This is a genomic window from Pedobacter sp. UYP1 (assembly GCF_040547305.1).
Classification (GTDB): Bacteria; Bacteroidota; Bacteroidia; order Sphingobacteriales; family Sphingobacteriaceae; genus Pedobacter.
The window spans coordinates 1-57,671 of the sequence record NZ_JBEPPL010000018.1; the positions used below are offsets into that span (position 1 = coordinate 1).

Sequence of the window (57,671 nt, forward strand, 5' to 3'; positions counted from 1 at the left end):
AAAAGGAATAATCCCAGCTTTTTTATATAATTGTATGATCTTTTAAGTGGCACGGTTTGACCGAAATCACTGGCATCATCACTCCGAAATACCCATGAAAACTGAAATGTACTTCAGACCGGAACATACGCATAAATTCACCTGCTATCCTGAACTTTGCTTGTTGCGAAAGCTGTAAATCCGTGGCCTTTTTAGCAGATGGCTTTGGTGTACTTTTACCAACATATTTATCCTTCCATTTAGAAATAACCAGTGCGCCGACCTTTCCGGTAAATACGCCTAATGAGCCTTGTTGTAAAATTGCCATAACTGAATTTAAATTGATATTGGTGAAATTTATATATGACCGCTGGAATTCATATAATTACCAGACAACCTGCCCAACATAAATACTGTTAGAAATACTCTTCCGGCTTTCAGGGTAAAGCTGGCATCCCATTTAAAAGTTAAACCTTTCTCAACTCTGTTTACCAGAATATTGCGTGTAAGCGGCATTTTACCCTGGCTGAATAAAACTTTTGTAAAATCTATTTGCTGATCAGGATAACTACCAGAGATTGCATTTAACCTATTGTAAGAGCTAGCTACAGTATAATAAGTTTGAAGGGTAAGTTTTCCTTCGAGCTCAAATCCAATAGTCAAAAACTCTTTAACAGGTTTTAGAAAAGCCGTTATCAATGCAGTTACCTGCCTGCTTCTCAAAACAGGCACTGTGGGTTTGTCAATGCGCAAACCAATTAATCTGGTGACGAGCTTTCCTAAACGCATATAAGTTACTCTATTACCTGATCTGCCAGTAGGGCCTTCATTTGAGCCATTATCCAATATTTCAATAGTTATATTATTTACATAAATAATAAATTGATACACTAACAAGATAGACATTTAATTTGGTTGTAAGAGAAATATATTAAAACAAGATATTTGCCTGGTTTGAGTTACAGTATCAAACTGCTGGTCAACATAGCCAGTAACTAGCTTATAACGTGTGTTAAAAACATGCAGACCAATAACTGAATGTTCCAGAAATACATCTGCCACGGTGTAAATAGAAAGGAAAAACAAAGTGTTTACATTGATGTGGAATTTTTCAAACTGATAAATGATGTCTGCTATGTTTTCTGTAATTAGATTATATTGTCTAATAATATTTCAATAAGGATATTTATTACAATGTAAAAATCTATAAAAACAGCTTATCTGATACTATTAAGCATTTTTATTAGCTGTTCTGCCTTAACAGCAAATGCACAATCCAACCCTGCTTTTGATTCTTATTTATCTAACACTAATCTGAAATTTCAGATGCCTACAGGTTATAATCAAATAACTACAAAACAAAGTTTTTCTCCCACCTTACGCAAAATAATGAGTTTGATGTTTAGCGTTATTGAAAACAAACAAAAAGATATTGCAATTGGGATCATATTAATTCCGGTAAGAACAGCATTTGATAAAAATTTAAAAGGGATGTTTCCAAATATTGATGCAAATCAAAGCTACTTGAATATTGTAAAATACCAAGCTGATACTTCTACTTTTAAAGTTCAGCCACTTGAGGACCATGAATTAAAAAAGATAAATGCTGATGCAGGATTCAGATATCAATTAGATATGAATAGATTATTTCTACAAAAGTATAGCTTATGCAAGGTAATTATTATCCATAAAAAAGACATTGGCGATGCTGAAATCTGTTATTTCTATAACCCGGAGAATGAAGAATTAGTAAAGAAAGAAATGTCGGAAACTGCCAATATCCTAACGTTCCATGATATTAGTCAGTTTAAACCAACTATGTAAACTAATTAACTTTAAACAAAGCGAGGCTTGTTATTAGTGATAACAAGCCTCGCTTTGTTTAAACAGAATCTTTTACTGTGGAATCAAGCTGATCGCTTTCTCCAATTGCGGGTCAGTACCAGCATCTAACGCAGCTTTGTTATACTTTACCTCGATATCTGGCGGGAAACCAATTCCTTCATATAACTTTCCATCTACATAACGTAACGCAGTTGAAGAAGTATAAACCAAACTCAAGAACCCGGTTTTGAATTGACCACTGTTATAATAATCATTGTTATTTAACAACGGGCCATTACCGCCCCAGGTACGTTCGCCTACAAATTTCACATTTCCACCCGGCATCGCTTTTAAAGCCATAGTAGTCATCTCTGCCATACTCACCGAATTTAAATCAGCCAGTACAATAATCGGAGCTGTAAACAACTTCGCATCTTTTCCAGGATGAACTGTTGCAGGTATCCATGGTGAATAATCCAATCTTCCGTTTCCAATTTTTGAACGGGTAGCACCGATTGGAAATTCCTTATCCGTTAAACCGCCTACCAATAAATCCAAATCAGAAAGATAGCCACCGCCATTACTTCTCACATCAATAATTATCCCTTTCAAACCTTCCGGTTTTTTCACCTCATCAAAATAATATTGCAATGCTTTCTGTGCATTGTTAGGCGTTTGCAAATCCTTGATCACATTTAAACTGAATTCGTTAAAATGAAGATATAAGATATTGCCCTTAATTTTACCTGCAACAGCAAAGAACTGATCTGTAGCCGATAAATTGATAAATCCTTTCACATATCCCTTATCCAGGTATTTTGGAGGAATAGTACTGTAAAAAAAGTTAGGATTAATACTTCCGTGATAATCAGGGCTTTTTTGATGTCTGGCATCAGATGGGCTAATATAAGCTGCTGAATCCTGAACATAAGGACTATTGATTCTCAATGCATAATGGGAATCAATCAATGTCGAGGTCATCTCTTTAAAATAGGTATAGGATTTTCTGACATCTGTTGAATCATTGATATTCATTTTAGCAAAAATCGGTTGGTACTTACGGTAGATCTCATCCCAGTTCGTAGGATCAGTATCCCAAAAGATATAATTATTGTTCATTCCATTCCAGTAAGCCTCAAAAGCTTCACTGAAGCTGCCTTCAATATAACGTTTAGGATCGTTGATTTGAGGAGATTCTTTACGGCAGGAAGCCAATGCGCTCACCAGGCAGATACCCAGTATCAGCTGGAGCATATTTTTATATAAAAATAGATAGGTTGATTTCATAAGATTGTAATAATGATGAATAAATTGGAGCGGTTATTTGCCTAGACGGTACATACAACCCACTTGAATAACATAGGTATCATTGTAACGTGGAATCTGATTAAGCATGTAGTTTTTCTGCTGATCTGTCAATCCGCGGTAATACCTTCCTTCTGCGAAAAGCTCATACCTTGGCTTAAGCTGATAGCTTACACCTGTTCCCGCCAGCACACCTAATTCGATTCTGCGGTCGCGGCGGCTGTCAAAAGTAAACTTCTCATCGTAGCTGTAGCCAGGTTCACCATCCAGGATGCTTGGGGTTTGTGCACCATCAGGAAGCTCATATTCTTTAGCAAAAGTGTTGATCTGAGTTCCTTTGATACGGGATGAAGACCAGTAACCGGCATAACCACCCAGATTCAGGAAACCTTTCAGTTTCTGACCGCCAAATGTAAAATGTGCCATCAACGGAAGTTGAATGTAGCTGTTCTTGTTCGTGTGGTTAATTCCTTCGAAATAACTGCTGCGTACAATTTTGTAGCTCTTTTGAATGTACTGAGGGTCTGCTTGTATAGCAAACCAGTTGTTCAGGTCATATTTAACAGGTATTCCGATGTTAAATCCGTCAAGCGGCTCATACTTGGTAAAAGCCCTGAAGCCGATGTTGGTAATGATGTGGTTTTTATTGTAACCACCTTCCAGTCCGATAGAGAACTGGGCACGTGAAGTGAGCGTCCCGGCAATTATGCCCAGACCTAAGAGTAAACATTTTTTTTTCATAAGATTAGGTTTAGCAGATTTTAATCCCTCATCTCCCAGACCAGACAGACTTTTAAGTTCTATTTGGCTGGTAACTGGAAAGACGAATGCGCAATGATGTATAACAATAATCCAGCGTGCAACTTCATGTCATTTTAGCTTACTACTTTGTATAAAAAGGATACTATTCAGCCTTTTCTTCCAGGTGATCAGTCTGAATAAAAAGAAATATCTTTTTTAGCAACGTAATTTTGATGCAAATAATAATCAGGAATAGAAATTAACACTGGTATTTACAGTATTTCACAGCCATTTAAGGAATAAAACCTGGGCCCAATATATAAAATTTAACAATAACTTTAAAAATAAATCTATCCGATTAAATAACGGCTATTTTATCCAAAAAAAGCACTATCATTACGATTAAATAACGAACAACTGTTAAAATGTGTTAAATATTGTACTGAGTGCAAAAAGATTAATTATTGTGTAGAATTATTCATTACTTTTGTTGCAATAGATGAATATAAAAACTAAAACGGTCTCACTGATTTACATAATTTGCATTTTTTGCATCAGTGTTTGCTGTGGATCAACAGTTTTTGCCCAGCGTTCAGATAGTATCGGTACAAATACCAAATACAAAAGAATCGTCAGGACCCCTCAAATCAGAGGCGATGTTCCTTCTTACAAGCCAAGTTACCTGCCTGGTTCGTCTTTAAACCCTTATAACAGTCTTCTTTCGCATGGCAGATCGGGCAGCGGCAGACCAGATAAAATTCTTTCGGTACTTAAAGTCTATCCTAACCCGGTTGATGACCAGATTAATCTGACCATCCGTTTGGAACGGGAGTCTAATCTTTCTATTAAGATCATGGACTTGTTAGGCAATGAAGTTGTAACCTTATCTAATGAGCGCCTGTCTGCAGGGGAGCAAACTAAAACATTTACCATTCCTAACCGGTTGAACAGCGGGATATATTTCCTGCGTTTTGTTGCTGGCTCAGAGACTGTCGTGAAACGTATTTCTATTCTATAAGCTGGAATACCCGTTTAAACTCAGCTAATTTACTGCATCAATCTTTTTTTTACCGGATATAATTTACTTTTACGCATCATGCTAACTGCATGTGAAGATAACAGACGTTTTTTATATACCTGAACAGAATGAAGATAATTGCTATTGGCCGTAACTACGCTGCACACGCTAAAGAATTAAATAACCCTCTCCCATCAAGTCCTGTGATCTTTATGAAGCCGGAAACAGCTGTACTTAAAGACAATAAACCTTTTTATATTCCTGAATTTTCTTCGGATGTACATTATGAACTGGAAGTTGTTTTGAAAATCAATAAAGAAGGAAAACATATTGCAGAGAAATTCGCAGCGAATTATTATGATGAAATTGGTTTAGGTATTGATTTCACAGCGCGCGATCTTCAATCTGCATTGAAAGAAAAAGGATTACCCTGGGAACTGGCTAAAGCTTTCGACAATTCGGCTGCAGTAAGTCATTTTATCCAAAAAACTGAGCTTGCAGATATCAATGCGATACCGTTTGAACTGAAAGTAAATGGAGAAAGCCGTCAAAATGGAAATACAGAAAATATCCTGTTCTCTTTTGATAAAATTATAGCTTTCGTTTCTCAATACATCACGCTGAAAAAAGGAGATTTGATTTTCACAGGAACTCCTGAAGGTGTTGGCCAGGTTCATCCCGGCGACAAACTGGAAGCATGGATGGGCAAGGAACAATTTCTGAATTTCGACATAAAATAAGTTTAATGATTAAAAAAAGTATATTCCTGTTTGTTCTGGCTGTATTTGCAATCAGCACGCAGGCTCAACAAATTTTCAGTAACAATAAATATCCACTGGTAGATTTCCGTACGCCGCTTGATATCGTCCCTCCGGCATTGGCAGGTTCTTTTGGTGAGCTAAGAGGGAATCACTTCCACTCAGGTATAGATTTCCGCACCAATCAGCGTGAAGGCTATCCTGTTCATGCCATTGCTGATGGTTATGTTTCCAGAATGAGAGTTCAGAACAGTGGATTTGGCCAGGCTATATATCTGGTGCATCCAAATGGATATACTTCTGTTTATGGCCATATATCCCGTTTTGCACCTAAAATTGCAGAAGCGGTAAAAGCTTTACAATATCAGAAAAAGACTTTTGAACTGGACGAGTTTCCTGCGGCAGAATCATTTCCCGTACATAAAGGCGATGTGATCGCTTATTCAGGAAACAGAGGTAGCTCCGGAGGCCCGCACCTTCACTTTGAGATCAGGGATTCTAAAACAGAAAACACGATTAATCCACAGCTTTTCGGGATTCAGATTCCGGATAATATTCCACCGGTTATTTATGCTTTATACCTGTATAAGCTGAATAAGAAACCTTTTAATGAATATACACCTAAAACTTTTTTCCAGGTAACTGGTGGGGCAGGAAAGTATAGTTTAGGTAAAGCCGGACCATTGAATATCAGTGGTGAGGTTGGATTCGGAATTACTGCTACAGACAGACATAATGGAGCTTCAGGAATTAATGGCGTATATTCTATTGAGCTGGAAGTGGACGGAAAAACTGTTTTCACGTCTTCTTTAGAGAAGTTTGCTTTTGAAAATAGCAAAGCGATTAATTCGCATATTGATTATCCGGCTTTTATGACGACCAAAAGGAGTATTCAGAAAAGTTTTGCAGACCCGGGAAATCCTTTGCAGATCTATAGCAACCTGGTCAATAGTGGCCGGATTGAGTTTAAGGATCAGCAGGTCCATGAGCTGAAATATATTGTGACGGATGCGAAAGGCAATAAAAGTATTTTGCCATTTAGTGTAAAATCGGATGGACAGACAGTAATTTCGACACCGGACCAGCCAGATGGTATCCCTTTCTTTTATGCGAAAGAGAATGAGTTTGCAGCAGATGGTGTGAAAGTAGTTTTACCGAAAGGAACTTTATACAATGATTTCAATTTAGTTTATAAGGTTAAACCAGAGCCAGCCAGAGGTGCTTATTCTCCGGTTTATCAAATTCACAATAACCTGACTCCTTTGCATATTGGTTTTGATTTATGGATCAAGGCTGATCCCCGTTTAGGCGCCTTGAAAGATAAAGCCTTGATTGTCAGCGCTAGTGGTGCATCGCAAGGCGGAGTTTTTGAGAATGGTTACGTGAAGGCAACTCCTCGTAATTTCGGCAGTTTCTACATTGCTGTCGATACCATACCTCCAACAATTGTCCCGGTTAACATTGCCGATGGCAAAAACATGGCGGGCATAGCTAAAATGGTTTTCAAAATACGTGATAACCTTTCAGGTATTAAAAGCTTTAATGGCTATATTGATGGCAATTGGGTTTTGATGGAATTTGACACCAAAACTGCTACCTTATGGCATTCTTTTGATGAGCGCACTGCAGCTGGAAAACATCAGTTTAAATTGGTTGTGGAAGACATGAAAGGAAACAGTAAAACGTATTCAATTAATTTTATAAAATAATTATGAGTGAATTAAAAGAAGGTCAGAAAGCCCCTGAGTTTACCGCAGCGGATCAGGATGGAAATACAGTCTCTCTGGATCAGTTTACAGGTAAAAAAGTGGTTTTATATTTTTACCCGAAAGATGATACTCCTGGTTGTACAGCTGAGGCTTGTGATTTCAGGGATAATTACCAGGGATTAAAAGCGAAAGATATTGTAGTACTGGGTGTAAGTGTTGATGATGAAAAATCACATCAGAAATTCGCGGCTAAACATAGTCTTCCTTTTACCTTACTGGCTGATACCGATAAAAAAATTGTGGAAGCTTATGGTGTATGGGGCGAAAAGAACATGTATGGTAAAAAATATATGGGTACTAACCGGACAACTTTTGTAATTGATGAGCATGGTGTGATTGCACATATCATTAAAAAAGTTGATACTAAAAATTCAACTGCACAAATTCTTGAGTTATTAAATAATTAGGAAGCTGTTTTATTTTAAAAAGTTTCAAACGCTGTAAACGCATAATATCACATTTAAATGGTATTTCAGGGCTTTTACATTCAATAATAAATGATAGCAATAAACTATATTTGCTATCATTAGATAAACAATTTAAATGGAGCGGACAGGATTAAATAATATTTTAATCATCAAAGGCTCCATCTGACAAAAAGAAGACAATAAATAAATAGATGAAACATACAATCAATGAATTAGAGGACATTGTTTCTCAGGTACGAAGAGATATTGTAAGAATGGTACATGGCTGCCAGTCTGGACACCCGGGTGGATCACTTGGTTGCGCAGAGTTTTTGACAGCTTTATATTTTGAAACCATGAACCATTCCACAGATTTTAAAATGGATGGTGCAGGCGAAGATTTATTCTTCCTTTCTAATGGTCACATTTCTCCGGTATTTTATAGCGTGCTTGCCCGTTCTGGTTATTTCGAAGTTAGCGAACTGGCTACTTTCAGAAAATTAAACTCTCGTGTTCAGGGTCACCCGACTACACATGAAGGATTACCTGGTATCAGGATTGCTTCAGGATCTTTAGGTCAGGGTATGTCTGTTGCAATCGGCGCAGCTTTAACAAAAAAATTAAATAAGGATCATTCTTTAGTCTTCAGTTTACATGGAGATGGTGAGTTACAGGAAGGACAAAACTGGGAAGCCATTATGTTCGCTCCTCACAATAAAGTTGATAACCTGATCTCTACAATTGATTATAACGGACAACAAATTGATGGTCCTACGGAGAAAATACTATCGTTAGAGAACTTACAGACTAAATTCGAAGCTTTCGGATGGCATGTAATCACTTCTAATGGAAATAACATGGAAGATATTGTTAAAGCTTTGGAATATGCTAAATCACTTACTGGTAAAGGCAGACCAATCTTAAACTTAATGAGTACTCAAATGGGATATGGTGTAGATTTCATGGTAGGTTCACATAAATGGCATGGTACTGCGCCTAATGATGACCAACTTGCTTCTGCTTTAAGTCAGAACAAAGAAACATTAGGGGATTATTAATTCATAACCATTAAACTGCGTCCGTCCTGTTCAAGATAAAGGGGCGATAAAAAAGATATTATATAATGAAACCTGCATGAGCTTACGAATACCAATTTTTAGTCCATAAGCTCATGCAAGCTTCATGACCATTAAATAACAATAAGAGAATCATGAAAAAATATACATATTCAGAAAAAAAAGATACCCGTTCTGGTTTTGGTGCTGGTTTACATGAAGCTGGTCAGAAAAACCCGAATGTGGTTGCACTTTGTGCGGATCTGAAAGGTTCTTTGAAAATGGATGCTTTTGCGGATGAATTTCCTGAAAGATTTATCCAGATCGGAATTGCCGAAGCAAATATGATTGGAATTGCTGCAGGTATGACTATTGGTGGAAAGATCCCTTTTACAGGTACTTTTGCAAACTTTTCTACCGGAAGAGTTTATGACCAGATCAGACAGTCTGTTGCTTATTCTAACAAAAACGTTAAAATCTGTGCTTCTCATGCTGGTTTAACTTTAGGTGAAGATGGTGCAACTCACCAGATTCTTGAAGATATAGGTTTGATGAAAATGTTACCTGGAATGGTTGTGATCAATCCTTGTGATTATAATCAAACTAAAGCTGCTACTTTAGCTATCGCTGAGTATGAAGGCCCTGTTTATCTGCGTTTCGGCAGACCAAGTATTCCTGTATTTACTGATCCTGATCAAAAATTTGAAATCGGTAAAGCATGGATGGTCAACGAAGGTACTGATGTGACTATCGTTGCAACCGGACACATGGTGTGGAAAGCGATTGAAGCTGGTGAGCAGTTAGCTGCTTTAGGTATTGATGCAGAAATTATAAACATTCACACGATTAAACCGTTAGATGAAGAGGCAATCTTAAAGTCGCTTAAGAAAACAGGTTGCGTAGTGACTTGTGAAGAGCACAATAAATTTGGTGGATTAGGTGAAAGTGTTGCGCGCTTATTATCAACGGAACTTCCTTCTCCACAAGAATTTGTGGCTGTGAATGATAGTTTTGGCGAAAGCGGAACACCGGATCAATTGATGACCAAATATGGACTGGATACAATTAATATTGTTGAAGCAGCACAAAAAGTTATAAAAAGAAAAAAATAATCGATGAAGCAGGTTGAAGATGATGAAATAATAGCGAAGTTCTCTGTAGAGCGCACGCGCAATGAAGCCTTTAACCTGCTTATCACAAAATACCAGGAGAAAACTTACTGGCATATCCGCCGCCTTGTTATAGATCATGATGATGCGGATGATCTAGTCCAGGAAGTTTTTATCAAAGTCTGGAAAAATCTTTCCAAATTCAGGAGCGACTCTAAATTGTATACCTGGATTTACAGGATCGCAACAAATGATTGCATTACCTTTTTAAATAAGAAAAAACAGCGCAACAATATTCCGCTGGACGATGTTTCTGCTGAATTGTCTGAAAGTCTGGTGGCCTCTTCTTATTTCAATGGAGATAAAATCCAGATGAAGTTACAGCAGGCATTATTGACACTACCAGAGAAACAGCGGCTTATTTTTAATATGAAATACTACGACGAACTCAAGTATGAAGAAATTTCTGAGATTCTGGGAACGTCTGTAGGTGCGTTAAAAGCTTCCTTCCACATTGCTGTAAAGAAAATAGAAGTTTTTATGCTAAATGAAGACATTACCTTTTAAACCTTTTGTGATTTTAAGCATCCATATAGCAGGTAAATTCAGGAAGACCTGATGTTATCATCCTGCAATAGCTAAATTATTTACAATGAAACACGATATAGAAGACAATGAATGGAAACAAGAGGCACCTTATCTCGCCTCTCTTGAAAAAGGAAATCCGTTCAGCGTTCCACAGGAGTATTTGAGTACCTTACCTGAGTTGATTCATGGCGCAATTTACGCTGATGAGCTTAAGGAAGCTATTCCTATGTCCGGATTTATCGTACCTGATCAATATTTCAACGTTTTACAGGACTCTATTTTTGCCGAAGCAACAGGTAACGGTTTACAAGAACTCCCAAAAGCTGATGGTTTCCATACGCCTGATTTATATTTCCAGAAATTACAGGCTAATATCCTTGCAAAAACTGTAGCCTTAGCTGCCACAGCTAAAGACATTGAGCAGAATCAGCCTTCAGATTTTGCTGAAGCCGGCCTTTATGCTAAAACGATTAGTATCAGTCCATCTGCCAGACGCGGGCCCAGGTTAGTTCGTTTATGGCATAGTGATCTGGTTAAATACGCTTCAGCGGCTTGTTTTATCCTGGTAACTGCATTTGGGCTTTATTTGAATCAGCAAAATTTTAATGCGGAAAGCAAAAATGCTGATCTGGTTACTGAACAGGCATTATATGATATAAATGAACAGGATATTATTGATCATATCGAAGGAAATAATGTAGATGTATCAAATGATCATACTGCTGTATCCAACAAAAATTCCGCTATATCAAATGACAATACCGCCAATGCGGATCTGGAAACTTATATTCTAAACAATTATTCTCAAAGTGATCTGTCCTCAGCATTATAATTAAGATACCATGAAACACATACTTGCCATTGCCCTTTTATCGTGCCTTCCTTTTCTAGCTTCTGCACAAAGAGGTGAAGGAAAAAGTAAGGAAATAGAAGTCTATAAAAATACTTATCTCAAAGAAAAACTAGAGTTGACTCCGGAAGAGGCTAAAATATTCTGGCCAATTTATAATTCAATGCAAAGTGAGCAATCGGAATTACGTCAGGAGCGCAGAAAAAATATGATCAGCTTCAGAAAGAGTACGGAGATTGAAAACCTTTCAGATACAGAGGTAGAAAGTCTGATCAACAATGAGCTCAATTTTAAACAGAAGGATTTAAATATTGACCGCAAATATTATAATAAACTGAAAAGCAGCCTGCCAATCAAAACTGTGGGTAAATATTACCGTGCAGAACAGACTTTTAAAAGAGAGCTGTTAAGCAGATACAGAGAAGGTAAAAAGTAGTTAATTCATTTTTTGCCTTTTAATCAGATAGGCGGCTAATACGCTTGAAAAGCCTGCTGCTATATCAGCATCAATCAGGTCTATTTTATATTGTGCACATTTTAACGTCAGCATCTGCCGATAATCTCCATAAGATTTCAAATAAGCTTCTTTAACGGTAGCTGCATTTGCTTTAAGGAATTCTCCTGTTTCCAGATCTACAAATTGATAAGGTCTGTTCTCAAAATTAAAGTCTACTTCTTTAGCTTTATCACTTACATTGAAAATGATAACTTCATGCTTATTAAATTTCAAGTGCTGCAGCGCGGAGAATAAGTCTTCCTGATTGTTGTCTGCCTGGTTTATAGTTAAAAGATCAGTAAAAATAACAACCATAGAGCGCTTGTGAACTGATTCTGCTACTTGGTGTAAACAGGCGCTTAATTCTGTCCCTACGTTGAGCTTAGGGGCTTTCAACGCTTCTTCTAAGTGTGTAAATAAATACTTCTGGTGCATAGTTGTCGATCTTGCCGGGGTGTTTAAAACCAGCTGATCTGTAAACAGGCTTAACCCAAAGGCATCTCTCTGTTTTTTGAGGAGTTCAATCAGGGCGGCTACTGCTTGTACGGAAAAAGTAAGTTTAGTATAATCTCCTTGCGGAAAGTACATAGAGGAAGAAGTATCAATTACAAACTGGCAGCGCAGATTAGTTTCTTCTTCATATCTTTTGGTATAAAGCTTATCAGTTCTGGCAAATAACTTCCAGTCAATATTCCTGACATTATCCCCATTGTTATAGGCTCTGTGTTCAGCAAATTCAACAGAAAACCCATGAAATGGGCTTTTGTGCAATCCAGTAATAAATCCTTCTACAACCTGTTTAGCGAGTAACTCCAGGTTGCTGTTAAATTGATATTCCGACTGGTCTGTATGCATCCCCATTTTGTAAATTTAACAAAAGAAGTTTAACTTGCTAGTCACAATGAATATCGCCCCAAATCCGATTAAAACTGAGCCATCTCTTCACCGCTTATGGTTAAGAGGCATTGTAATCTTCTATTCCTTGTTATTTCTCTGCGGATTAATTTCATCAGGCTATTTTTTGGGAGGTATTGTGGACTTAAAGCCTATTCCGATGCTTGGTTTATTAAAGTATATTTTATTATGTATCCTTTTCCTGGTGCTTTTGATTAATGCATTAAGGGCTATCACATTGAATTCAGCACACCTGAGCCGGCTAGCAAGTAGTACTGGGAACTTTAAATGGCTATTTACCCTGGCTGTTGTACTTTGCATTGCAGCAAAGGCGGGTTTATTTGATTTGAGCAGAGCACATCCTGTTGAAATTTCTTATATCCAGATTGGCATATTGTCTGTGATTGCTGTCTTCTGCTATTGGAGTGATCATTTGCTGAAAGGAGAAGAAACTATAATAGAAGAGAATGAAAATATAATTTAAGCGCCGACATTAAAAAGAATATTATACAGCACACACTATTGACTTGCTCAATAGTGTTCCCATAAAATCGACCGCAAAAGCAAAAGCCGTTTCTAAATAAATAGAAACGGCTTTTTGATATATATCGGGTTGACTACAATTGCTTATCCAATTTACCAGCTAATACTGATTTTGGAACTGCACCAACTTGTTTATCAACTACTTCACCATTTTTGAAGAATAACAACGCAGGGATATTACGGATACCGAACTGAGTAGAAATCTGTGGGTTATTATCCACGTTTACCTTACCCACTACTGCTTTTCCTTCGTATTCTTTTGAGATTTCATCTACTACTGGACCTACCATGCGACATGGACCACACCATTCTGCCCAAAAGTCTACTAAAACGGGTTTATCTGATTTCAACACAACTTCCTCGAAGTTAGCGTCTGTGATTTCTATAGCCATATTTCTTATTTTTATTTATACAAAGATATAATCAATTGTAATGCCACCATATTTTCTAATGCCAAAATGACATTAGTTCAACTTATAACTCACCACATTTAGCTCTTTCAGCTGTTCCAAAAATGCGTTATCAGGATTGATCTTCAATGACTTAGAAGGAAGATCAAGCGAAACATTTTGTTCCCGGTCGTACACAACAAAATTCAATTGACAGTTTTGTTGTTCTGTATTTTCTTTATTTTCTTCAATGATCGCGAGAATCTGAGTAATAATCTGATCATTAATTCCCTGAATTGGAATCTGTATAGTGATACATTTGGCCAGTTTATCTCTTAAATCTGATAAAAGGGCTATAGAAGTGATTTTAAACTCCCAGTCGCCTTCTTTACGGAAGCGTTCGCCCACACGGCCCCGGATTTGCAGGAAATAACCATCGGTCATAAATTGCTTGAATTTCACGAAGTCTTCTCCAAATAAAGCGAGTTCACAACTGTCGTTATAATCTTCAAAAACAATAGTCCCAAAAGGTTTCCCGGTTTTAGTCATCCTTTGTGCGGAGATTACAACCAGTCCGCCGACTACCAGTTCCCTGTTTTTTATCTGTTCAAACTCTGCCAATACGTCTTCATTTGTATCTCCCATCCGTATTTTATTGACTACGGCCAGGTGACGGACGTTGTGCTGACAGAATTCTTTCAGCTCTAATTTATAATTATCGAGTGGGTGTCCGCTCAGGAAAATCCCGATGGCATCTTTCTCGTATTTCAGTCTGTCGATTAAAGTCCATTCTGCAGAAACTGGTAAAGTAGGTTCATTGATCATATCGGCAACCGTACCGCCAAAAAGCGAAGATTGTGCGGATGATTCACTGTTCTGGAAATCATTGGAATACTTGATCAGCTTTTCGATACCGTTGAGCTTATCATTGATCCCTACAAAAAAGAATTGTGCCCGGTGGAAACCAAAGCTATCAAAGGCTCCGCTGTAAACGAAACTCTCATAAGCTTTCTTATTTACTGTACGGGTATTGGAGCGTCTGGCAAAGTCATAAATACTATTGTAAAATCCGCCATTAGTCCGTTCTTCGATGATACTTTCTACGGCTTTCTCCCCTACTCCTTTAATTCCGGAAAGTCCAAAACGTACTTCTCCCTGAGGGTTTACAGAGAACTTTAAAATGGATTCATTTACATCCGGGCCAAGTACTCTTACGCCCATTTGTTTACATTCTTCCATAAAAAAGGCCACCTGCTTAATATCACTCATATTATTCGTCAGTACCGCAGCCATATATTCTGCCGGGTAATGTGCTTTCAGGTAAGCGGTCTGGTAAGCAATCCAGGCGTAACAGGTGGAGTGAGATTTGTTGAAGGCGTAAGAAGCGAATGCTTCCCAGTCTTTCCATATTTTTTCCAGTGTAGCTGGTGCATGTCCTTTTTCTGCTGCCTGAGCAACAAATTTAGGTTTCATCTTATCCAGTACCTCTTTCTGTTTTTTACCCATCGCCTTACGCAGTACGTCGGCTTCACCTTTAGTAAAACCAGCAAGTTTCTGTGACAAAAGCATCACCTGTTCCTGGTATACTGTAATTCCATAGGTTTCTTTCAGGTATTCTTCGCAGGCGTCCAAATCGTACTTGATTTCTTCCTCTCCGTTTTTCCTGCGGACAAAACTTGGGATATACTCCAGTGGCCCTGGACGGTACAGTGCATTCATGGCAATTAAATCTCCGAATACGGTAGGCTTTAATTCTTTCATGTACTTCTGCATCCCGGTAGACTCGTATTGGAAGATACCAATGGTTTCTCCACGCTGGAACAACTCATAGGTTCTAACGTCATCGATAGGGAATTCGTCGGGGTCAAGCTGAATACCGGTTCTTAAGCGAACCAGTTTAACGGTATCTTTAATCAGAGTCAGTGTTTTCAGCCCCAAAAAGTCCATTTTCAACAGTCCGGCGCTTTCTACTACAGAGTTATCAAACTGCGTTACGTACAGATCGGAATCTTTAGCCATGGCCACGGGCACATAGTTGGTGATATCGTCTGGTGTAATAATTACTCCGCAGGCATGGATACCTGTATTTCTTAACGAACCTTCCAGTATTCTGGCTTGTTGTATAGTTTCAGCACTTAAGCTTTTGGAGTCAGCAATATCTTTCAGCTCTACAACTTTCTCATATTCATCTGCACGCAAAGCTCCTCTAAGTGATTTCTCATCGAGGTTAAAGATTTTGGCGAGCTTCAGGTTAGGGATAAGCTTGGCTATTTTATCGGCTTCAAAAAGTGGCAGGTCTAATACGCGGGCTGTATCTTTAATAGATGATTTAGCCGCCATGGTACCATAGGTGATGATTTGTGCCACCTGGTTTGCTCCATATTTTTTGATTACGTAATCCATGACGCGGCCCCTGCCCTCGTCATCAAAGTCGATATCAATATCGGGCATGGATACCCGGTCAGGATTCAGGAAACGCTCAAAAAGGAGGTCATACTTGATAGGGTCGATATTGGTGATCCACAAGCAATAAGCCACTACGGATCCTGCAGCAGAACCACGGCCCGGGCCTACAGATACATCCAGATTCCTGGCCTCTCTGATAAAATCCTGCACAATCAGGAAGTAACCGGGATAACCTGTTTTCTCAATCGTCTGCAGCTCAAAGTCCAGACGTTCTATAATTTCGGGAGTGAGTTCTCCGTATCTTTTTTCTGCCCCTACAAAGGTAAGGTGGCGTAAATATTTGTTTTCTCCTCTTTTCCCGGCGTCATCTTCATCTTCCTGCACTAAAAATTGTTCAGGAATATCAAATTTAGGTAAGAGTACTTCTCTGGCAAGCTTGTAGATCGATATTTTGTCTACTATTTCCTGAATATTTAAAATTGCTTCCGGAAGATCCGCAAACAGTTTTTTCATCTCTTCCGAAGATTTGAAATAATATTCCTGGTTAGGTAAGCCGTAACGGTATCCGCGTCCCCTGCCTATTGGTGTTGCCTGCTTTTCTGCATCTTTTACACACAATAAAATATCATGTGCGTTGGCATCTTTTTTATTAATGTAATAGGTATTGTTTGTCGCAATCAGCTTAATATCATGTTTTTGAGCCAAGGAGATCAGCGTTTTATTCACTACGGTTTCATCATCCTGGTTGTGGCGCATAATCTCCATATAGAAGTCTGCACCGAATAATGATTTCCACCAGATTAATGCTTCTTCAGCCTGGTTTTCACCCATATTCAGAATCTTACTGGCTATTTCACCGTACAGGTTTCCAGAAAGCACAATGATGTCTTCTTTGTATTGTTCGATGACATTCCTGTCAATCCTCGGGATATAGTAAAATCCTTTGGTATAGGCGATGGAAGACATTTTAGCCAGATTATGGTAACCTGTTTTATTTTTAGCGAGCAGCACCATTTGATATCCGTTGTCTTTACGGGATTTATCAAGGTGATTTTCACAGACAAAGAATTCGCAGCCTACAATTGGTGTAATGGGTACTTCTGCGGGCTCTTCTCCTTTTTCTATGGCAGCATTATTTCTGGCTTCCACGCCTTTATTATGGTTTAGTACCTGGTTCACAAAGTGAAAGGCACCCATCATATTGGCGTGATCGGTCATGGCCACGGCAGGCATTTTATCTGCTGCTGCTGCTGCGATCAGACCTGGAATATTTATGGTAGACTGCAAGACCGAAAACTGCGTATGGTTGTGCAGGTGAACAAATGTTGCGTCTTTAAGTTCTTGCTGGTTGTCTTTTAAGTCTTGTTTTGATAAGCCAGGGCCTTCTGCTTTGGCTTGTCTTTTCCTGATTTCATCAGAGGCCGCTTTAAGGTTAATGTGCTGAATGCCTGCACTTGGTATTACTGCTGGCTGACTGGCGATAAAGGAACGGATATACTCCTGATCAGCTTGAAGCTGTTCGGGGGTAAATACCTCCATTTTAACTAATTGAAGGAAACATCGCGTAGTCGCTTCCACATCTGCTGTTGCGTTGTGTGCTTCTGCAAATGGAACGCCAAATAAGTAACTGTGTAATTCGGTTAGCGTTGGCAGTTTGAACCTGCCTCCTCTACCACCTGGAATCTTTAATAAGTTGGCGGTAACTTCTGTACAGGTATCCAGAACGGGCATTTGAGCCATAGGGCTTTCGATACCCATCCGGTAAAATTCAGAGCCCATAATATTGACGTCAAAGCCAATATTCTGTCCGACTACAAATTTAGCTTTGGACAGGGCAATGTTGAATTTCTCTAATGCCTCACGGATATCAATACCTCGTTCTGTAGCTAATTCTGTAGAGATACCGTGGATACGTTCTGCATCGTATGGAATGTTAAATCCATCGGGCCTGACCAGAAAGTCCTGATGTTCAACCAGGTTTCCTAACGCATCGTGTAACTGCCAGGCAATTTGAATACACCTTGGCCAATTGTTTGTATCGGATACGGGTGCATTATAATTGGCAGGAAGACCTGTAGTTTCGGTATCAAAAATTAAATACATAGAAGGGTAATTATGAATCCCTGTTCTCTGGTTATTATTCCTCGAACAAAGCGAGGTACAAAATTACGTTTTTTTAAGAAGCGGTTGAAATTTACCTGATAAAATTGTTGTTAGTTTCAGGAAGATTGTGCCTGACTCTTAGGGGTAGCTGGCTTATGTTCCTGTGAGACAAGCTTTGAGGTGTCATAACCTTTTTGCGCGCACCGGCCGATAATTTCACTCAGCAGTTCGTCTGCCATTTCCGGTTTGCGGGAAAGGATGGAAAGGTGTTTAAGCTTGGGATGCCCAACTACAACATAAGAATAATCTGCGGCAAGTTCAATGATCCAGTAATCGACTTTTAATGGCCATACGAACTGCGCTTTAAGTTGTGCATTGCTGGTTCCGCGAACCACGATCAGTTTGGAGCGGACATACTTGGTTACCTCATCTGGTGGTAATTTATAAGTCGTAAAAACAGCGTAATAACCGTCTGGATGTATCACATACGTCTCCGTAGTTTCATGCCAGTTTTTGTCCATAAAGGTGGGTATTGAGCATAGTGAATACCATTTACCTGCGTAAGACATTATATCAACTTTTTCAACAGGTTTATTCTCTAACATAGCGTTCCCTCATTAATACGGTAAGAATATCTGCTTAGATTCATTTGTCAAAATCAATTTACAAATCTAAACAGACGTTAAGCAAATGTAAATTCTTTCTCATAAAACCAAGAAGGTCTGATAAAGTTTTAAAAAGCATTTTAAACTTTAGCTAAGAATATGTTGAAATTTTCTGATAATGCCTTAAATTTTATAACTTGGGCAGGAAGATCTAATGAAGATTTTATTACAATTTAAAAATTGAATCCATGAAGATAACAGTTGTTGGTGCAGGAGCAGTTGGTGCTACTTGTGCAGATAATATTGCTAGAAAAGAGTTAGCTGAAGAATTAGTTTTATTAGATATCAAAGAAGGTTTTGCAGAAGGCAAAGCGATAGATATGATGCAGACTGCTGCATTATTAGGTTTTAACACAAAAATCACCGGGGTAACTAATGATTATAGCCAGACTGCAGGTTCTGCTGTTGCTGTAATTACTTCTGGTTTACCACGTAAGCCGGGAATGACCCGCGAAGAGCTGATTGGCATCAATGCGGGTATTGTTAAAGGTGTAGCTGAAAATATATTAAAGTTCTCTCCGGATGCGATCATCATCGTGATCAGCAATCCAATGGATACGATGACTTATTTATCACTTAAGTCATTGGGACTGCCTAAAAACAGAATCATTGGTATGGGCGGTACTTTAGATAGTGCAAGGTTTAAATATTACCTGAGTGTAGCATTAAACTGTAATTCAAATGATTTGCAGGGCTTTGTAATTGGCGGACATGGGGATACGACAATGATCCCGTTAACGCGTTATGCGACTTACCAGAGTTTACCGGTAACGGATGTTTTATCTGCTGAGGTGTTAGCTAAAGTTGCTGCCGACACGATGGTGGGTGGAGCAACTTTAACTGGTTTATTGGGAACTTCTGCCTGGTATGCGCCTGGTGCTGCTGGTGCTGCACTGGTAGAGAGCATTGTTCGCGATGAGAAAAAACTGTTTACTTGCTGTGTTGCCCTTGATGGGGAATATGGACAGACCGATATTTGTTTGGGTGTACCTGTAATTGTTGGTCGTAATGGCTGGGAGAAAATTATAGATTACAACTTGAATGAGGAAGAAAAGGCAGCCTTCAATAAGAGTGCTGATGCGGTAAGAGCAATGAATAATGTGCTTAAAGAAATGAAGCTTATTTAATGCGTACTGTTACAGTCCCTCTTACTTTAATAAACTTAAATGATGACGGTTTCCACCTCCTGGTGGAAATCGTTGTTTTTGGTAAAAAACATTGGGCGGTGGTAGACACCGGGGCCTCCAGATCTGTATTTAATAAGACCTTTATTGAGCAGTATAGTGATGCTGTGGTTGGTCAGGAGCAGGAAGAAACCAATGCTACTACACTGTTCACGACTTCGAGCACGATACAAGCAGTTATTCCAAAATTAAAAATCGGTAAACTGATTATTAAATCTTATCATGCGGTAGCATTGGATCTGGAAACTGTTAATGATGCTTATGTTTTGATGGGACATCCCCGGATTGTGGCTATTCTTGGCAGTGATATCTTCCTGAAATACCATGCTAAGATTAACTACAAAAAACTGAAAATTCTATTTTCTTCTAAACCAGGATAATTTCCACCACAATCTGCTTAAATTTGCCCAGATAAAATACTGCTTATGAAACTCCTTATTGTTGAAGACGAGCCTAATGTGGTGTCAGTTTTGAAAAGAGGGTTAAGCAGTGAGGGCTTTGAGCTGAGTGTAGCACCTGATGGATTTATTGCGCTGGAAATGGTTTCGGCACATTCTTTTGCGTTGATTATCCTGGATATCATGCTTCCGGGGATCAATGGCCTGGATTTGTGTAAACAGATTAAGAAGAATCATCCGCAAATACCTATTATCATGCTGACTGCATTAAGCAGTACGGAAAATATCGTTACAGGGCTTGATAACGGGGCTGATGATTATTTAGTAAAACCTTTCAAAATTGCCGAACTGAGTGCGAGGATCCGAATGCTTTTAAGACGGCATGCCGGGCTTCAGCAAGCGGATGAAATCATTACGGTTGGTGATTTACAGATCAATATTTCTGGTAAAACGGTGACCAGGGCTGATCAGGAAATCACGCTGACGGCAACGGAGTACCGTTTGCTTCAGTTTTTTGCCAGGAATAAAAACAAGACCTTATCCAGAATAGATATTTTGGAGAATGTCTGGGATATTGATTTTAATATGGGTACGAATGTGGTTGATGTTTATGTCAATTACCTGAGAAAGAAAATAGACAAGGGCTTTAGCACTACGCTGCTGCATACTGTTGTGGGTTTAGGCTATTTGTTAAAAGAAAAATCATTGTAATGAATTTAAATACGCGTATCACCTTCTTATTTGCCATTTTATCTGCAATTATCATCTCTTTATTGAGTGGGTTTGTATGGTATTTTGCAAATGAGTTTGCTTTTGAGGATTTCTACAAAAGATTAGAGGCGCGGGTAAATATAGCGAGTCAGATCAAGGCTTCGGCGGGAACAAATACTTTTGAGTACAGAGAAGTACGCCAAAAGTACCTGGAACGCCTTCCTCAGGAAGAGGAACAGGTCTTTGTTGCAGATAAGGCTGGTAAAATGGCTTTTGAGAAAAAGGTACGTCTTCCTGCAAGTTTCTATAAAAATATTGAATCGGGTTTAATGGCCCGTTATCGGAATGCAAACGTGTTTTATGCGGGTAAGTACTTCAAAAATGGACTGAATGGCTATATCGTCATCATTTCTGCAAAAGATCCTTATGGCTATAGAGAACTTAAGGATTTACAGAAAATCCTGTTTGCGGGGTTCTTTCTTTCTGTTGCCTTATCGTACTTTGTAGGAAGAAGGTTCTCTGATTTCACTTTTAAACCAATCAGAGAGTTAATTAAAAAGGCACAGGGGATTAGTGCGGAGAATTTACACCAGCGCTTGCCTCCTATTAAGGGAAATGACGAAATCGCCGAGATTTCACAGACTTTTAATGATATGCTGGACAGGTTGGAAACTGCTTTCGAGACACAGAATAATTTTATCAGCAATGCTTCTCATGAGTTAAGAACACCTTTAACGATCATTAGCGGGGAAGCTGAATTGACAATTGCCAGGGACGGTCACCGGGACCCTGAGCTTCAGAAATCTTTAGCAACTATACAGGCTGAATCCGAAAGGCTGGAAAATATACTGACCAGTTTGTTAAGTTTAGCTCAGTCTGGTTTTGATGGGGAGAAACAACGTTGGGAAGAAATAAGGCTGGATGAACTGATCTGGGATGTCAAGGCTTCTATTGACCTGGTCAATCCGGAAAATAAAATACAGGTAGACTTTTCAAAGCTTCCGGAAAACCCGGAGAGTATTAATTTAAATGGGAACCTGAACCTGATTAAACTGGCAGTCACTAATATCGTAAACAATGCGTGTAAGTATTCTGATAACAGAGTGGTTGAAGTCGGTTTATCGGTTACGCGTACTAATATTGTGATTAGTGTGAAGGATCAGGGCATTGGCATCCCTGAGGATGAATTACAGCATGTGTTTGAGCCTTTTTTCCGCGCTTCTAATACGACTGATTATAATGGATATGGTGTAGGCCTGCCTTTATCATTAAATATTATCCGTTTGCATAAGGGTAGTATTGCGATTAAGACTGTACAGGAATCCGGAACTGAAATGAACATTTTATTACCTCGTTCGCGTTAATCAACGTGTGCTCTTTTTAAATAAGCTCCTGTTTAACAGAATATTGTCTTTATAAAGTCATTCTGTCTCTCTAACTGCCGTTTCTTGCAATTCTAATCTCATTCTAATCTCACTCTTATCTGGCTGTAATGTATGGGCTGTACTATTGTATCAATAACTAATCAAAAGATACAATATGAAAACAGTCTTAATTCCTACAGATTTCAATGAAAATTCAGTTTATCTATCAGAGAACATATTGAAAAATTTCAAAGATGAGCCAATCAGGATTTTATTCTTTCATGCTTATAAACTGACAGATTCTATCTCTGATTTATTAATGCTTTCCAGAAGAAGTACTGAGTACGGACAAATTCCGGAATCTTTCCACAGGGCGTGTTATGATTTCAAAAAAACACATCAGGCTCAAATAGACACTATCGGTGTAGAGTATTTTTATGGCAGTACTATGGCCGCCTTCAGAAATTTTGCTGAAGCACATGAGGTGGATTTCATCTGCTGTCCTGAAACTTATAGCTTCCGTCAGATATCAAAGTATAGTATCAATCCTGATGTATTTTTAAATAAATCTGGTATCCCGATACTTAAGGCTATTCAGGAAGATGAAGCACCTGTTAAATTAAAGAAAGCAATTGCGCTGGAGCATGAAGTTGCTCAGCTTGTCTAGTTATGACCATTTAAAACACACTATATGTTATTAAAGAAAAATGTCCCGCTAACCTACATCTTCGGGAAAATATATAAAGATCTGATTTTAGTAACCTTGTATGCCGTTGGTATCGTAGTACTTTATGAAAACTTTCATTTTACCAGGATCTCTATACCTATTGCCGTACCTGCGCTGTTGGGTACAGTAATCTCACTTTTACTGGCGTTCCGGTCTAATCAGGCTTATGATCGCTGGTGGGAAGCACGGATTCTCTGGGGTGGAATTGTCAATGATTCAAGATCATTAACAAGACAGGTGCTGTACTTTATTGATGATCCTTATTATTCTGCAGAAATACAGTTGTTTAAGGAGCGCTTTGTGAAAAGACAAATTGCCTGGGCTTATGGTTTAAGTCAATCGCTTAGAAATACAAATCCGATACTTGGACTGGACAAGTTTATGAAACCTGATGAGCTGGACTTTGTGAGCAGATATAAAAATATACCGATGTCTATTTTAGAACTGCATGCCCGGGATATTAAAATCGCTGTTAAAGAAGGCTGGATCAATACTTATCAGCAGATAGAGATTGACAGGACTTTATCAAATTTATGTGACCGTATGGGTGGTTCTGAACGGATAAAAAACACGGTATTCCCGGTGACCTATAGTAAGTATATCAATATGACGATCTACTTATTTATTATCATGCTGCCTTTTGGGTTGATTGAGTTCTTTGGATACATTGAGGTGCCGGTAGTGATCGCAATTGCAGCAGCTTTCTTATTAATTGAGAAAATGGCTATTCATTTGCAGGATCCTTTTGAGAACAAGCCTACGGATACACCTACAACTACTATTTCAAGAACTATTGAAAGAGATTTATCTCAGATGCTGAATGATGCACATTACCATGAAGATAAAATGAAAGCGATGGAGCCTGTTCATAATTCAAAAACCTATTATATCTTGTAGCATAGCTATGATAAGCTGATAATAGCGTCTTATTTCCATAAAAAAGGGGGGGCATTGCAATGCCCCCCCTTTTTTATTTTATGTTTTTTATGTCCAGACTGAATGCTTAAGCGTCAATCTTCGCGTATTTAGCGTTTCTTTCGATGAATTCTCTTCGTGGCGCAACTTCATCTCCCATTAACATAGAGAAAGTATGGTCACACTCTGCAGCGTTTTCAATTGTAGCCTGCATTAAGGTACGGTTCGCTGGGTTTAACGTAGTATCCCAAAGTTGTTCTGCATTCATCTCACCCAAACCTTTGTAACGCTGAATGTGAACGCTTTCTTCTTTACCTTGTCCTTTTAAGCGTTGTACTGCTGCATCACGTTGCTGATCATTCCAGCAATATTCCTGATCTTTTCCTTTTTTAACAAGGTAAAGTGGTGGCGCTGCAATGTAAACATAACCGGCTTCGATTAATGCTTTCATATATCTGAAGAAGAAAGTCAGGATCAGTGTCGTAATGTGTGATCCGTCAATATCCGCATCCGTCATGATCACGATTTTATGGTAACGAAGTTTGGTAATGTTCAAAGCTTTGTCATCTTCAGGAGTACCTATACTTACACCCAGTGCAGTAAACATATTCTTGATCTCGTCGTTTTCATAGATTTTATGCTCCATTGCTTTTTCCACGTTCAGGATTTTACCTTTCAATGGAAGAATAGCCTGGAAGTTACGGTCACGGCCCTGTTTTGCAGTTCCACCCGCCGAATCTCCCTCGACAAGGTATAATTCACATTTTTCAGGATCACTGTCTGAGCAATCGGCTAGTTTACCTGGTAAGCCAGATCCGCCCATTACGCTCTTACGCTGAACCATCTCACGTGCTTTACGCGCTGCTGCACGTGCTGTAGCTGCAAGAATAACCTTGTTGACGATCATTTTAGCTTCTCTTGGATATTCTTCCAGGTAGATACCTAATGCTTCACCAACTGCAATATCTACAGCTCCCATAACCTCAGTGTTACCTAATTTGGTTTTGGTCTGCCCCTCAAATTGCGGCTCTTGTACTTTTACTGAAATTACAGCAGTCAGACCTTCACGAAAGTCATCACCGGTAATCTCAAATTTAACGTTTTTAAGTAAACCTGACTTGTCAGCGTATGCTTTCAAAGTACGGGTTAAACCTCTTCTGAAACCGGCAATGTGTGTACCACCTTCATGCGTATTGATATTATTTACATAAGAGTGTACATTTTCAGCATAGCTGTCATTGTACTGCAAAGCAAGCTCTACCGGAATACCATTTTTGATTCCCTCTACATAAATAGGCTCAGCAATCAGGGAAGGACGACCTCCGTCTAAAAACTGAACAAATTCCTTTAAACCACCTTCAGAAAGGAAAAGTTCAGTCAGGAAATTACCCTGCTCATCCACTTCACGCTCATCTGTTAAAGTTAAGCTGATCCCCTTATTTAAGAAAGATAACTCTCTTAAACGTGAAGCCAGTGTATCATAACGATATTCTGTTGTCTGGGTAAAGATCTTGTCATCTGGTGTAAAAGTGATTACAGTACCTCTTTTTTCAGTTTCACCAACAGTTTTTACATCGTACTGTGGTTTACCTTCACGGTATTCCTGTACCCAGATTTTTCCTTCGCGGTGTACTTCTGCTTTCAAGTGTATAGATAGTGCGTTTACGCAACTTACCCCTACACCGTGCAATCCACCGGAAACTTTATAAGTGTCTTTATCGAACTTACCACCGGCATGCAGTACAGTCATTACAACTTCAAGCGCCGATTTTTGTTCTTTTTGCATGATCCCTGTTGGAATACCACGACCGTTATCCTCAACTCTGATAGAATTATCTTTAAGAATATTTACCGTAATCGTATTGGCATGTCCAGCCAGAGCCTCATCAATAGAGTTATCTACTACTTCATAAACCAAATGGTGCAATCCTTTAACACCCGTATCACCTATATACATTGAAGGGCGCTTACGCACCGCTTCTAAACCTTCTAATACCTGTATATTATCTGCCGAATAATTTGACTTTGAATCTTTTTCTTCGCTCATAAATGTTAATAAAAAATAAGATTCAAAAATAACCAATTATGGCCAATTAAAGGCAAATGTGGATAACTATTTGATCAAAAAACTGCATTAATGACCCAAAAAAAACAAGTTATTTAGGATACTAAATTGGAAATTTTATATTTGCTAAAATTTACTCCGTCAGTTTAATCCATAAATGGATACTGAAACTGGAAAAGAATTAAAAACAACATTATAATAAACGCATAAATGAACAGAACATCCTTCAAACTAAGCACACTGGCTACCGCTGTAGCATTAGTTTCAGTATTGGCTTCTTGCCAGAGTAAAGACAACAAAGCTGCGACTGATACTGCGGTTAAAACTGACGTTGCTGCAACAGCAGTTAAAGCTAACGAGCCTATCGTTTATGTAAATTCGGATTCTTTATTAACTAAGTATCAGTACTTCAAAGATCTTAAGACTAAATTAGATGCCAAGTCTAAAGCTGCTCAGACTGATCTTGCTGCAAAACAACAGGCTTTTCAACGTGAAGTTGCGCAATATCAGCAAACTCAAAATACTTTACCTGCCGATCAGAGAGCTACAACTGAGCAAAGATTAGCACGTAAACAACAAGAATTACAAGCTTATCAGCAAAATGCTGGCGCTGCTTTACAAAATGAGCAAGGTGCTGAGCAAGAAAAATTATACAATAAAATTGCTGATTACCTGAAAATCTATGCTAAAGGTAAAGGTTATAAAATGGTGTTGACTTACCAGAAAGGTAACAGTGCTATTTTATTCGCTGATGCTTCTTTAGATGTGACAAGTGAAGTAATCACTGGTCTTAACGAAGGTTACAAGGCTGATAAAAAATAATTGACGCTAAGCGTTAAAAAAGATGCTCCTTAATTGGGGCATTTTTTTTGCATATAATTTTAAGATGGAAAAAGAAACAAAAGAAGAGCGTGCCCATAACAAGTTTATGCGCCTGGCTATTGCAGTCTCAGAACGGAATGTAGCAGAAAGCCTGGGCGGCCCCTTTGGTGCTGTAGTAGTTAAAGATGGAAAAATTGTAGCTAAAAGTGGAAATAAGGTGACGACAACGAATGATCCTACTGCACATGCTGAAGTGTCTGCGATCAGAATTGCCTGCAAAAAATTAAAAACTTTTGACTTGAGTGGTTGTTTGATCTATACCAGTTGTGAGCCTTGCCCGATGTGCCTGAGCGCGATCTACTGGTCAAGGATCAAGATCATCTATTATGCAAATACAAAGGCTGATGCTGCTCATATTGGTTTTGATGACCAGTTCATTTACGAAGAACTGGACAAGCCCATGGAGAAGCGGACCATCCCTGTGAACCAGCTGTTGCGGGATGAGGCTCAGCAGGCTTTTAAACTCTGGGAGCAATCTGTTATAAAAGTTGAGTATTAGCCAGGAGAAAATCCCGGCTAATCTTTTTTGTCCTCGTCTTCTTCGAAAAGGTTACCTTTTAAATCATCAATCTCTCTTCTGTCTCTTTTGGTTGGCCTGCCTGCTCCCCTGTCCCGGATTAAAACTGGTGAGTGGAACATGCTTTTATAACCTTGCGTTTCTTCAATCGGGGTAATGTCTTTATATTTCGTCACTGCGATCTTGGATTCAACCCTGGTATAGAGTAGTTCGACTACCTCAATGATCTTTTTTTCGATTCCTTTAGAGACCTGGTAAACGTCACCGGGTTTCACAACTACAGAAGCTTTCACATTCTGACCGTTAAATTTAACGCGGCCAGCTTTACACGCCTCAGTTGCTAAAGTTCTTGTTTTAAACAATCTTATTGCCCACAAGTATTTATCTATCCTTAATTTTTCCTGCTCTGCCATAAAAAATCAAAAATACATAAGTAAAAGATCGCTCAATACATAAAATTGATTTATTTTGTGAAAAAATAAAAATTGATAATGATTAAAGAATTGAAAAAGTTAATAGAGGCTGCTTGGGAAGACAGGACTTTATTAGAATATACTGAATATTGTGAAGCGATCGAGACTGTTGTTATGCAACTGGATAAAGGAGAAATCCGCGTTGCTGAACCAATTCTAAATTCATGGGGCATCAATGAATGGATAAAGAAGGCTGTTATCCTTTATTTCCCTATCAGAGAAATGAAAGAAATTGAAGTTGGTCCTTTCGTATTTCATGATAAAATGAAATTGAAAACCAATTATAAAGAATTAGGTGTGAGAGTTGTTCCTGGTGCAAGTGCGCGTTATGGTGCATTTTTAGCTAAAGGCGTAATTTTAATGCCTTCTTATGTGAACATCGGTGCTTATATTGATGAAGGTACAATGGTGGATACCTGGGCTACTGTAGGTTCTTGTGCACAAATCGGAAAACATGTTCACTTAAGTGGTGGTGTTGGTATTGGTGGTGTTTTAGAGCCAATTCAGGCTGCTCCGGTTATTATCGAAGATAACTGTTTCATCGGTTCAAGAGCTATCGTTGTGGAAGGTGTACGTGTAGAACGTGAGGCTGTTTTAGGCGCAAATGTTGTATTGACTGCTTCTACTAAAATTATTGATGTTACCGGAAGTACTCCTGTTGAATATAAAGGTATCGTGCCTGCAAGATCAGTAGTGATTCCAGGAAGTTATACTAAAAAATTCCCTGCTGGCGATTACCAGGTTCCATGTGCTTTGATCATCGGAAAACGTAAAGAATCTACAGATAAAAAGACTTCACTTAATGATGCATTAAGAGAAAACAATGTAGCAGTCTAATGAATATTGGTTTTGATGGAAAAAGAGCTGCCAATAATTTTACTGGTTTAGGTAATTATAGCAGATCACTTGTTTTACAGTTATCAGAATTTTTCCCTCAAAACCAATACTTTATTTATAGTCCCAAGATAAAGCGCCATGGCCAGATTTCTTCTTTTTTTGAAAAGCAGAATATCCACCTGGTACTGCCTGAAAAGTCTTCGTTCTTATGGAGGACTTTCGGCGTAAAAAAGCAATTAGAGAAAGATAATATTGCTATTTATCATGGTTTAAGTAATGAAATTCCTGTCGGGGTATCTCCGGCTATCCGGACTGTTGTTACTATTCATGATCTTATTTTCCTGCGTTATCCGCAGTATTACAAATTCATAGACCGCACCATTTACAATTTCAAAAGTAAATATGCTTGCAAACATGCAGATCGTATCATTGCAATTAGTGAGCAGACTAAAAATGATATTATTGCGTATTATCAGATCGATCCCTCGAAAATAGAAGTGCTTTATCAAACCTGCGATGATTCTTTTAAACAAATTATTGGTCAGGAGTTTAAAGATCCGATACGCGAAAAGTATCAGTTACCTGAAAAGTATATCCTCAATGTAGGAACAATCGAACCGAGAAAGAATTTACTGGCTGTGGTACAGGCTTTACCTGCTATCGATCCGGAGTTCAAATTGGTAGTGGTTGGTAAAAAACAGGTTTATGCGCAAAAAGTAATTGCTGAGATTGAAAGGCTGGGTCTTGGAGAAAGAGTTATTTTCCTGAAGGATATTCCATTCACAGACCTCCCCGCTATCTATCAGCTGGCTACTGTATTTGTTTATCCATCGTTTTACGAAGGGTTCGGCATCCCGGTCATCGAGGCACTTTATGGCCGGATACCTGTCGTTGCGGCAACTGGCTCTTGTCTGGAAGAAGCGGGTGGACCACATAGTTTGTATATAGATCCGAATGATGCATCTGCGTTAGCAAAGGCAGTAAACTCAATTTTAACTGATCCAGCGCTGGCCGGCAAGATGAAAGAGGAAGGTTTGAGCTACGCACAGCGATTCAATACTGCTGATTTAGCCCGTCAGCTAATGGATTCTTACAGCAGCATGATCGCTAAAGATTAAGAACGCTCTGAATACCGGAGATTATTTAATAAATTTACGGCATGCTAAAAACGGAAATTGACAAGGCTTTAACGGTCTTGAAAAATGGAGGCGTAATCCTCTATCCTACAGATACAGTATGGGGTATAGGTTGTGATGCGACAAATGAAGCTGCAGTCGAAAAAATTAATACGATTAAAGGCCGCTCTGCTGATAAGAGTTTTATTGTCCTGGTGGATAATGATTCGAAAATACAAAGTTATATAGATGAAGTGCCTGAGGTTGCGTATGATCTGATTGAATTTGCAGAACACCCATTAACCATTATCTTTTCGGGGGCAAAGAATTTAGCTAAAAATGTGATCAATACGGATGGTAGTGTGGGCATAAGAGTGGTTAAACATGATTTTGCGCAGCAGTTAGTGCAACGTTTCAGAAAGCCTGTTGTTTCTACCTCAGCTAATCTTTCAGGTCAGCCTACTCCACAGTTTTTTGATGAGATTGACGAAGAGATTAAGGCTGCTGTGGATTATGTTGTAGACTGGGAACAGGAACTCAAAATCAACAAAAAGGCATCCACAATCATGAAATTAAGTCCATCTGGTCAATTTTCCTTCATAAGAAAGTAAGTTTTAGTACTTTTGCAGACTCTATTTGAAGCATCATGAGTTTATAAGCTCGAAACAATATATAATTAGTGAAAAAAAATCTAGAACATCCTGTTTTTAAGGTAATGGCCGGTATCGCCGATGAAAATCATATCGAAGCCTATGTGATTGGTGGATACGTACGGGATATATTTCTGAAAAGACCATCAAAGGATATTGATGTTGTGGTACTGGGAAATGGGATCGAATTTGCTGAACTTACCGGAAAACAGTTAAAGAGTAAAGTTGCTGTTTTTAAAAACTTCGGTACGGCCATGTTAAAATACCGTGAGCTTGAAGTTGAATTTGTTGGTGCAAGAAAAGAATCTTACCGTGCTGATTCCCGTAAACCTATTGTTGAAAACGGTACGATTAAAGATGATCAGCTGAGAAGGGATTTCACAATCAATGCTTTGGCAATCTCTTTAAATAAAGAGAATTTCGGACAGTTGGTGGATCCGTTTAATGGGATAGAAGATTTAAATAATAAATTAATCCGCACTCCGCTGGATGCTGAAATTACATTTTCAGATGATCCTTTACGCATGATGCGTGCTATCCGCTTTGCGACGCAGCTGAATTTCAGTATTGATGAACAGGCATTAGCGGCAATTGCAAAACAAAAAGAAAGAATCAGTATTGTTTCGAAAGAGAGAATTACAGACGAATTGAATAAGATTATCCTCTCTCCTGTTCCTTCAATAGGTTTCAAATACCTGTTCGATACGGGCTTGCTTCATCTCATATTTCCTCAAATGGCTAATTTATATGGTGTAGAAATCATTAAAGGAAAAGGACATAAAGACAATTTTTACCATACCTTGCAGGTATTGGATAATATCTGTGAAGTTACAGCGGATCTTTGGTTACGCTGGGCAGCGATTCTTCATGATATCGCGAAACCACCAACTAAACGCTTTGAGGAGAATCATGGCTGGACTTTTCATGGTCATGAAGATAAAGGAGCGAGAATGGTTCCTCAGATCTTCGCACAGTTGAAGTTGCCAATGAACGAGAAGATGAAATTTGTTCAGAAGATGGTTCAGCTACATCTTCGCCCTATTGTTCTGGCACAGGAAGTGGTGACGGATTCTGCGGTAAGACGTGTATTATTTGATGCGGGTGAAGATATTGAAAGCCTGATGTTACTCTGCAATGCGGATGTAACTACTAAAAATGAATATAAAGTAAAAAAATACCGGAATAACTTTGAGCTGGTTAAGCAAAAGCTGAAAGATGTAGAAGAGCGGGATAAAATAAGAAACTGGCAACCTCCTGTTTCAGGAAATGACATCATGGAAGTATTCGGCCTTGCTGCCGGTAAAGAAGTGGGCATGATTAAAAATGCAATCCGCGAAGCAATTCTGGAGGGCGAAATAACAAATTCACCTGGTGAAGCGTTAGCATTTATGTTGCGCAAAGGAAAGGAATTTGGATTAATCCCCGTTACAGAACAACCCAAATAATTAATGTTACCACTGGGGTTGTAGTTCATAGAATTATGGCCCAAAATGGCATCATATCTCATAAAATGAATATGTTCTAAGGAAATACATATTTTATTTTATAATTTTATAATATAGAAATACAGCACAAATGGCAATTTATAGATTCAGACTTAGTTTTGACGATTACGATGAAGTAATCAGAGAGATCGATATCAAATCAACGCAAACTTTTGAAGATTTACATAAAGCACTACACCGTACCACTGGTTATAATGCTGAAAAATCTTCTTCATTTTATGTAAGTTCTGATCATTGGATCAAGGGTGACGAAATCGCCTATCTTCCAACGCAAAAGAAAACCGATCGCGGTGTGAGCTTAATGGAGAAATCCAGGCTAAGTGCTTTTATTGAAGATCCGCATCAGAAATTTTATTATATCTATAATTTTGACCGTCCTTATGAGTTTCATGTAGAGCTGATCAAGATTATTTTACAAACAGATCCTAATATTGAATATCCTGTTCTTTTTAAAAGTATAGGAGAAGCGCCTAAGATCTTTGATGCCAATAATATCCCAACTGAAGTGGTAACGAATAATCCTATTTCAAATGATTTCGATTTTCTGAACGAGATGGACTTTGTTCCTGAGGATACGGAAGAAATCGAAGCGATGGATGGCCGTGGTATTACTACCTCAGAAAAAAGTGAAGACGCTGATGACGATGATTCAGATTCGGATGATTTCTCTGAAGATGAGGATTATCATGAAGATGAATACGATAGCAAAGAAGATTACTAAGCCATATCAATGGCAAAAAATAAAACATTAATTGTAATTGCGGGGCCAACGGCAATAGGTAAAACAGCTTTAGCTATTACACTGGCCCAACATTTTACAACAGAAATTATCTCTGCTGATTCCAGACAGTTTTTCAAGGAGATGTCCATAGGAACGGCAAAGCCTCATGCCAATGAGCTTGCTGCCGCTAAGCATCATTTTATTGATTCCCATTCTATCAACACTTTCTTTAGTACCGGAGATTTCGAGAAGCAGGCCTTAGGGTTACTAGATGAAATATTTACCAGGCATGATCTGGCAATTATGGTTGGCGGATCAGGTCTGTACCTGGATGCTGTAACTAAAGGGCTCGACGAATTGCCAGATACGGATATGGAAATCAGAAGTCAGCTGAATAAGCTGTTTGAAACGGAAGGACTGGAACCTATCAAAGCACAGCTTGAAGCAGCAGATCCGGAATATTATGCGAAAGTAGACCAGGCGAATACGCAGCGTCTCATCCGCGGACTGGAATTCTTCTTGTCTACAGGAAAAAAGGTTTCTTCATTTTTAACAAACAGCAGGAAACAGAGAGCTTTTAATATTATAAAGATTGGTTTAAACATGGAAAGGCCGCTTTTATACGAACGGATCAACCATCGGGTAGACGTGATGCTGGAGGAAGGCCTTTTAGAAGAAGTCAAATCCCTGAAAGATTACAGAGAACTCAATGCGCTAAAAACTGTTGGTTATGCAGAGCTTTTTGACTACCTGGACGGTATGATTACTTATGAGGTTGCTGTGGAGAAAATCAAACAGAACACCAGGCGATTTGCGAAGCGTCAGCTGACGTGGTTTAGAAGGGACACACAAATCCATTGGTTCTCCCCTGATCAGCCGGCAGATGTGATCAATTTCCTCGAAGAATCAATAAAAAATTAAAATCAAGGAGAAAACAACGGCAGAAATTGTTTTCTCCTTATTGATCAGGAAGCTTTCTTTAACAGGAAGTTTCCTGAATTAAGCTTGTGCTGTTGGCCCGCCAAAATTCATTGGAAATCCTGATGGTTCCTCCTGAGTTTTGATCCTGCCATTAATTGACTCGAATTTCTCTATATTATCCTGCATTGCACTCATTAATCTCTTGGCGTGTTCAGGAGTCAAAATGATTCTTGATTTCACTTTTGCCTTTGGTACTCCTGGCATAACCCTGATAAAATCCAGTACGAACTCTGTATTGGAGTGCGTGATTATTGCAAGATTTGAAAATATACCTTCTGCTATCTCTTCAGAAAGTTCAATGTTAATCTGATTATCGTTGTTCTCGTTTTCCATACTACAAAACTACTTCTTTAATTCCTTAGCATGGTAGCTATATTAAAAAAAAATCCCCCCTGACAAGATCAGGAGGGATTAAAAAAAAATTAACTATTTAAATTATGCTTCTATTTCTTCTTCTTGTTTCGAAGCTAATAATTTGTCATACTCTTCTTGTGAACCAACGATAATACGTTCGTATCCACGAACCCCAGTACCTGAAGGAATCAAGTGACCAACGATTACGTTTTCTTTCAATCCAAGCATGTTATCACGTTTACCTGCAATTGCAGCTTCGTTCAATACTTTTGTAGTTTCCTGGAAGGAAGCTGCAGAGATGAATGATTTAGTACCTAATGATGCACGTGTAATACCTTGTAATACAGAACTAGCAGTTGCTGATCTTGCATCACGAACTTCGATCTGTTTCAAGTCTTTACGTTTTAATTGAGAATTTTCATCTCTTAATTTACGCAGAGAAAGAATCTGACCTGGTTTAACAGTGTTTGAATCACCAGCATCAATAACAACTTTCTTGTCATAGATGTCATCGTTTTCAATCATGAAGTCCCAACGATCTACAGAGTTATTTTCTAAGAATGTAGTATCACCCGGATCTTCAATATGAACTTTCTGCATCATCTGGTGTACAATAACCTCAAAGTGTTTATCATTGATTTTCACACCTTGTAAACGGTAAACCTCCTGGATACCATTCACTAAGTATTCTTGTACGGCAGCAGGACCTTTAATTGCTAAGATATCCGCAGGAGAAATCGATCCGTCTGATAATGGCATACCAGCTTTCACGAAGTCATTATCCTGAACCAGGATGTGTTTAGATAATGGTACAAGATATTTCTTGATCTCACCATCTTTTGATTCGATAGTCATCTCACGATTACCACGTTTCACACCACCTAAAGTTACCACACCATCAATCTCGGTTACTACAGCCGGGTTAGAAGGGTTACGTGCTTCAAACAATTCAGTTACACGTGGTAAACCACCCGTAATATCTCTTGTTTTTCCTGTAGCACGAGGGATTTTAACTAAGATCTGACCAGTTTTAACTGCTTCTCCATCATCGATAGAAACGTGAGCTCCAACAGGAATGTTATACTGTCTGATTAATTCACCTTTTTTATCTACTACTCTTACTGATGGATTTTTAGTTTTATCACGTGTATCGATAATTACTTTCTCACGGTGACCAGTTTGCTCATCTGACTCCTCACGGAAGGTAACACCTTCAATAATTGCATCAAATTCGATTTTACCGGCAAACTCCGAGATAATAACCGCGTTATATGGATCCCATGAACAAATCTTATCTCCTTTTGAAATTTCAGCTCCTTCTTCAACATATAAGAATGAACCGTAAGGGATATTATTGGTCATGATAACTTTACCAGTACCTTTTTCTACGATTTTGAATTCACCTGAACGGCCTAAAACAATTTGTTTCACACCTTGCTCACCTGTATCATTTGCTACAGTACGAACGTTTTCGAATTCTATGATACCATCAAACTTCGCATTGATCTGAGATTCAGCAGCAATATTCGATGCGGTACCACCCACGTGGAACGTACGTAATGTTAACTGTGTACCCGGCTCACCGATAGACTGTGCAGCAATTACACCGACAGCTTCTCCACGTTGAACACGTTTACCTGTTGCAAGGTTACGTCCATAACAAAGCGCACAAACACCTCTTTTGTTTTCACATGTCAATACTGAACGTATTTCCACACCTTCTAAAGGAGATTCTTCGATTGCTTTTGCGATGTCTTCATCAATATCCTGACCAGCACCTACCAATAATGCACCATCCAGAGGATTAAATACATCATGAAGTGAAATACGACCTAAAATTCTGTCATATAATGGTTCAACGATATCTTCGTTATCTTTTAATGCAGTAGTGTACATACCTCTTAAAGTACCACAATCAGCAGCGTTCACGATCATATCCTGAGCAACGTCATGTAAACGACGGGTCAGGTAACCAGCATCTGCAGTTTTTAACGCTGTATCCGCCAAACCTTTACGCGCACCGTGGGTAGAGATAAAGTATTCTAATACTGATAGTCCTTCTTTAAAGTTCGAAAGAATCGGATTCTCAATAATTTCACCACCTGAACCTGATTTCTGAGGTTTTGCCATCAGACCACGCATTCCGCAAAGCTGACGAATCTGCTCTTTAGATCCACGTGCTCCAGAGTCAAGCATCATATATACCGAGTTAAATCCTTGGTTATCGCTCGATAACTGAGTCATCACGAATGATGTTAAACGGTTGTTGATACGAGTCCAGATATCGATAATCTGATTGTAACGCTCGTTGTTGGTAATGAATCCCATGTTATAGTTATTCCTTACCTCTTCAACTTCAGCAGAAGCTTGTTCTAAAAGAACTTGTTTTTCTGCAGGGATGTTCACGTCCTGTAAGTTAAACGATAGTCCACCTCTGAATGCCATTTGGAAACCTAACTCTTTAATATCATCAAGGAATCTTGATGCACGAGCCATACCAGTAACCTTAACTACATCACCGATAATATCTCTCAGTGATTTTTTAGTCAGCAATTCATTGATATATCCTACTTCAGCCGGAACCATTTGGTTAAACAGTACACGACCAACTGTAGTTTCAGTTAATTTATTAACGATATTTCCGTCAGAATCTTTAACGTTTACCTTTACTTTGATAAATGCATGAAGATCGATACGTTTCTCATTGTAAGCAATGATAACTTCTTCCGGAGAATAGAATGAGAAATCCTGTCCGTTAACCACACGGTTTTCGTCAGTTCTACGGCCTTTAGTAATGTAATAAAGACCCAAAACCATATCCTGAGATGGTACAGTAATCGGAGTACCGTTTGCAGGGTTCAGAATGTTGTGCGCAGCTAACATCAATACCTGGGCTTCCAAAATAGCAGCATGACCTAAAGGTAAATGCACAGCCATCTGGTCACCGTCAAAATCGGCGTTGAATGCAGTACACACTAGCGGGTGTAACTGGATTGCTTTTCCTTCCACCAATTTAGGCTGGAAAGACTGGATACCCAATCTGTGCAGCGTAGGTGCACGATTCAGCAATACAGGGTGGCCTTTTAAAACGTTCTCAAGAATATCCCAAACTAATGGGTCTTTTCTATCCACAATTTTCTTTGCAGATTTAACTGTTTTCACGATTCCACGTTCGATCATCTTGCGAATGATAAACGGTTTGAAAAGCTCAGCAGCCATATCTTTAGGTAAACCACATTCGTGTAATTTAAGGTTTGGACCTACAACAATTACCGAACGCGCAGAGTAATCCACACGTTTACCCAATAAATTCTGACGGAAACGACCTTGTTTACCTTTCAGGATATCTGAAAGAGATTTCAAAGCACGGTTACCTTCAGTTTTAACCGCATTTACTTTACGTGAGTTATCGAATAACGAATCTACAGCTTCCTGTAACATACGTTTTTCGTTACGTAAAATAACCTCTGGTGCTTTAATCTCGATCAAACGTTTTAAACGGTTGTTACGGATAATCACACGACGGTACAGATCATTTAAATCTGAAGTAGCGAAACGACCACCTTCAAGAGGTACTAACGGACGTAATTCCGGTGGAATAACAGGAACAATTTTGATAATCATCCATTCTGGATTATTTTCAATACGTGTTCTTGCACCACGGAAAGCTTCAACAACTTGTAAACGTTTTAACGCTTCATTTTTACGTTGTTGAGAAGTCTCGTTTGCAGCCTGGTGACGTAAGTTATAAGATAAAGTATCTAAGTCAATACGTTTCAATAAATCTTCTAATGCTTCAGCACCCATTTTGGCGATGAATTTATTAGGATCTTTATCGTCTAAGTATTGGTTTTCTTTAGGTAATTTATCAAGAATATCAAGGTACTCTTCCTCAGTAAGGAAATCCATATACTGGATACCTTGTTCTTCCATTAAACCAGATTGAATAACTACATAACGCTCGTAGTAAATGATCAAATCTAATCTTTTGGTAGGAAGGCCTAATAAGTAACCAATTTTGTTTGGTAATGAACGGAAATACCAGATATGCGCAACAGGAACCACCAGATTGATGTGCCCCATACGCTCTCTGCGTACTTTTTTCTCCGTTACCTCAACACCACAACGGTCACAAACAATACCTTTATAACGGATACGTTTGTATTTACCACAGTGACATTCGTAATCTTTTACCGGACCAAAAATACGCTCGCAGAACAAACCATCACGTTCAGGTTTGTAAGTACGATAATTAATAGTCTCAGGTTTTAACACCTCACCACTAGAGCGCTCTAAAATAGCCTCCGGCGATGCCAAACTAATGGTAATCGAGGTGAAATTGCTTTTTAATTTATTATCCTTTTTGTAAGACATAGCTCTGTTGTTTGAATTTGAAAATTTAAAAAGTCAGAATGGGCTCCTGCTTTAACAGGTCCCATTCCGACATTAAAAAATTCAACATTAGTCTAACGTAATATCTAAACCTAATCCGCGCAGCTCATGTACCAGTACATTGAATGATTCCGGTACACCTGGAGTCGGCAGGTTTTCGCCTTTTACAATTGCTTCATAAGTTTTGGCTCTACCAATTACATCATCAGACTTCACAGTCAGGATCTCTTGTAGAATATTAGCCGCACCAAATGCTTCTAATGCCCAAACCTCCATCTCACCAAAACGCTGACCCCCGAATTGAGCTTTACCACCCAATGGTTGTTGTGTAATTAATGAATATGGTCCGATTGAACGGGCGTGCATTTTATCATCAACCATGTGACCCAATTTCAGCATGTAGATAATACCTACTGTAGTTGGCTGGTCGAAACGCTCACCTGTTAAACCATTATGTAAATAGGTTCTTCCTGAAGCAGGAACACCAGCTTTAGCGATCCACGCTTCAACTTCATCATGCTTGGCACCATCAAAGATCGGAGTTGCAAATTTCACACCCAATTCTTTACCGGCCCATGCCAATACAGTTTCGTAGATCTGTCCAAGGTTCATACGTGAAGGTACACCCAGTGGGTTCAACACGATATCAACAGGAGTTCCATCATCAAGGAACGGCATATCTTCATCACGAACGATACGGGCAACAATACCCTTATTACCGTGACGACCAGCCATCTTATCCCCTACTTTTAGTTTACGTTTTTTAGCAACATAAACTTTAGCCATTTGCACAATACCTGAAGGCAATTCATCACCAACACTGATGGCGAATTTATCACGTTTATATGCACCCAGTTCTTCGTTTACACGGATACCATAGTTATGGATCAAAATTTTGATCTGATCATTTTTATCGTCATCAGTAGTCCATTTATATGGATTAATGTGCGCGAATTCAAGATCAGCTAAACTTTTTTGAGTGAACTTAGCACCTTTAGGGAATAATAATTCCTTGTAAACGTTGAAAATACCCTGAGAAGTTTTACCATTTACAATCTGGAACAATTTGTCAACCAACTCATTTTTAAGATTGGTTGTAGCCAGATTATATCTCTTATCTAATTTCTCTATCGCTGATTTTTCTTCAGCTTTAGTAGTTTTCTTAGCTCTTGAGAATAATTTAGTATCAATTACAACACCTCTGATCGATGGTGGAGTTTTCAGAGATGCATCTTTCACATCACCTGCTTTATCTCCAAAGATAGCGCGTAATAATTTCTCTTCCGGTGAAGGATCAGACTCACCTTTTGGTGTAATTTTACCAATCAGGATATCGCCTTCTTTAACCTCAGCGCCGATACGAATGATACCGTTTTCATCTAAATCTTTAGTAGCTTCTTCAGAAACGTTAGGGATATCTGGTGTTAATTCCTCTTCTCCACGTTTCGTATCACGTACTTCTAATTCAAATTCTTCAATATGCAATGAAGTAAAGATGTCTTCACGAACAATACGTTCACTGATTACAATCGCATCCTCAAAGTTGTATCCCTGCCAAGGCATGAACGCCACTTTAAGGTTCCTGCCTAAAGCAAGTTCACCATTTTCAGTTGCATAACCTTCACAAAGTACTTGTCCTTTAACAACTTTCTGACCTTTTTTAACAATTGGTTTTAAGTTGATACAAGTATTCTGATTGGTTTTCTTGAATTTAATTAATTTATAAGTTTTGCTGTCACCTTCAAATGATACTAAACGATCTGCATCGTTTCTTACATATTTGATAGTAATTTCGTTAGCATCTACATATTCAACAACACCATCACCTTCAGCATTGATCAATGTTCTGGAGTCACGTGCAACACGACCTTCCAGACCAGTACCAACAATCGGAGCCTCAGGACGTAACAATGGTACGGCCTGACGTTGCATGTTGGAACCCATCAGGGCCCTGTTCGCATCATCATGCTCAAGGAAAGGAATCAATGAAGCAGCAATCGAAGTAATCTGATTAGGTGCCACGTCCATTAAGTCTAATTTCTCAGGCTCAATAATCGGGAAGTCACCCTCGTAACGTGCTTTAACACGTGCAGTGGTGAAATTACCTTTATCATCATAAGCAGCGTTTGCCTGTGCGATAGTTTTACCATCTTCATCTTCTGCAGAAAGATAAATTACATCTTCATCTACAGCAACGATACCGTCTCTTACGATCTTGTATGGAGTTTCTATAAATCCTAATGTATTGATCTTCGCATGTACACAAAGAGATGAAATCAAACCAATGTTTGGTCCCTCTGGTGTTTCAATCGTACACAACCTGCCGTAGTGAGTATAGTGAACGTCACGCACCTCGAAACCAGCTCTTTCACGGGAAAGACCACCTGGGCCTAATGCTGAAAGACGACGCTTGTGCGTAATCTCTGCAAGAGGATTAGTCTGGTCCATAAACTGTGACAACTGGTTTGTACCAAAGAATGAGTTAATAACCGACGATAAAGTACGGGCATTAATCAAATCTGTTGGTGTGAAAACCTCATTGTCACGAATGTTCATCCGCTCACGAATTGTACGTGCCATACGTGCCAGACCTACACCAAACTGAGCATATAACTGCTCACCTACTGTACGTACACGACGGTTTGACAAGTGGTCAATATCATCGACCTCTTCTTTGGAGTTGATTAATTTGATCAGGTATTTGACAATTGCAATAATATCTGCTTTTGTTAATACTTTAACGTGATCAGGAGTATCCATTTTCAACTTACGGTTGATGCGGTAACGACCAACATCTCCTAAGTCATAACGTTTGTCTGAGAAGAATAAACGCTCAATGATACCTCTTGCAGTTTCCTCATCAGGTGGTTCTGCGTTACGCAAAGCACGATAGATGTTTTCAACAGCCTCTTTTTCAGAGTTTGAAGTATCTTTTTGTAATGTATTATATATAATAGTATAATCAGCCTGACTAGCACCATCATCTTTAGATAAGATAATAGTTTTAACGCCAGCGTCAATGATCATATCAATATGCTCGTCTTCTAAAACAGTATCCCTGTCTAAGATCACTTCGTTACGATCTATCGAAACTACTTCACCAGTATCTTCGTCTACAAAATCTTCAACCCATTTTCTTAAAACTCTTGCAGCAAGCTTACGTCCGATATATTTTTTCAAACCAGATTTGCTAACCTTAACCTCATCAGCCAAGTCAAACAATTCAAGGATGTCTTTATCAGAATCGTAACCAATTGCACGTAAAAGCGTGGTAACCGGGAATTTTTTCTTACGGTCGATATAAGCATACATGACATTGTTTACGTCAGTAGCAAACTCGATCCAGGATCCTTTGAAAGGAATCACACGCGCAGAATAAAGCTTGGTTCCGTTAGTGTGACGGCTCTGGCCGAAGAACACACCTGGAGACCTGTGTAACTGAGAAACAATTACACGCTCTGCACCGTTGATTACGAATGTACCCTTTGGGGTCATATATGGAATAGTTCCCAGATATACATCCTGAATGATAGTTTCAAAATCTTCGTGCTCCGCATCATTACAAGACAATTTCAACTTTGCCTTTAAGGGAACACTATAAGTTAACCCACGGTCAATACACTCAGGTATATCATAACGTGGTGGGTCAATAAAATAATCAAGGAATTCCAAAACGAAAATATTTCTGGAATCAGTGATTGGAAAGTTTTCAGCAAATACTTTAAACAAGCCCTCTGTATGACGGTTGTCTGAAGTAGTTTCTATCTGGAAAAATTCTCTGAATGATTGCAACTGTACATCTAGAAAATCCGGGTAATCTATGATGTGCTTACTACGTGCAAAATTTACTCTTTGGTCGACTTTATTTGCCAAGGTACTAAAGTTAATTTAGTTTAAGAATAAACTATTTGTTTGGTTTGCCGTGAACATCTCACCAACCAAACTTAGATGAAATGTATATAAACAGGTATAGACTCCGACTGTACAGTCGGAGTCTATGTTTAAAGTTATATTAAAATTAAGTGATTACTTAATCTCAACTACAGCTCCAGCTTCTTCTAATTGTTTTTTCAAAGCTTCAGCTTCGTCTTTAGAAACACCAGCTTTTAATTCTTTTGGTGCACCGTCAACTAAGTCTTTAGCTTCTTTCAAACCTAATCCAGTTAAGTCTTTAACCAACTTAACAACTGCTAATTTAGAACCACCAGCTTCTTTCAAGATAACGTCGAAAGTAGATTTTTCTTCAGCTGCAGGAGCAGCATCACCAGCAGGACCTGCAACAGCAACTGCAGCAGCAGCTGGTTCGATACCATACTCGTCTTTAAGGATTTGAGCTAATTCGTTAACTTCTTTTACTGTTAAGTTTACTAATTGCTCAGCAAACGCTTTTAAATCTGCCATTTTATAGAGTTTTTAAAATTTGACGTGAAAAATAATTTATAATAATATGAAACTTATAAGGTGTTCCTTAACCTTCTCTTTCCTGAAGAGTTTTAACAATTCCTGCGATTTTACCACCACTAGATTTAAGTGCTGAAATAACATTTTTAGCTGGCGATTGTAGCAAGCCGATGATGTCTCCAATAAGCTCTTCTCTTGATTTCAAGCTTACTAATGAATCTAAATGATTATCTCCAACATAGATTGCTGTGTCAATAAACGCAGCTTTCAACTGTGGTTTGTCAGATCCTTTTCTCAAGGCTTTGATCAGCTTAGCCGGACCATTACCTGTTCTTGAGAATAAAATTGCTGACTGGCCTTTTAATGCTTCAAAAATACTTGAATTATCGCCTTCCAATCCTTCGATCGCTTTTCTGATCAAAGTATTTTTAGCAACCTGCATTTCAATACCGCTTTCGAAACATTTGCGACGGATGTTGTTAATTTTCTCAACAGATAAGCTTGATGTATCAGCAATATAAAAATTGCCAAAGTCCTGCATCTTCTCTTGAAGAGCCGAAACTACTTCGTGTTTTTCTTCTCTGTTCATAATTAGATCCCTGCTACTGATTTTGTTTCGATTGCGATTCCAGGACTCATTGTAGAAGAAACATGAATGCTCTTAAAATAAGTTCCTTTAGCAGCAGATGGTTTAAGCTTAGAAATTACTTGAAGAACTTCTAATGCATTTTCATATATTTTTTCTGCTGGGAATGATACTTTTCCTACCGAAGCATGAATGATACCACTTTTGTCAACTTTAAAATCAATCTTACCGCCTTTTACGTCAGTTACTGCTTTACCAACTTCGTTAGTTACAGTACCTGATTTTGGGTTTGGCATAAGGTTACGTGGACCTAAAACGCGGCCCAGTTTACCTACTTTAGCCATACAAGCAGGAGTAGTGATAATAATGTCAACATCAGTCCATCCACCTTCAATCTTGGCAACATATTCGTCTAAACCTACGAAATCTGCACCTGCTGCTTTAGCTTCGTCTTCCTTATCAGGATTACAAAGAACTAATACACGTACAGTTTTACCTGTACCGTGTGGTAAAGTAGCGATACCACGTACCATTTGATTCGCTTTACGCGGATCAACACCTAAAGCGATGTCGATATCAACCGAAGCATCAAATTTAGTAGTAGTGATTTCTTTTACCAAAGCAGCCGCATCCTGTAAAGAATACGTTTTACCAGATTCTAGTTTAGCATGTGCCTTTTTTTGATTTTTTGTTAATTTAGCCACTGTTGTAAACTGTTTTTTGTTAATTAATTTGTCCAGGGTGCATCGCCGCTAACGGTGATTCCCATACTGCGTGCTGTACCGGCAACCATACTCATTGCCGACTCGATAGTGAATGCATTTAAATCAGTCATTTTATCTTCAGCAATTGACTTAACCTGATCCCAAGTCACCGAACCAACTTTCTTACGGTTGGGCTCAGCAGAACCACTCGCTAATTTAGTAGCATCCTTTAACTGGATAGCAACCGGCGGGGTTTTGATGATAAATTCGAAAGACTTGTCAGCATAAACAGTAATTACAACAGGTAATACTTTACCAGGCTTATCTTGGGTACGAGCATTAAATTGCTTGCAAAATTCCATGATATTAACACCTTTAGCACCTAATGCAGGTCCTACTGGTGGTGATGGATTTGCAGCTCCTCCTTTGATTTGTAATTTAACAAGCGCACTGACTTCTTTTGCCATTTTCTGATTTGTTAATTGTAATACTCAATGTTAAAATGTTGGAAGCATGTAACATTTAAGATCTTTATTCTACTCTTTTTCTACTTGCATATAGTTAAGCTCCAGCGGAGTTTTTCTGCCGAAAATCTTAACCATTACTTTTAGTTTTTTCTTCTCTTCGTTAACCTCTTCAATCACACCAGTAAAGCCATTGAAAGGACCGTCCATTACTTTGACGTTCTCACCAACATAGTAAGCTACATTCATAGTCTCACCCTGCTGACTCATTTCATCTACTTTACCCAGGATACGGTTAACTTCTGCCTGACGCATTGGAACCGGGTTTCCACCTTTATCCCCTAAGAAACCGATTACGCTGTTCACATTTTTAATAATGTGTTCTAACTCACCGTCCAAAGTTGCTTCAATCAAAACATAACCAGGATAAAAGTTGCGTTCTTTTGCAATCTTCTTTCCTTCTTTCATCTGGTAGTATTTTTCCATAGGGATTAATACCTGCGGAACAAGATGAGAAAAACCTAAACGACTGATCTCTGAATCGATGTATTGTTTTACCTTCTTCTCTTTTCCGCTTACCGCCCTAACTACATACCATTTTAGCTGATCGTTCATTTAGTTCTATTAATTAGAAAGTGATTTATAAAAAGTATCTAACACAAAAGTAGATCCCTTATCCATTGCAAAAATAACAACTGCAATAATAAACGAAGCTACCAAAACCAGCACTGCAGAATTTTGCAATTCTCCCCATGTAGGCCAGGTAACCTTCTGGGTCATTTCCTCATACGATTCTTTAATAAATTGAACTATGCTAGCCATATCTAAGTTTTTGCACGGGAACAAGGATTCGAACCCTGATCAAAGGTTTTGGAGACCTCTATTCTACCGTTGAACTATTCCCGTGTATAAGAATCAACCCCTGAAGGTTAATCGAACATTTTTAGAACAAAGTACCCAGACTATAACGTCCGGGCACTTTGTATTATTATTTAATTGCTTAGCGACCCGAAGGACGGTTAAGTAATTATTTTACAATTTCAGTTACCTGACCAGCACCTACTGTTCTACCACCTTCACGGATAGCGAAACGAAGTCCTTTTTCCATTGCGATTGCGTTGATCAATTTAACATTGATTGTAACGTTATCACCTGGCATAACCATTTCAGTTCCTTCTTGAAGAGTAATCTCTCCAGTAACGTCTGTGGTACGGAAATAGAATTGTGGACGGTATTTGTTAAAGAATGGAGTGTGACGTCCACCTTCAGCTTTTGATAATACATAGATCTCAGCTTTGAAATCAGTGTGAGGAGTTACAGAACCTGGTTTACAGATAACCATACCACGACGGATATCAGTTTTCTCAATACCACGTAACAATAAACCTACGTTATCACCTGCTTCACCATAATCAAGGATCTTACGGAACATCTCAACACCTGTTACAGTTGATTTAAGATTTTCTGCACCCATACCCAAGATCTCAACTGGATCACCAGAGTTGATTACACCACGCTCAATACGACCAGTTGCAACAGTACCACGACCAGTGATCGAGAATACATCTTCAACAGGCATTAAGAAAGGAAGTTCAGTTAAACGTGGAGGGATTGGAATGTAGCTATCTACAGCATCCATTAATTCCATGATTTTACCAACCCATTTCTCATCGCCATTCAATCCACCTAAAGCAGAACCTTGAATAACTGGGATATCATCACCTGGGAAATCATAGAAAGATAATAATTCACGAACTTCCATCTCTACTAATTCTAGTAATTCAGGATCGTCAACCATATCCACTTTGTTCATGAAAACCACCAATGAAGGTACACCTACCTGACGAGCCAATAGAATGTGCTCACGAGTTTGTGGCATAGGACCATCTGTAGCCGCTACAACGATAATAGCACCATCCATTTGCGCTGCACCTGTAACCATGTTTTTCACGTAATCCGCGTGACCTGGACAGTCAACGTGAGCATAGTGACGGTTAGCAGTTGAATACTCAACGTGTGCAGTGTTAATAGTGATACCTCTTTCTTTTTCCTCTGGAGCAGAGTCAATCGAATCAAATGAACGCGCCTCAGATAAACCAGCATCAGATAACACTTTAGTGATAGCTGCTGTTAAGGTTGTTTTACCGTGGTCAACGTGACCGATAGTGCCGATGTTTAAGTGCGGCTTGCTGCGGTCAAACTTTTCTTTTGCCATGTTTTTATACTTATTAGTAGGTTAACTTTTATTTTTAATTATTGTTTTGATACAATTCAATACAAAAAACCTTGTTCATTCTGGGCACAATGCCAGATTTAACAAAGCTTTTTTATCTTTATTCCTGAGCCAACGATGGGACTTGAACCCATGACCTCTTCCTTACCAAGGAAGTGCTCTACCGCTGAGCTACGTCGGCTTTTTTATTCTCTTCACAATCTTCAATACCGGTCCGGCATTTAAACTGTGACCATTATGCCGACTGCTCTTTGAATCAAGAGCGAAAGACGAGGTTCGAACTCGCGACCTATAGCTTGGAAGGCTATCGCTCTACCAACTGAGCTACTTTCGCTTTTATTATTATAAAGTGGGGGGAGAAGGATTCGAACCTTCGAAGTCTCGCGACAACAGAGTTACAGTCTGTCCCATTTGGCCACTCTGGTATCCCCCCATTTCTCCTAAACCGCCACATATAAAATGCGGGTTTAAAAGAGCCTCCTATCGGGATCGAACCAATGACCTACTGATTACAAGTCAGTTGCTCTACCAGCTGAGCTAAGGAGGCTTATTATTATTTATTAAACATTCACAGAACAAACCAACTCTTTATGGGTTAACCCCTGTTCCGAATTGGAATGCAAATCTACAAGAATTTTTTATAGTTGCAAAACTATTTTGAAAAAAAAACCAGCAGACTGTATTCTGCTGGTTTTATATTTAAAATTTCCAAAAATAGATTCCTAATAATCAGACACTTCATCGGCATTTAATACCGCCTTAAGCTCAGAAACTTTTATTCTGTTTTTTTCTTTATGTTTTGTTATTTGCTTTTTTAACGACTCAATTGACAAATCTGTCGCTTCTTCGAAAGACTTGCATTGTTCCTTTGCGAATAAAATTCCACCAGGAACCATCAGTTTGATCTCACTTATTTTGTTAGCCTCATCATCTACGTTCTCTAATTTTAAATAAACTTCCCCACTTATGATCTGGTCGTGGAACTGTTCAAGCTTGTCAACTTTCTTTTGAATAAAGTCTAATAGTTTGTGATCTGCATTGAAATGGATTGATTGAACTGTAATTTTCATGTTGTCCTCCTTTTTTTATGCCTTTGGATGGGCCTGTTTATATATTGATTTTAATCTTTCTATAGAATTATGCGTGTATACCTGGGTAGCCGCTAAACTGGCATGTCCAAGTAATTCCTTGATCGCATTTAAATCTGCTCCCCTGTTCAGCAGGCTTGTTGCATACGAATGCCGTAATACATGGGGACTTTTTTTATCCTGTGTGGATATATATGTCAAATAACTTTTTACAATCTTATAAATAAAGACCGGGTAAACTGCTGTTCCTTTATTAGTAACGAACAAGTCATCCGTTTTGTTATTAAATTTCTGTAACGATTTCAACTCAATATACTCTTTAAGCTGATTAATAAGTTGTTTGGTCACAGGAATAATTCTTTCTTTTTTTCTTTTTCCCAAAACCTTGACAGATTCCTGGTAAAAATCAATGTCTGTTTCTTTCAAACCTAAAAGCTCTGCTAAGCGCATCCCTGTTCCGAAAAGTACTTCGATGACCATTTTATCACGAACAGATGAAAAAGTTGCGTCAAAGAACTCTCCTGAGTCCAGCAGGTGATCCAGCTTCTGTTCCTCTATAAACACCGGTAACCGTTCAGGTGTTTTAGGAGCTTTGATTAATGACATTGGACTGGTGAGGATAATTTTCTGGCGATAAAGATATTTATAGAATCCCCGCAGGCTTGATAATTTTCTGCCAATTGAGTTGGCTCCAACCTCATCTTCCATCAGGTAAACGATGTAGTCCCTGATGTGTACATATTTAGCCTCTTCAGGCCCCATCTCATAAGTTTGTTCAATATATTCATTAAACTGTACCAAATCCGTTCTATAGGCGAGTACAGTGTGTGGAGAATAGCGCTTCTCGTGCTGAAGGTAGTTTAGGTAGGATTCTACTGACATTAATTACAATTATTATCCTTTTAGTGCCTGTTTTAAGTTAAAACAGCCCTATAAAAGTCAATGTACGGAATTACTACCTAAAAAGAAAGCGCCACCGGAAAAATCCGGCAGCGCTTTAAAATATTTGAAACTAAAAGGTGAAGAATTAAATCTTTCCTTCTAAGTGCATATTTTCTTTATAAATCGCGTGCTTAACTAATGTACGACGAGCTACAGATTTTTTCTCGTATGCCTGACGGCTACGTAGTTCTCTCAATACACCAGTTTTTTCAAATTTCTTTTTGAAACGTTTAAGGGCTTTATCAAGTGATTCGCCGTCTTTAATATTAATTATGATCATAACGTTAAAATACCTCCTCTCGTTGTTTTAAGGATTGCAAAGGTAGAACATAAAACCTTATAAAACAAGCATAAAAAAATCCAGTATGCTTTCGCCTACTGGATTGGTAAAATATATTTGGTTAGAATATGTCGTGTTGTATTTAAACAGCTATTTTAGGTTTAGGCTGATATTATTTATTTAAGATTTCTCTCGCAATTACAATTTTCTGAATCTCAGAAGTCCCCTCCCCGATCGTACATAACTTGCTGTCACGGTAGAACTTCTCTACAGGGAAGTCTTTCGTATAGCCATAACCACCAAAGATCTGTACCGCTTCAGTAGCAGCCCTTACAGCAACCTCTGAGGCAAAGTATTTTGCCATAGCAGACTCTTTAGTCATTTTCTGACCTCGGTTCTTTAAATCGGCAGATTGTCTGATTAACAATTCAGCTGCTTCAATCTCAGTAGCCATATCAGCCAGTTTAAAACTGATTGCCTGGAAACTTGAAATTGGCTGTCCGAACTGATGTCTTTCCTGAGCATAAGCCAGTGCTGCCTCATAAGCGCCTTTTGCAATACCCAATGATAATGCAGCAATAGAAATTCTTCCACCATCCAGCACTTTCATTGCCTGCTTAAAGCCTTCACCTACATTGCCCAGTAGATTAGCTACTGGTACACGGCAGTTATCAAATATCATTTCTGTAGTCTCAGATGCACGCATCCCTAACTTATTTTCTTTTTTACCAGCTGAAAAGCCCGGAGTTCCGCGTTCTACTACAATTGCAGAAATGCCTTTAGAATCTCCTTTTTCACCTGTTCTTACCATCACCACAGCAATATCACCCGACTTACCATGCGTAATCCAGTTTTTCGCGCCATTCAACACATAATGATCACCATCCAATGTGGCAGTAGTCATCATCCTCAGTGCATCAGACCCGGTATTTGCTTCAGTTAAACCCCAGGCACCGATCCATTCGGCAGTTGCCAGTTTAGGCAGCCACTTCATTTTTTGTTCTTCCGTTCCAAATGCCAGGATATGACCTGTACATAAAGAATTGTGCGCAGCGAGAGATAAACCTATAGATCCGCAAACCTTGGCTACTTCGACAATTACGTCTACATATTCCTGGTAACCGAATCCTGATCCACCGTAAACTTCAGGCACTAATACACCCATCATTCCCAGCTCACCCAATTTCTTGAAAACCTCAACAGGAAAAGTCTGTGCTTCGTCCCATTCCATTACATGAGGACGGATATTCTTTTCCGCGAAATCTTTAACCATACTTCTGATCATCAACTGATTCTCTGAAGTACTAAAATTGAACCCTGTATTTTGTGCTAACGTTTCTTGCATGTTTTATATTTGAATACGGCAAGTATAGAGAATATAAGACCAAACAAGCAGTTGAATATTTGCCCGGAAACAGAACGAAACAGTATTTAGTTCATTTTACAGTATAGCATAAGAACTGAAGCCCTAAAACAGCAGCAATTTTTTTTCAACTATTTTAGCACCTTAATAAGAAGCTAATGCGAAATTGTTTGCAGAAAACGCTTTTAGTCTGTCTTTTCCATTTAGAAAATCGAGTGCAATGATAAACGAATAACCTGCAACCACCGCATCCAGTTTCTGAATCAGTTTAGAAGCAGCAACCACAGTACCGCCTGTAGCTAACAGATCATCATGGATCAGTACATGCTGTCCTGGCAGAATAGCATCTTCATGTACTTCGAGCGTAGCACTGCCATACTCCAGGTCATAAGATTGCTGGATAGTTTTGTGTGGCAATTTCCCCGCTTTCCTGATCGGCACAAAAGGAACATTCAGCAAATTTGCCAAAGCCATTCCAAACAGAAAACCTCTGCTTTCAATTCCGGCAACTACATCAACCTTAACTGCTGAAAGCTGCATGGCCAGGGCTGTAGTAATTTCGCCGCATAAAACTGCATCTTTTAAAATTGGTGTAATGTCTTTAAAAACGATACCTGGTTTCGGGAAATCGTTTACATCGCGTACAATCTGTTTTATTTTTGTTTCCATTGTCATGATTAAAAAGAAATATAAGGGGCCAGTTTTTCTATAGTTTCAGCAGATAATATGGCCACCTTTCTTAAGTCTGCAATATTACCATAATTTCCGTGTTGTTTTCGAAACTGAATGATCGCATTGACCTGTTTATACTTTAAATAGGGGTGATTTTTCAAATCATCAAACAATGCAGTATTGAGGTTAATCCTGATCAGTGCCTGATCGTCCAGACTGAGCTGATCTTTAATCTCAGCATACTTTAAACTATCCAGCCCATATACTTCCAGCAGTTGTTCCTTTTTATAAAATCCACCAAGACGCTGCCGGTAATTGAAAATTCTTCTGGCAAAGGCCGGGCCCACCCCGCTGACCTCCATCAATTGCAAAGTATCAGCACTATTCAGTGGTATAAATACAAATTTCGGCTGTCCAGGATAACGTTTCGCCGGATATTCAGGTTTCGGCTGCTGAAGTTTCTGTTCCTTTTCTAAATCAATGCTTATATAAGGTATAAGCCTTTCGTACATTTCCGGACTGATGACATACATCTTCTGCAGATCTTCCTTTTTAAAATACCTTCCACCCTTCTTTTTATACCGCGCCATTACACCGGCCTGTTTTGCAGATAAACCTAACCGCTGCCAATCATCCGTATCAATCAGATTAGGGTCAAAATTAAACAAGACTGATTGAAATGCCGGAGTTGTCAACTTCTGCTGTCTCACTGCGTTCTCCCTTTCCGATTTCATCAGTATTAATTTATTGATGACCAATCTTTCGGCCTCCGGGTCTGCCTGCTCTGGAAAAAAGAAGCTATAGCCAACGGGAATTGCCCTGATCAATACGATCAGTATAACCATAGCCAGCAAGCCATTATACTCTCTCTTGGAGAAATTGAAATATGAACTTAACCACTTTTGCATCTCCGCTCAATGTACTCCCTTATTCAGGAACCTGGTTAACTTTCAGAATAAAATTCTTCTTTCGCTTATTTTCAAATAAGATGAGGCAATTATGACCGCAAAAAGGAAGCTTAAACGTCCGATCAGATAAATTTTAAACTTTTCTAAAAATATAAATCTTATTTTTGAGATTGATTCAGGAACATATTCAGATCTCTATTCCAGATATGCTCTCAATTCTCCCCTTTTAAAAACAAATATGAAGATCATAACAACCAAAGAATTTGCAAAGGCTACTAAAATTGATAAACTCGGTGTTCCGGGACTTGCAGATTTACTGATGGAAGTCATGAAATTGAACGATATTAATAAAGTTTTCTCTCAGAATCAGCATTTCAATGGTTTGGAGTTTGTAGATAAAATACTGGAAACTATAGGGGTGTCAATTGATTTCGATGAAGATGACCTGAGAAATATTCCCAAGACAGGTGGTTTTATTGCGATTGCAAATCATCCTTATGGAGGGATAGAAGGACTTGCATTGGTCAAACTATTATGTACCGTGCGCCCGGAAGCCAAAGTAATGGTGAATTTCATCCTTCAGAAGATCCCTAACTTAAATGAGTTTTTTGTTGCCGTTAACCCTTTTGAAAATGTACAGCATTCTTCAAGTATCAGCGGATTAAAAGCAACATTTGATCTGTTGCAAAACGGTGTTCCTATTGGAATCTTCCCAGCTGGTGAAGTCTCAACCTTTAGCCTGGACAAACAGGAAATTACAGACCGCTTATGGCACCCTGTAGTTGGAAAGCTGATAGCCCGTGCGAAAGTACCGGTAGTTCCAATTTACTTCCACGGTAATAATGGGGTATTATTCAACATCCTGAGTTTTATTCATCCTACGCTACGTACGGCGAAATTACCTTCAGAATTCCTGAATAAACAAGGGCTGAAAATAAAAGTCAGAATAGGGAAACCAATTCATATCGAAGATATTTCTTACCGCAACAACACCAATAAATTACTTGATTTTCTTCGTGCACGTACTTATGCCCTTGGTACAAGTATAGAACAGGAAAAGAAATTGTTTAATCCAATTAATCTTTTCAAAATCAAGAAGACTCCGGAACCAATCATTGAGGAAACTCCAAGAGTAAGTATTGTGGAGGAAATTGAACAGCTGGAAGCCTATCGGGTATGGACAGAGAAAAATTACGAAGTATATATTACCCCGTCAGCTAATATTCCAAATGTATTAAGGGAAATAGGGCGTTTGAGAGAAATAACTTTCAGAGAAGTTGGCGAAGGTTCTAATAAAAAGATAGACCTTGATAATTATGATATTTACTATCATCACTTATTTATCTGGGATGTAGATCAGAAAAACATCGTTGGTGCTTACCGGATTGGTAAAGGGGATGAGATTTTAAATACTTTAGGCAAAAGAGGATTTTATCTTTCTGAGCTGTTTAAGATAAAAGAGCCTTTCTACCCTGTATTGCGACAAGGAATTGAATTGGGGCGCTCATGGATCCGTAAAGAATACCAGCAAAAAGCATTACCGCTGTTCCTGCTATGGAAAGGTATCTTAAAGTATCTTTTAGATAACCCACAGTACCGCTACATGTTTGGCCCGGTTAGTATCAGTAATAACTTTTCCAAGTTCTCTAAATCACTGATTGTTGATTTCATTACCAAGAATCACTTTGATTATGAGTTAGGACAGTATGTAAGACCAAGAAACAAATTCAAGGCTGACTTGTCGGCCATAGATAAAGACCTGCTGATTGAAAGCAGTGATTCACTAAAAGATCTTGATGTCTTGATATCTGATATTGAGAATACACATATTAAAATTCCTGTTTTGCTGAGACAGTACCTTAACCTCAATGCAAAAATTATCTGCTTTAATATAGATCCGAAATTTTCAGATTGTCTGGATGGGTTCCTCGTGGTGGATATGCAAAGTATCCCACCAGAGATGCTGGAGAAAATTGGTAAAAACTTTTAAAAAACAAATAGCCCGGACATCCACCCGGGCTATTTTGTTATCAACTAAACCTAAACTTGATAAATACTAACCAAATATTTACACCACAAATATAGAGGCGACATGTTAAGTCAGGATTAAGGATTGGTTATCTGTATTAAATATTTCTATACATTAATAACATAGCTGTTACTTCATATATTCTGCCAGCTGATATTGTAATTCGACACCATTTAAATCCCTGGCGACTATCTTTCCTTCAGGATCAATCACGATACTCGCAGGAGTTCCCTGAGTACCATAAAGCTTTGAAGTAATAAGCGCTCCGGATTTCAATCCCCAGACTTGCACCCAAGGAAGTTTATTTTCTTTCACTTCTTTTGCCCAGATTTGTTTTCTCTTTTCAGGGTCTAAAGAGATACTGATAATCTTAAATTTCTTGTCCTTATACAATTCAGCAGATTTGATCATTTTATAGTTTTCCGCTTTGATCAGGTCGTTACCTGTAACCCAGAAATACAGAACCACATAATTGCCGCGATAAGAAGACAACTTTACAGCTTTACCATTTACATCATATAAAGTAAAGTCTGGTGCAGGCGTGCCGACAGCCCCCTGGCTCATGGCCTGAATACGTCTTCCTATGCGCTGTCCTTCTGGGGTATTCCTGAATTTTGCATCAATAGACCTGTAAGCAGTACCCGTTTTATTCATATTCTTCCCATACCCCATATCAAGAATATCAGTCAGGGCATACAGACTGAAGTAAGATTGAGGATTTTCATGGATAAATTGTAATTGTTTTTCAAAGCGCTCCGCCTTGAATTTATGCATGTATTCATCAAACTCTTTAAAAAAAGGATAGGAGTTCCATAAATAAGGAGAAATTCTGTTCCTGTAATTTTTATAAGCAGCTGTGACCGTACCTCCGATAAACTTGTTATAAGCCATATACGCGTCATTGATCTTTGAACCGGTAACAGTTCCACGTATCAAAGAATCCTGAGCAGTAACAATAATTTCAGAATTATCTAAAAACAGACCAAGTTCATCCGTATTATTTTCCAGATCAATACTATCTTTTCCAACACCGTACCGGTCTAAACTTAAGTACGCAAGCCCAGGCTTTTTCGCGATACCTTTAAATTGAAAGGTTCCATCCGTGACAACTGCTGAATCCAGTATTTTGGCTCCATAAGAATCCAGATACACTTTTGCAGGGCCGTGGAGACCTTTGATTTCTCCCTTGATTATAAAACCTTTCTGTTGAGCAGCAGCTCCACTTATTCCAACACTAAAAACTAATAACCTTAAAAATATACGCTTCATAAAATGGGTAACTATAACTAAGATGAAATGAATAAATCATCATTTCGGGGCCAATATAGCAGAATCCCATAAGTAAAACTCAATGTATATGCTATTTACCCTCAGTTAATTCAGCAGGAAAAAAGTCACGGCTGAACAAGATCTTAATTTCTGTACTATTTGCCTGGCTAGCGGAGATATTTCCTTCATAATTCCATCCTAATTCGGTTATGTAATTCATTACCTGAATAAAATTAGACATATACTCCACCTGATTCAACTTGTGTACAAAGGTAGAATCTTTCAGAGGGCTATATTTTCTGGTCTGTCCATAATCTATATGTGGAGTGCGCAAATCTTGAGCGTAATAAGTTAAAGTGCAGAACTTTTTTATTTTTACCTGCGCATCGGATGGTAAAATAAACAAGAACGAAATAAGTGCAATAAGGACAAGCATTTTAGAATTCATAATTTTATAATGTAAAATCAAAATAACTGAAGATCTGTTCATTAATAATGATACAGATCAAATATTAACTAAATATTAATTTACACAAAAAACCCTTATCTATTAATTTAGATAAGGGTTTTTTATGATATCCTTCTGTAAGAAGGCTAACTATTCATTAGAAGCTGTATCTCAAACCAAATTGCATTTGGAATCTTGAAGCAAAGAAGTCTTTTGAATAGTTACTTGTATTGGCTTGATTAAAAGTGTAAGTAGGATAAGCTGTTGGGCTACCTGCGCCACCTGTTGTAGGACTCAAACCAACGCTTGCCATTGAGTTATAAGTGTTAGGAGAGAAATATTGAACACCCCAGTTTTTGTTTAATAAGTTGGTTAAGTTAACGATATCATAAGTAAACGTTAAAGTATGTTTATGTGTACCATTTTCTATGATTTTGATATCCTGAGCAAAACGGAAGTCTAACTGCGTATTCCAAGGTGTACGGGCTGCATTTCTTTCCGTAAAATTACCTCTTCTTGTTTTAAGATATTTGTCGCCATCAATAAAACTATCGAATTGGGCTGCTTGTTGTGCTGCAGTTAATCCACCAGTTATATTTTTAAAGAAGTTGACAGTTTCCCCTTCTTTAGGAATATAAACTAAACTTACATTCTGACCTGTTCCATTGATCGTAGTATTCAGGAATCCGTATGAATATGGAGAACCAGATTGTGCACTGTAGAAAAGGGAGAAGCTAGATACATATTTGTTCGCCTTATCCCAAGCAAATTTATAATTTACTGTAGAAACGATACGGTTACGAATGTCAAAGTTTGACGTAGCCAACTGAGGGTTGTTAGGACTTAAAGCCTGGTTTAACTGCCAGTTAGATTCCATTGAATTTCTAATCCCATTCGTCACATCTTTAGACTGTCCATAAGTGTAAGCCGCCATTACATCTAAACCAAAAGGGAAAGACTTGGAAATCTGTCCAGTTACACTGTAACGGTAGCCTTTGCTAGTATTGGAAAGAAGATAAGCATTTGTATACAATGGATTAATCTTAAGATTACTATTGTAAATCGGTTGTTGATGCTGTGTATCGTAGATCAGATAAGTAGGATTGTCTACAATATTAACTTGTTGAAATTTCAGGTCATTGATTACTTTAGTATAAATACCTTCTAATGTGAATTTCCACTGATTTTCAGTTTTATAATCAAATGCTAAACTACTTCTCCATGTCTTAGGCATTTTAAAGTTATTATCAATCAGATCCACTTGTGTAGCACCACTTGCATTGTTAACATTTTCACCTGGCTGTTTGCCTACATAACCAGCTTCACCATTTCCGGTTAATGCATCCTTTATAGGGTCAGATCCTGGAGCAACAACTGGGTTCTTTTTATCATATGCACCATAAGTTACTCCATTATTATAGTAAGCATAACCTAACCATGCAAAAGGAACTCTACCTGTGAATAAACCACTACCACCACGCATGATCAAACTTTGATCACCCAATACGTCGAAGTTAAATCCAATACGTGGAGAAACTTGTACCTGTCCAAAGAAGCTGTTTTTAATCTGGCTTGGTTGTGTATAAGTGTAAGT

At 38.5% G+C, this 57,671-nt stretch carries 55 protein-coding genes and 5 tRNA genes (1 of these 60 running past the window's edge); 26 read left to right on the plus strand and 34 right to left on the minus strand.

Annotated features, from left to right (window positions below; all coding sequences use genetic code 11):
• Positions 1-22: 22 nt before the first annotated feature.
• Together ABIB30_RS24160 and ABIB30_RS24165 are read right to left on the minus strand one after the other, a co-directional pair.
• Entirely contained in the window at positions 23-307 is a 285-nt protein-coding gene (locus ABIB30_RS24160; RefSeq protein WP_354305603.1) for a hypothetical protein, read from the minus strand.
• A gap of 29 nt (positions 308-336) precedes the next feature.
• A complete protein-coding gene (locus tag ABIB30_RS24165) occupies positions 337-885 on the minus strand; it encodes a DUF6266 family protein (RefSeq protein ID WP_354305604.1) in 549 nt (182 codons plus the stop codon).
• Positions 886-1,305: 420 nt separating this feature from the next.
• Between ABIB30_RS24165 and ABIB30_RS24170 the strand changes: the two genes are divergently transcribed.
• Positions 1,306-1,803, plus strand: coding sequence for a hypothetical protein (locus ABIB30_RS24170; RefSeq protein ID WP_354305605.1), 498 nt, complete (start codon positions 1,306-1,308; stop codon positions 1,801-1,803).
• Between the two features lie 72 nt (positions 1,804-1,875).
• Here the strand turns inward: ABIB30_RS24170 and ABIB30_RS24175 are convergent, their stop codons facing one another.
• A complete protein-coding gene (locus tag ABIB30_RS24175; protein WP_354305606.1) occupies positions 1,876-3,090 on the minus strand; it encodes a S41 family peptidase in 1,215 nt (404 codons plus the stop codon).
• A 33-nt stretch (positions 3,091-3,123) separates the two neighbouring features.
• On the minus strand, positions 3,124-3,849 hold the full coding sequence (locus ABIB30_RS24180; protein ID WP_354305607.1) for a porin family protein: 726 nt from the start codon (positions 3,847-3,849) through the stop codon (positions 3,124-3,126).
• Between the two features lie 499 nt (positions 3,850-4,348).
• Between ABIB30_RS24180 and ABIB30_RS24185 the strand changes: the two genes are divergently transcribed.
• The 9 genes from ABIB30_RS24185 to ABIB30_RS24225 all read left to right on the plus strand — a co-directional run bounded on the left by ABIB30_RS24185 (position 4,349) and on the right by ABIB30_RS24225 (position 11,839).
• Entirely contained in the window at positions 4,349-4,867 is a 519-nt protein-coding gene (locus ABIB30_RS24185) for a T9SS type A sorting domain-containing protein (RefSeq protein ID WP_354305608.1), read from the plus strand.
• Positions 4,868-4,995: 128 nt separating this feature from the next.
• Positions 4,996-5,607 (plus strand): fumarylacetoacetate hydrolase family protein, encoded by a 612-nt coding sequence (locus ABIB30_RS24190; RefSeq protein WP_068403117.1) that lies wholly within the window; start codon positions 4,996-4,998, stop codon positions 5,605-5,607.
• Positions 5,608-5,612: 5 nt separating this feature from the next.
• Positions 5,613-7,334: a M23 family metallopeptidase gene (locus tag ABIB30_RS24195; RefSeq protein ID WP_354305609.1), complete on the plus strand. Its 1,722-nt coding sequence runs from the start codon at positions 5,613-5,615 to the stop codon at positions 7,332-7,334.
• A 2-nt stretch (positions 7,335-7,336) separates the two neighbouring features.
• A complete protein-coding gene (gene bcp / locus ABIB30_RS24200) occupies positions 7,337-7,801 on the plus strand; it encodes a thioredoxin-dependent thiol peroxidase (RefSeq protein ID WP_354305610.1) in 465 nt (154 codons plus the stop codon).
• 212 nt (positions 7,802-8,013) lie between these two features.
• Positions 8,014-8,859: a transketolase gene (locus ABIB30_RS24205; protein ID WP_068403123.1), complete on the plus strand. Its 846-nt coding sequence runs from the start codon at positions 8,014-8,016 to the stop codon at positions 8,857-8,859.
• Positions 8,860-9,011: 152 nt separating this feature from the next.
• A complete protein-coding gene (locus ABIB30_RS24210) occupies positions 9,012-9,968 on the plus strand; it encodes a transketolase family protein (RefSeq protein ID WP_183865789.1) in 957 nt (318 codons plus the stop codon).
• A gap of 3 nt (positions 9,969-9,971) precedes the next feature.
• Positions 9,972-10,532, plus strand: a complete 561-nt coding sequence (locus ABIB30_RS24215) for an RNA polymerase sigma factor (RefSeq protein ID WP_354305611.1) — start codon at positions 9,972-9,974, stop codon at positions 10,530-10,532.
• Between the two features lie 85 nt (positions 10,533-10,617).
• Entirely contained in the window at positions 10,618-11,385 is a 768-nt protein-coding gene (locus tag ABIB30_RS24220; protein WP_354305612.1) for a hypothetical protein, read from the plus strand.
• 10 nt (positions 11,386-11,395) lie between these two features.
• Positions 11,396-11,839, plus strand: coding sequence for a hypothetical protein (locus tag ABIB30_RS24225; RefSeq protein WP_354305613.1), 444 nt, complete (start codon positions 11,396-11,398; stop codon positions 11,837-11,839).
• Here ABIB30_RS24225 and ABIB30_RS24230 read toward each other — a convergent pair whose 3' ends face one another.
• Positions 11,840-12,760 carry a DUF58 domain-containing protein gene (locus ABIB30_RS24230; RefSeq protein ID WP_354305614.1) on the minus strand — a complete coding sequence of 307 codons (921 nt, stop codon included), beginning with the start codon at positions 12,758-12,760 and terminating at the stop codon, positions 11,840-11,842.
• A 40-nt stretch (positions 12,761-12,800) separates the two neighbouring features.
• On the opposite strand from ABIB30_RS24230, the gene ABIB30_RS24235 reads away from it, so the two are divergent.
• Positions 12,801-13,277 (plus strand): hypothetical protein, encoded by a 477-nt coding sequence (locus ABIB30_RS24235; RefSeq protein WP_354305615.1) that lies wholly within the window; start codon positions 12,801-12,803, stop codon positions 13,275-13,277.
• 133 nt (positions 13,278-13,410) lie between these two features.
• Here the strand turns inward: ABIB30_RS24235 and trxA are convergent, their stop codons facing one another.
• The 3 genes from trxA to ABIB30_RS24250 form a co-directional block, all read right to left on the minus strand.
• A complete protein-coding gene (gene trxA, locus ABIB30_RS24240) occupies positions 13,411-13,728 on the minus strand; it encodes a thioredoxin (RefSeq protein WP_068403141.1) in 318 nt (105 codons plus the stop codon).
• Positions 13,729-13,800: 72 nt separating this feature from the next.
• Positions 13,801-18,234 (minus strand): DNA polymerase III subunit alpha, encoded by a 4,434-nt coding sequence (gene dnaE, locus ABIB30_RS24245; RefSeq protein ID WP_354305616.1) that lies wholly within the window; start codon positions 18,232-18,234, stop codon positions 13,801-13,803.
• 116 nt (positions 18,235-18,350) lie between these two features.
• Positions 18,351-18,839 carry a lipocalin family protein gene (locus ABIB30_RS24250; RefSeq protein WP_354305617.1) on the minus strand — a complete coding sequence of 163 codons (489 nt, stop codon included), beginning with the start codon at positions 18,837-18,839 and terminating at the stop codon, positions 18,351-18,353.
• Between the two features lie 248 nt (positions 18,840-19,087).
• Here ABIB30_RS24250 and mdh point away from each other — a divergent pair, with 248 nt between their 5' ends.
• From mdh to ABIB30_RS24280, 6 genes are all read left to right on the plus strand, one after another.
• Entirely contained in the window at positions 19,088-20,026 is a 939-nt protein-coding gene (mdh, locus tag ABIB30_RS24255; RefSeq protein ID WP_354305618.1) for a malate dehydrogenase, read from the plus strand.
• Positions 20,026-20,463, plus strand: a complete 438-nt coding sequence (locus ABIB30_RS24260) for a retropepsin-like aspartic protease (protein WP_354305619.1) — start codon at positions 20,026-20,028, stop codon at positions 20,461-20,463. Before mdh ends, ABIB30_RS24260 begins: the two co-directional genes overlap by 1 nt.
• A 45-nt stretch (positions 20,464-20,508) precedes the next feature.
• The gene (locus ABIB30_RS24265) at positions 20,509-21,192 is read left to right on the plus strand and encodes a response regulator transcription factor (RefSeq protein ID WP_354305621.1); all 684 of its coding nucleotides are present in this window, start codon (positions 20,509-20,511) and stop codon (positions 21,190-21,192) included.
• Entirely contained in the window at positions 21,192-22,556 is a 1,365-nt protein-coding gene (locus ABIB30_RS24270) for a HAMP domain-containing sensor histidine kinase (RefSeq protein ID WP_354305622.1), read from the plus strand. Before ABIB30_RS24265 ends, ABIB30_RS24270 begins: the two co-directional genes overlap by 1 nt.
• Positions 22,557-22,731: 175 nt before the next feature.
• Positions 22,732-23,223, plus strand: coding sequence for a hypothetical protein (locus ABIB30_RS24275; protein WP_354305624.1), 492 nt, complete (start codon positions 22,732-22,734; stop codon positions 23,221-23,223).
• A gap of 24 nt (positions 23,224-23,247) precedes the next feature.
• Entirely contained in the window at positions 23,248-24,180 is a 933-nt protein-coding gene (locus tag ABIB30_RS24280; protein WP_354305626.1) for a bestrophin family protein, read from the plus strand.
• Positions 24,181-24,286: 106 nt separating this feature from the next.
• On the opposite strand, the gene gyrB is transcribed toward ABIB30_RS24280, so the two are convergent.
• Positions 24,287-26,245, minus strand: a complete 1,959-nt coding sequence (gene gyrB / locus ABIB30_RS24285; protein ID WP_354305627.1) for a DNA topoisomerase (ATP-hydrolyzing) subunit B — start codon at positions 26,243-26,245, stop codon at positions 24,287-24,289.
• A 228-nt stretch (positions 26,246-26,473) separates the two neighbouring features.
• Here gyrB and ABIB30_RS24290 point away from each other — a divergent pair, with 228 nt between their 5' ends.
• Positions 26,474-27,085: an OmpH/Skp family outer membrane protein gene (locus ABIB30_RS24290; RefSeq protein ID WP_183865803.1), complete on the plus strand. Its 612-nt coding sequence runs from the start codon at positions 26,474-26,476 to the stop codon at positions 27,083-27,085.
• A gap of 64 nt (positions 27,086-27,149) precedes the next feature.
• Positions 27,150-27,644, plus strand: a complete 495-nt coding sequence (locus ABIB30_RS24295; protein ID WP_354305628.1) for a nucleoside deaminase — start codon at positions 27,150-27,152, stop codon at positions 27,642-27,644.
• 17 nt (positions 27,645-27,661) lie between these two features.
• Here ABIB30_RS24295 and ABIB30_RS24300 read toward each other — a convergent pair whose 3' ends face one another.
• Entirely contained in the window at positions 27,662-28,075 is a 414-nt protein-coding gene (locus ABIB30_RS24300) for an RNA-binding S4 domain-containing protein (RefSeq protein WP_354305630.1), read from the minus strand.
• 78 nt (positions 28,076-28,153) lie between these two features.
• Between ABIB30_RS24300 and ABIB30_RS24305 the strand changes: the two genes are divergently transcribed.
• The 6 genes from ABIB30_RS24305 to miaA all read left to right on the plus strand — a co-directional run bounded on the left by ABIB30_RS24305 (position 28,154) and on the right by miaA (position 33,884).
• On the plus strand, positions 28,154-28,972 hold the full coding sequence (locus tag ABIB30_RS24305) for a 2,3,4,5-tetrahydropyridine-2,6-dicarboxylate N-succinyltransferase (protein ID WP_198163543.1): 819 nt from the start codon (positions 28,154-28,156) through the stop codon (positions 28,970-28,972).
• On the plus strand, positions 28,972-30,090 hold the full coding sequence (locus tag ABIB30_RS24310) for a glycosyltransferase family 4 protein (RefSeq protein WP_354305632.1): 1,119 nt from the start codon (positions 28,972-28,974) through the stop codon (positions 30,088-30,090). The genes ABIB30_RS24305 and ABIB30_RS24310 overlap by 1 nt, the downstream gene beginning before the upstream one ends.
• Before the next feature lie 41 nt (positions 30,091-30,131).
• Entirely contained in the window at positions 30,132-30,698 is a 567-nt protein-coding gene (locus tag ABIB30_RS24315; RefSeq protein WP_354305633.1) for an L-threonylcarbamoyladenylate synthase, read from the plus strand.
• A gap of 68 nt (positions 30,699-30,766) precedes the next feature.
• Entirely contained in the window at positions 30,767-32,182 is a 1,416-nt protein-coding gene (locus ABIB30_RS24320; protein ID WP_354305634.1) for a CCA tRNA nucleotidyltransferase, read from the plus strand.
• A gap of 130 nt (positions 32,183-32,312) precedes the next feature.
• Positions 32,313-32,963 carry an IS1096 element passenger TnpR family protein gene (locus tag ABIB30_RS24325; protein WP_183865809.1) on the plus strand — a complete coding sequence of 217 codons (651 nt, stop codon included), beginning with the start codon at positions 32,313-32,315 and terminating at the stop codon, positions 32,961-32,963.
• A 9-nt stretch (positions 32,964-32,972) separates the two neighbouring features.
• Positions 32,973-33,884 (plus strand): tRNA (adenosine(37)-N6)-dimethylallyltransferase MiaA, encoded by a 912-nt coding sequence (gene miaA / locus ABIB30_RS24330; protein WP_354305635.1) that lies wholly within the window; start codon positions 32,973-32,975, stop codon positions 33,882-33,884.
• Between the two features lie 78 nt (positions 33,885-33,962).
• On the opposite strand, the gene ABIB30_RS24335 is transcribed toward miaA, so the two are convergent.
• The 21 genes from ABIB30_RS24335 to ABIB30_RS24435 all read right to left on the minus strand — a co-directional run bounded on the left by ABIB30_RS24335 (position 33,963) and on the right by ABIB30_RS24435 (position 52,331).
• Complete coding sequence (locus tag ABIB30_RS24335; protein ID WP_068403172.1) at positions 33,963-34,277, minus strand: DUF3467 domain-containing protein; 315 nt, start codon at positions 34,275-34,277, stop codon at positions 33,963-33,965.
• Between the two features lie 102 nt (positions 34,278-34,379).
• Positions 34,380-38,672 (minus strand): DNA-directed RNA polymerase subunit beta', encoded by a 4,293-nt coding sequence (gene rpoC, locus ABIB30_RS24340; protein WP_354305637.1) that lies wholly within the window; start codon positions 38,670-38,672, stop codon positions 34,380-34,382.
• A gap of 87 nt (positions 38,673-38,759) precedes the next feature.
• Entirely contained in the window at positions 38,760-42,563 is a 3,804-nt protein-coding gene (gene rpoB / locus ABIB30_RS24345; protein WP_354305638.1) for a DNA-directed RNA polymerase subunit beta, read from the minus strand.
• A gap of 153 nt (positions 42,564-42,716) precedes the next feature.
• Positions 42,717-43,091, minus strand: a complete 375-nt coding sequence (gene rplL, locus ABIB30_RS24350) for a 50S ribosomal protein L7/L12 (RefSeq protein ID WP_183865812.1) — start codon at positions 43,089-43,091, stop codon at positions 42,717-42,719.
• A gap of 67 nt (positions 43,092-43,158) precedes the next feature.
• Complete coding sequence (gene rplJ, locus ABIB30_RS24355) at positions 43,159-43,680, minus strand: 50S ribosomal protein L10 (RefSeq protein WP_354305639.1); 522 nt, start codon at positions 43,678-43,680, stop codon at positions 43,159-43,161.
• 2 nt (positions 43,681-43,682) lie between these two features.
• Entirely contained in the window at positions 43,683-44,381 is a 699-nt protein-coding gene (gene rplA / locus ABIB30_RS24360; RefSeq protein WP_068403182.1) for a 50S ribosomal protein L1, read from the minus strand.
• A gap of 23 nt (positions 44,382-44,404) precedes the next feature.
• On the minus strand, positions 44,405-44,848 hold the full coding sequence (rplK, locus tag ABIB30_RS24365; RefSeq protein WP_037443979.1) for a 50S ribosomal protein L11: 444 nt from the start codon (positions 44,846-44,848) through the stop codon (positions 44,405-44,407).
• Between the two features lie 69 nt (positions 44,849-44,917).
• Entirely contained in the window at positions 44,918-45,460 is a 543-nt protein-coding gene (nusG, locus tag ABIB30_RS24370; protein WP_041878241.1) for a transcription termination/antitermination protein NusG, read from the minus strand.
• Between the two features lie 9 nt (positions 45,461-45,469).
• Entirely contained in the window at positions 45,470-45,667 is a 198-nt protein-coding gene (gene secE / locus ABIB30_RS24375) for a preprotein translocase subunit SecE (protein ID WP_068403184.1), read from the minus strand.
• A 13-nt stretch (positions 45,668-45,680) separates the two neighbouring features.
• Positions 45,681-45,751, minus strand: a tRNA-Trp gene (locus tag ABIB30_RS24380).
• 121 nt (positions 45,752-45,872) lie between these two features.
• The gene (tuf, locus tag ABIB30_RS24385) at positions 45,873-47,060 is read right to left on the minus strand and encodes an elongation factor Tu (RefSeq protein ID WP_068403186.1); all 1,188 of its coding nucleotides are present in this window, start codon (positions 47,058-47,060) and stop codon (positions 45,873-45,875) included.
• Positions 47,061-47,187: 127 nt separating this feature from the next.
• Positions 47,188-47,259 (minus strand) — tRNA-Thr (locus ABIB30_RS24390).
• An 80-nt stretch (positions 47,260-47,339) separates the two neighbouring features.
• Positions 47,340-47,412 (minus strand) — tRNA-Gly (locus tag ABIB30_RS24395).
• Positions 47,413-47,428: 16 nt separating this feature from the next.
• Positions 47,429-47,511: transfer RNA gene (locus ABIB30_RS24400), tRNA-Tyr, on the minus strand.
• 41 nt (positions 47,512-47,552) lie between these two features.
• Positions 47,553-47,625: transfer RNA gene (locus ABIB30_RS24405), tRNA-Thr, on the minus strand.
• A gap of 175 nt (positions 47,626-47,800) precedes the next feature.
• The gene (gene hpf, locus ABIB30_RS24410) at positions 47,801-48,148 is read right to left on the minus strand and encodes a ribosome hibernation-promoting factor, HPF/YfiA family (RefSeq protein ID WP_041878247.1); all 348 of its coding nucleotides are present in this window, start codon (positions 48,146-48,148) and stop codon (positions 47,801-47,803) included.
• A gap of 15 nt (positions 48,149-48,163) precedes the next feature.
• Positions 48,164-49,048, minus strand: coding sequence for a phage lytic cycle repressor MrpR family protein (locus ABIB30_RS24415; RefSeq protein WP_354305641.1), 885 nt, complete (start codon positions 49,046-49,048; stop codon positions 48,164-48,166).
• 145 nt (positions 49,049-49,193) lie between these two features.
• On the minus strand, positions 49,194-49,388 hold the full coding sequence (rpsU, locus tag ABIB30_RS24420) for a 30S ribosomal protein S21 (protein ID WP_041878250.1): 195 nt from the start codon (positions 49,386-49,388) through the stop codon (positions 49,194-49,196).
• A gap of 172 nt (positions 49,389-49,560) precedes the next feature.
• Positions 49,561-50,733 carry an acyl-CoA dehydrogenase family protein gene (locus ABIB30_RS24425; protein ID WP_354305642.1) on the minus strand — a complete coding sequence of 391 codons (1,173 nt, stop codon included), beginning with the start codon at positions 50,731-50,733 and terminating at the stop codon, positions 49,561-49,563.
• Between the two features lie 162 nt (positions 50,734-50,895).
• Positions 50,896-51,426, minus strand: coding sequence for an adenine phosphoribosyltransferase (locus tag ABIB30_RS24430; RefSeq protein ID WP_354305643.1), 531 nt, complete (start codon positions 51,424-51,426; stop codon positions 50,896-50,898).
• A 2-nt stretch (positions 51,427-51,428) separates the two neighbouring features.
• Positions 51,429-52,331 (minus strand): ComEA family DNA-binding protein, encoded by a 903-nt coding sequence (locus ABIB30_RS24435; protein WP_354305644.1) that lies wholly within the window; start codon positions 52,329-52,331, stop codon positions 51,429-51,431.
• A gap of 238 nt (positions 52,332-52,569) precedes the next feature.
• Between ABIB30_RS24435 and ABIB30_RS24440 the strand changes: the two genes are divergently transcribed.
• Positions 52,570-54,321, plus strand: coding sequence for a bifunctional lysophospholipid acyltransferase family protein/GNAT family N-acetyltransferase (locus ABIB30_RS24440; protein WP_354305645.1), 1,752 nt, complete (start codon positions 52,570-52,572; stop codon positions 54,319-54,321).
• A 168-nt stretch (positions 54,322-54,489) separates the two neighbouring features.
• Here ABIB30_RS24440 and ABIB30_RS24445 read toward each other — a convergent pair whose 3' ends face one another.
• From ABIB30_RS24445 to ABIB30_RS24455, 3 genes are all read right to left on the minus strand, one after another.
• Positions 54,490-55,629, minus strand: a complete 1,140-nt coding sequence (locus tag ABIB30_RS24445; RefSeq protein WP_354305646.1) for a redoxin domain-containing protein — start codon at positions 55,627-55,629, stop codon at positions 54,490-54,492.
• 91 nt (positions 55,630-55,720) lie between these two features.
• Positions 55,721-56,077 (minus strand): hypothetical protein, encoded by a 357-nt coding sequence (locus ABIB30_RS24450; protein WP_354305647.1) that lies wholly within the window; start codon positions 56,075-56,077, stop codon positions 55,721-55,723.
• Positions 56,078-56,234: 157 nt separating this feature from the next.
• On the minus strand, positions 56,235-57,671 hold the end of the coding sequence (locus tag ABIB30_RS24455) for a TonB-dependent receptor (protein ID WP_354305648.1). 1,830 nt of this gene lie beyond the right edge of the window; 1,437 of the gene's 3,267 nt are visible here — the last part of the coding sequence; its start codon lies off the right edge, out of view; the stop codon is at positions 56,235-56,237.

What these genes read in the sequence shown, in the direction of transcription:
- ABIB30_RS24425 (WP_354305642.1), bottom strand. Translation starts at nt 50,733, where the DNA reads ATGCAAGAAACGTTAGCACAAAATACAGGGTTCAATTTTAGTACTTCA.
- ABIB30_RS24440 (WP_354305645.1), top strand. Translation starts at nt 52,570, where the DNA reads ATGAAGATCATAACAACCAAAGAATTTGCAAAGGCTACTAAAATTGAT.
- ABIB30_RS24225 (WP_354305613.1), top strand. Translation starts at nt 11,396, where the DNA reads ATGAAACACATACTTGCCATTGCCCTTTTATCGTGCCTTCCTTTTCTA.
- ABIB30_RS24310 (WP_354305632.1), top strand. Translation starts at nt 28,972, where the DNA reads ATGAATATTGGTTTTGATGGAAAAAGAGCTGCCAATAATTTTACTGGT.
- secE (WP_068403184.1), bottom strand. Translation starts at nt 45,667, where the DNA reads ATGGCTAGCATAGTTCAATTTATTAAAGAATCGTATGAGGAAATGACC.
- ABIB30_RS24450 (WP_354305647.1), bottom strand. Translation starts at nt 56,077, where the DNA reads ATGAATTCTAAAATGCTTGTCCTTATTGCACTTATTTCGTTCTTGTTT.
- hpf (WP_041878247.1), bottom strand. Translation starts at nt 48,148, where the DNA reads ATGAAAATTACAGTTCAATCAATCCATTTCAATGCAGATCACAAACTA.
- ABIB30_RS24300 (WP_354305630.1), bottom strand. Translation starts at nt 28,075, where the DNA reads ATGGCAGAGCAGGAAAAATTAAGGATAGATAAATACTTGTGGGCAATA.
- trxA (WP_068403141.1), bottom strand. Translation starts at nt 13,728, where the DNA reads ATGGCTATAGAAATCACAGACGCTAACTTCGAGGAAGTTGTGTTGAAA.
- rplL (WP_183865812.1), bottom strand. Translation starts at nt 43,091, where the DNA reads ATGGCAGATTTAAAAGCGTTTGCTGAGCAATTAGTAAACTTAACAGTA.
- ABIB30_RS24230 (WP_354305614.1), bottom strand. Translation starts at nt 12,760, where the DNA reads ATGGGGATGCATACAGACCAGTCGGAATATCAATTTAACAGCAACCTG.
- ABIB30_RS24180 (WP_354305607.1), bottom strand. Translation starts at nt 3,849, where the DNA reads ATGAAAAAAAAATGTTTACTCTTAGGTCTGGGCATAATTGCCGGGACG.
- ABIB30_RS24215 (WP_354305611.1), top strand. Translation starts at nt 9,972, where the DNA reads ATGAAGCAGGTTGAAGATGATGAAATAATAGCGAAGTTCTCTGTAGAG.
- ABIB30_RS24275 (WP_354305624.1), top strand. Translation starts at nt 22,732, where the DNA reads ATGAAAACAGTCTTAATTCCTACAGATTTCAATGAAAATTCAGTTTAT.
- ABIB30_RS24195 (WP_354305609.1), top strand. Translation starts at nt 5,613, where the DNA reads ATGATTAAAAAAAGTATATTCCTGTTTGTTCTGGCTGTATTTGCAATC.
- ABIB30_RS24160 (WP_354305603.1), bottom strand. Translation starts at nt 307, where the DNA reads ATGGCAATTTTACAACAAGGCTCATTAGGCGTATTTACCGGAAAGGTC.
- ABIB30_RS24435 (WP_354305644.1), bottom strand. Translation starts at nt 52,331, where the DNA reads ATGCAAAAGTGGTTAAGTTCATATTTCAATTTCTCCAAGAGAGAGTAT.
- ABIB30_RS24250 (WP_354305617.1), bottom strand. Translation starts at nt 18,839, where the DNA reads ATGTTAGAGAATAAACCTGTTGAAAAAGTTGATATAATGTCTTACGCA.
- ABIB30_RS24270 (WP_354305622.1), top strand. Translation starts at nt 21,192, where the DNA reads ATGAATTTAAATACGCGTATCACCTTCTTATTTGCCATTTTATCTGCA.
- ABIB30_RS24185 (WP_354305608.1), top strand. Translation starts at nt 4,349, where the DNA reads ATGAATATAAAAACTAAAACGGTCTCACTGATTTACATAATTTGCATT.
- ABIB30_RS24315 (WP_354305633.1), top strand. Translation starts at nt 30,132, where the DNA reads ATGCTAAAAACGGAAATTGACAAGGCTTTAACGGTCTTGAAAAATGGA.
- dnaE (WP_354305616.1), bottom strand. Translation starts at nt 18,234, where the DNA reads ATGTATTTAATTTTTGATACCGAAACTACAGGTCTTCCTGCCAATTAT.
- ABIB30_RS24265 (WP_354305621.1), top strand. Translation starts at nt 20,509, where the DNA reads ATGAAACTCCTTATTGTTGAAGACGAGCCTAATGTGGTGTCAGTTTTG.
- rplK (WP_037443979.1), bottom strand. Translation starts at nt 44,848, where the DNA reads ATGGCAAAAGAAGTCAGTGCGCTTGTTAAATTACAAATCAAAGGAGGA.
- bcp (WP_354305610.1), top strand. Translation starts at nt 7,337, where the DNA reads ATGAGTGAATTAAAAGAAGGTCAGAAAGCCCCTGAGTTTACCGCAGCG.
- ABIB30_RS24325 (WP_183865809.1), top strand. Translation starts at nt 32,313, where the DNA reads ATGGCAATTTATAGATTCAGACTTAGTTTTGACGATTACGATGAAGTA.
- ABIB30_RS24190 (WP_068403117.1), top strand. Translation starts at nt 4,996, where the DNA reads ATGAAGATAATTGCTATTGGCCGTAACTACGCTGCACACGCTAAAGAA.
- miaA (WP_354305635.1), top strand. Translation starts at nt 32,973, where the DNA reads ATGGCAAAAAATAAAACATTAATTGTAATTGCGGGGCCAACGGCAATA.
- ABIB30_RS24170 (WP_354305605.1), top strand. Translation starts at nt 1,306, where the DNA reads ATGCCTACAGGTTATAATCAAATAACTACAAAACAAAGTTTTTCTCCC.
- ABIB30_RS24205 (WP_068403123.1), top strand. Translation starts at nt 8,014, where the DNA reads ATGAAACATACAATCAATGAATTAGAGGACATTGTTTCTCAGGTACGA.
- rpoC (WP_354305637.1), bottom strand. Translation starts at nt 38,672, where the DNA reads ATGTCTTACAAAAAGGATAATAAATTAAAAAGCAATTTCACCTCGATT.
- ABIB30_RS24305 (WP_198163543.1), top strand. Translation starts at nt 28,154, where the DNA reads ATGATTAAAGAATTGAAAAAGTTAATAGAGGCTGCTTGGGAAGACAGG.
- ABIB30_RS24235 (WP_354305615.1), top strand. Translation starts at nt 12,801, where the DNA reads ATGAATATCGCCCCAAATCCGATTAAAACTGAGCCATCTCTTCACCGC.
- ABIB30_RS24210 (WP_183865789.1), top strand. Translation starts at nt 9,012, where the DNA reads ATGAAAAAATATACATATTCAGAAAAAAAAGATACCCGTTCTGGTTTT.
- ABIB30_RS24335 (WP_068403172.1), bottom strand. Translation starts at nt 34,277, where the DNA reads ATGGAAAACGAGAACAACGATAATCAGATTAACATTGAACTTTCTGAA.
- ABIB30_RS24430 (WP_354305643.1), bottom strand. Translation starts at nt 51,426, where the DNA reads ATGACAATGGAAACAAAAATAAAACAGATTGTACGCGATGTAAACGAT.
- ABIB30_RS24260 (WP_354305619.1), top strand. Translation starts at nt 20,026, where the DNA reads ATGCGTACTGTTACAGTCCCTCTTACTTTAATAAACTTAAATGATGAC.
- nusG (WP_041878241.1), bottom strand. Translation starts at nt 45,460, where the DNA reads ATGAACGATCAGCTAAAATGGTATGTAGTTAGGGCGGTAAGCGGAAAA.
- rpsU (WP_041878250.1), bottom strand. Translation starts at nt 49,388, where the DNA reads ATGATCATAATTAATATTAAAGACGGCGAATCACTTGATAAAGCCCTT.
- ABIB30_RS24280 (WP_354305626.1), top strand. Translation starts at nt 23,248, where the DNA reads ATGTTATTAAAGAAAAATGTCCCGCTAACCTACATCTTCGGGAAAATA.
- ABIB30_RS24165 (WP_354305604.1), bottom strand. Translation starts at nt 885, where the DNA reads ATGTCTATCTTGTTAGTGTATCAATTTATTATTTATGTAAATAATATA.
- mdh (WP_354305618.1), top strand. Translation starts at nt 19,088, where the DNA reads ATGAAGATAACAGTTGTTGGTGCAGGAGCAGTTGGTGCTACTTGTGCA.
- ABIB30_RS24415 (WP_354305641.1), bottom strand. Translation starts at nt 49,048, where the DNA reads ATGTCAGTAGAATCCTACCTAAACTACCTTCAGCACGAGAAGCGCTAT.
- ABIB30_RS24220 (WP_354305612.1), top strand. Translation starts at nt 10,618, where the DNA reads ATGAAACACGATATAGAAGACAATGAATGGAAACAAGAGGCACCTTAT.
- ABIB30_RS24445 (WP_354305646.1), bottom strand. Translation starts at nt 55,629, where the DNA reads ATGAAGCGTATATTTTTAAGGTTATTAGTTTTTAGTGTTGGAATAAGT.
- gyrB (WP_354305627.1), bottom strand. Translation starts at nt 26,245, where the DNA reads ATGAGCGAAGAAAAAGATTCAAAGTCAAATTATTCGGCAGATAATATA.
- ABIB30_RS24295 (WP_354305628.1), top strand. Translation starts at nt 27,150, where the DNA reads ATGGAAAAAGAAACAAAAGAAGAGCGTGCCCATAACAAGTTTATGCGC.
- ABIB30_RS24290 (WP_183865803.1), top strand. Translation starts at nt 26,474, where the DNA reads ATGAACAGAACATCCTTCAAACTAAGCACACTGGCTACCGCTGTAGCA.
- rplJ (WP_354305639.1), bottom strand. Translation starts at nt 43,680, where the DNA reads ATGAACAGAGAAGAAAAACACGAAGTAGTTTCGGCTCTTCAAGAGAAG.
- ABIB30_RS24175 (WP_354305606.1), bottom strand. Translation starts at nt 3,090, where the DNA reads ATGAAATCAACCTATCTATTTTTATATAAAAATATGCTCCAGCTGATA.
- tuf (WP_068403186.1), bottom strand. Translation starts at nt 47,060, where the DNA reads ATGGCAAAAGAAAAGTTTGACCGCAGCAAGCCGCACTTAAACATCGGC.